60 protein-coding genes and 2 tRNA genes (2 of these 62 running past the window's edge) are annotated in these 55,569 nt (G+C 55.9%); 49 read left to right on the forward strand and 13 right to left on the reverse strand.

All coding sequences use genetic code 11. The features are described 5' to 3' along the window. The 11 genes from lexA to B9Z45_RS07660 form a co-directional block, all read left to right on the forward strand. On the forward strand, positions 1 to 304 hold the 3' portion of the coding sequence (gene lexA / locus B9Z45_RS07610) for a transcriptional repressor LexA (protein WP_108406626.1). 368 nt of this gene lie to the left of the window's left edge; only the last 304 of its 672 coding nucleotides appear in the window; the start codon falls outside the window, past its left edge; its stop codon occupies positions 302 to 304. Between the two features lie 121 nt (positions 305 to 425). After that, positions 426 to 767, forward strand: a complete 342-nt coding sequence (locus B9Z45_RS07615) for a hypothetical protein (RefSeq protein ID WP_108406689.1) — start codon at positions 426 to 428, stop codon at positions 765 to 767. 57 nt (positions 768 to 824) lie between these two features. Next, positions 825 to 1,832, forward strand: a complete 1,008-nt coding sequence (locus tag B9Z45_RS07620; RefSeq protein WP_108406627.1) for a D-2-hydroxyacid dehydrogenase family protein — start codon at positions 825 to 827, stop codon at positions 1,830 to 1,832. Positions 1,833 to 2,056: 224 nt separating this feature from the next. Next, complete coding sequence (locus tag B9Z45_RS07625; RefSeq protein WP_108406628.1) at positions 2,057 to 3,577, forward strand: 3-hydroxyacyl-CoA dehydrogenase; 1,521 nt, start codon at positions 2,057 to 2,059, stop codon at positions 3,575 to 3,577. Between the two features lie 128 nt (positions 3,578 to 3,705). Continuing rightward, positions 3,706 to 4,485 (forward strand): oxepin-CoA hydrolase, alternative type, encoded by a 780-nt coding sequence (locus B9Z45_RS07630; protein WP_108406629.1) that lies wholly within the window; start codon positions 3,706 to 3,708, stop codon positions 4,483 to 4,485. Between the two features lie 57 nt (positions 4,486 to 4,542). Next, complete coding sequence (locus tag B9Z45_RS07635) at positions 4,543 to 5,262, forward strand: Crp/Fnr family transcriptional regulator (RefSeq protein WP_108406630.1); 720 nt, start codon at positions 4,543 to 4,545, stop codon at positions 5,260 to 5,262. A 64-nt stretch (positions 5,263 to 5,326) separates the two neighbouring features. Further along, the gene (locus B9Z45_RS07640) at positions 5,327 to 6,412 is read left to right on the forward strand and encodes a phosphotransferase (protein ID WP_108406631.1); all 1,086 of its coding nucleotides are present in this window, start codon (positions 5,327 to 5,329) and stop codon (positions 6,410 to 6,412) included. A 48-nt stretch (positions 6,413 to 6,460) separates the two neighbouring features. Beyond that, on the forward strand, positions 6,461 to 7,720 hold the full coding sequence (locus B9Z45_RS07645) for an acyl-CoA dehydrogenase family protein (RefSeq protein WP_108406632.1): 1,260 nt from the start codon (positions 6,461 to 6,463) through the stop codon (positions 7,718 to 7,720). A gap of 82 nt (positions 7,721 to 7,802) precedes the next feature. Beyond that, a complete protein-coding gene (locus B9Z45_RS07650) occupies positions 7,803 to 8,495 on the forward strand; it encodes a glutathione binding-like protein (protein ID WP_108406633.1) in 693 nt (230 codons plus the stop codon). A 68-nt stretch (positions 8,496 to 8,563) separates the two neighbouring features. Then, positions 8,564 to 8,640 (forward strand) — tRNA-Pro (locus tag B9Z45_RS07655). 96 nt (positions 8,641 to 8,736) lie between these two features. Continuing rightward, positions 8,737 to 8,813 (forward strand) — tRNA-Arg (locus B9Z45_RS07660). Between the two features lie 18 nt (positions 8,814 to 8,831). Here B9Z45_RS07660 and fliS read toward each other — a convergent pair. The 7 genes from fliS to flhA form a co-directional block, all read right to left on the reverse strand. After that, on the reverse strand, positions 8,832 to 9,254 hold the full coding sequence (fliS, locus tag B9Z45_RS07665) for a flagellar export chaperone FliS (RefSeq protein ID WP_108406634.1): 423 nt from the start codon (positions 9,252 to 9,254) through the stop codon (positions 8,832 to 8,834). A gap of 91 nt (positions 9,255 to 9,345) precedes the next feature. Further along, positions 9,346 to 10,008, reverse strand: a complete 663-nt coding sequence (locus B9Z45_RS07670; protein WP_108406635.1) for a hypothetical protein — start codon at positions 10,006 to 10,008, stop codon at positions 9,346 to 9,348. 4 nt (positions 10,009 to 10,012) lie between these two features. Beyond that, positions 10,013 to 10,564, reverse strand: coding sequence for a hypothetical protein (locus B9Z45_RS07675; RefSeq protein WP_108406636.1), 552 nt, complete (start codon positions 10,562 to 10,564; stop codon positions 10,013 to 10,015). 17 nt (positions 10,565 to 10,581) lie between these two features. Continuing rightward, complete coding sequence (gene fliA, locus B9Z45_RS07680; RefSeq protein WP_108406637.1) at positions 10,582 to 11,292, reverse strand: RNA polymerase sigma factor FliA; 711 nt, start codon at positions 11,290 to 11,292, stop codon at positions 10,582 to 10,584. Between the two features lie 5 nt (positions 11,293 to 11,297). Continuing rightward, the gene (locus B9Z45_RS07685) at positions 11,298 to 12,122 is read right to left on the reverse strand and encodes a MinD/ParA family protein (protein ID WP_108406638.1); all 825 of its coding nucleotides are present in this window, start codon (positions 12,120 to 12,122) and stop codon (positions 11,298 to 11,300) included. Next, the gene (locus tag B9Z45_RS07690; protein ID WP_108406639.1) at positions 12,115 to 13,605 is read right to left on the reverse strand and encodes a hypothetical protein; all 1,491 of its coding nucleotides are present in this window, start codon (positions 13,603 to 13,605) and stop codon (positions 12,115 to 12,117) included. The genes B9Z45_RS07685 and B9Z45_RS07690 overlap by 8 nt, the downstream gene beginning before the upstream one ends. Before the next feature lie 6 nt (positions 13,606 to 13,611). Continuing rightward, entirely contained in the window at positions 13,612 to 15,732 is a 2,121-nt protein-coding gene (gene flhA, locus B9Z45_RS07695) for a flagellar biosynthesis protein FlhA (protein ID WP_108406640.1), read from the reverse strand. A gap of 236 nt (positions 15,733 to 15,968) precedes the next feature. On the opposite strand from flhA, the gene B9Z45_RS07700 reads away from it, so the two are divergent. The 12 genes from B9Z45_RS07700 to B9Z45_RS07755 are packed head-to-tail and all read left to right on the forward strand — an operon-like array spanning position 15,969 to position 25,596. Next, positions 15,969 to 17,561: a flagellar hook-length control protein FliK gene (locus B9Z45_RS07700; RefSeq protein ID WP_108406641.1), complete on the forward strand. Its 1,593-nt coding sequence runs from the start codon at positions 15,969 to 15,971 to the stop codon at positions 17,559 to 17,561. Between the two features lie 24 nt (positions 17,562 to 17,585). Next, on the forward strand, positions 17,586 to 18,164 hold the full coding sequence (fliL, locus tag B9Z45_RS07705) for a flagellar basal body-associated protein FliL (protein ID WP_108406642.1): 579 nt from the start codon (positions 17,586 to 17,588) through the stop codon (positions 18,162 to 18,164). A 31-nt stretch (positions 18,165 to 18,195) separates the two neighbouring features. Beyond that, positions 18,196 to 19,194: a flagellar motor switch protein FliM gene (fliM, locus tag B9Z45_RS07710; protein WP_233252122.1), complete on the forward strand. Its 999-nt coding sequence runs from the start codon at positions 18,196 to 18,198 to the stop codon at positions 19,192 to 19,194. Between the two features lie 23 nt (positions 19,195 to 19,217). Then, entirely contained in the window at positions 19,218 to 19,529 is a 312-nt protein-coding gene (gene fliN, locus B9Z45_RS07715; RefSeq protein WP_108406644.1) for a flagellar motor switch protein FliN, read from the forward strand. 17 nt (positions 19,530 to 19,546) lie between these two features. Then, complete coding sequence (fliO, locus tag B9Z45_RS07720; protein WP_108406645.1) at positions 19,547 to 19,858, forward strand: flagellar biosynthetic protein FliO; 312 nt, start codon at positions 19,547 to 19,549, stop codon at positions 19,856 to 19,858. After that, the gene (gene fliP / locus B9Z45_RS07725) at positions 19,855 to 20,607 is read left to right on the forward strand and encodes a flagellar type III secretion system pore protein FliP (protein ID WP_108406646.1); all 753 of its coding nucleotides are present in this window, start codon (positions 19,855 to 19,857) and stop codon (positions 20,605 to 20,607) included. The genes fliO and fliP overlap by 4 nt, the downstream gene beginning before the upstream one ends. An 11-nt stretch (positions 20,608 to 20,618) precedes the next feature. Continuing rightward, on the forward strand, positions 20,619 to 20,888 hold the full coding sequence (fliQ, locus tag B9Z45_RS07730; RefSeq protein ID WP_108406647.1) for a flagellar biosynthesis protein FliQ: 270 nt from the start codon (positions 20,619 to 20,621) through the stop codon (positions 20,886 to 20,888). Positions 20,889 to 20,906: 18 nt separating this feature from the next. Then, on the forward strand, positions 20,907 to 21,683 hold the full coding sequence (gene fliR, locus B9Z45_RS07735) for a flagellar biosynthetic protein FliR (protein WP_108406648.1): 777 nt from the start codon (positions 20,907 to 20,909) through the stop codon (positions 21,681 to 21,683). After that, positions 21,676 to 22,839 (forward strand): flagellar biosynthesis protein FlhB, encoded by a 1,164-nt coding sequence (gene flhB, locus B9Z45_RS07740; protein WP_108406649.1) that lies wholly within the window; start codon positions 21,676 to 21,678, stop codon positions 22,837 to 22,839. The genes fliR and flhB overlap by 8 nt, the downstream gene beginning before the upstream one ends. Beyond that, the gene (locus B9Z45_RS07745; RefSeq protein WP_108406650.1) at positions 22,836 to 24,176 is read left to right on the forward strand and encodes a hypothetical protein; all 1,341 of its coding nucleotides are present in this window, start codon (positions 22,836 to 22,838) and stop codon (positions 24,174 to 24,176) included. Before flhB ends, B9Z45_RS07745 begins: the two co-directional genes overlap by 4 nt. Positions 24,177 to 24,193: 17 nt before the next feature. Then, entirely contained in the window at positions 24,194 to 24,610 is a 417-nt protein-coding gene (locus B9Z45_RS07750) for a hypothetical protein (protein ID WP_108406651.1), read from the forward strand. Then, a complete protein-coding gene (locus B9Z45_RS07755; RefSeq protein ID WP_108406652.1) occupies positions 24,607 to 25,596 on the forward strand; it encodes a hypothetical protein in 990 nt (329 codons plus the stop codon). The genes B9Z45_RS07750 and B9Z45_RS07755 overlap by 4 nt, the downstream gene beginning before the upstream one ends. A gap of 125 nt (positions 25,597 to 25,721) precedes the next feature. Here the strand turns inward: B9Z45_RS07755 and B9Z45_RS07760 are convergent, their stop codons facing one another. Both B9Z45_RS07760 and B9Z45_RS07765 read right to left on the reverse strand, forming a co-directional pair. Then, the gene (locus B9Z45_RS07760) at positions 25,722 to 26,111 is read right to left on the reverse strand and encodes a surface-adhesin E family protein (RefSeq protein ID WP_108406653.1); all 390 of its coding nucleotides are present in this window, start codon (positions 26,109 to 26,111) and stop codon (positions 25,722 to 25,724) included. A gap of 29 nt (positions 26,112 to 26,140) precedes the next feature. Continuing rightward, positions 26,141 to 27,067 carry a GNAT family N-acetyltransferase gene (locus B9Z45_RS07765; RefSeq protein ID WP_108406654.1) on the reverse strand — a complete coding sequence of 309 codons (927 nt, stop codon included), beginning with the start codon at positions 27,065 to 27,067 and terminating at the stop codon, positions 26,141 to 26,143. Between the two features lie 86 nt (positions 27,068 to 27,153). On the opposite strand from B9Z45_RS07765, the gene B9Z45_RS07770 reads away from it, so the two are divergent. The 4 genes from B9Z45_RS07770 (at position 27,154) to B9Z45_RS07785 (ending at position 29,796) form a co-directional block, all read left to right on the forward strand. After that, on the forward strand, positions 27,154 to 27,336 hold the full coding sequence (locus B9Z45_RS07770) for a hypothetical protein (RefSeq protein ID WP_108406655.1): 183 nt from the start codon (positions 27,154 to 27,156) through the stop codon (positions 27,334 to 27,336). A gap of 15 nt (positions 27,337 to 27,351) precedes the next feature. After that, positions 27,352 to 28,215, forward strand: coding sequence for a flagellar motor stator protein MotA (gene motA / locus B9Z45_RS07775; protein ID WP_108406656.1), 864 nt, complete (start codon positions 27,352 to 27,354; stop codon positions 28,213 to 28,215). Beyond that, positions 28,215 to 29,207, forward strand: coding sequence for a flagellar motor protein MotB (locus B9Z45_RS07780; protein ID WP_108406657.1), 993 nt, complete (start codon positions 28,215 to 28,217; stop codon positions 29,205 to 29,207). Before motA ends, B9Z45_RS07780 begins: the two co-directional genes overlap by 1 nt. An 85-nt stretch (positions 29,208 to 29,292) precedes the next feature. Next, on the forward strand, positions 29,293 to 29,796 hold the full coding sequence (locus tag B9Z45_RS07785; protein ID WP_108406658.1) for a hypothetical protein: 504 nt from the start codon (positions 29,293 to 29,295) through the stop codon (positions 29,794 to 29,796). Between the two features lie 70 nt (positions 29,797 to 29,866). On the opposite strand, the gene B9Z45_RS07790 is transcribed toward B9Z45_RS07785, so the two are convergent. Beyond that, entirely contained in the window at positions 29,867 to 31,144 is a 1,278-nt protein-coding gene (locus tag B9Z45_RS07790) for a sigma-54-dependent Fis family transcriptional regulator (protein WP_108406659.1), read from the reverse strand. Between the two features lie 337 nt (positions 31,145 to 31,481). Between B9Z45_RS07790 and B9Z45_RS07795 the strand changes: the two genes are divergently transcribed. Genes B9Z45_RS07795 through B9Z45_RS07815 form a run of 5 tightly spaced genes read left to right on the forward strand, consistent with a single transcriptional unit; the run spans position 31,482 to position 35,240 of the window. Further along, positions 31,482 to 31,976, forward strand: a complete 495-nt coding sequence (locus B9Z45_RS07795; RefSeq protein ID WP_108406660.1) for an LPP20 family lipoprotein — start codon at positions 31,482 to 31,484, stop codon at positions 31,974 to 31,976. A 4-nt stretch (positions 31,977 to 31,980) separates the two neighbouring features. Beyond that, on the forward strand, positions 31,981 to 33,240 hold the full coding sequence (locus B9Z45_RS07800; protein WP_108406661.1) for a hypothetical protein: 1,260 nt from the start codon (positions 31,981 to 31,983) through the stop codon (positions 33,238 to 33,240). Between the two features lie 21 nt (positions 33,241 to 33,261). Further along, the gene (locus B9Z45_RS07805) at positions 33,262 to 33,831 is read left to right on the forward strand and encodes a FimV family protein (RefSeq protein ID WP_108406662.1); all 570 of its coding nucleotides are present in this window, start codon (positions 33,262 to 33,264) and stop codon (positions 33,829 to 33,831) included. A gap of 21 nt (positions 33,832 to 33,852) precedes the next feature. Further along, positions 33,853 to 34,962: a hypothetical protein gene (locus B9Z45_RS07810; protein ID WP_108406663.1), complete on the forward strand. Its 1,110-nt coding sequence runs from the start codon at positions 33,853 to 33,855 to the stop codon at positions 34,960 to 34,962. Beyond that, entirely contained in the window at positions 34,959 to 35,240 is a 282-nt protein-coding gene (locus tag B9Z45_RS07815) for an EscU/YscU/HrcU family type III secretion system export apparatus switch protein (protein ID WP_108406664.1), read from the forward strand. The genes B9Z45_RS07810 and B9Z45_RS07815 overlap by 4 nt, the downstream gene beginning before the upstream one ends. A gap of 57 nt (positions 35,241 to 35,297) precedes the next feature. On the opposite strand, the gene flgN is transcribed toward B9Z45_RS07815, so the two are convergent. The 3 genes from flgN to flgA form a co-directional block, all read right to left on the reverse strand. Beyond that, positions 35,298 to 35,726, reverse strand: a complete 429-nt coding sequence (gene flgN / locus B9Z45_RS07820; RefSeq protein WP_108406665.1) for a flagellar export chaperone FlgN — start codon at positions 35,724 to 35,726, stop codon at positions 35,298 to 35,300. A 7-nt stretch (positions 35,727 to 35,733) separates the two neighbouring features. Continuing rightward, a complete protein-coding gene (flgM, locus tag B9Z45_RS07825) occupies positions 35,734 to 36,036 on the reverse strand; it encodes a flagellar biosynthesis anti-sigma factor FlgM (protein ID WP_108406666.1) in 303 nt (100 codons plus the stop codon). A 148-nt stretch (positions 36,037 to 36,184) separates the two neighbouring features. Then, entirely contained in the window at positions 36,185 to 36,982 is a 798-nt protein-coding gene (gene flgA / locus B9Z45_RS07830) for a flagellar basal body P-ring formation chaperone FlgA (RefSeq protein ID WP_108406667.1), read from the reverse strand. Between the two features lie 377 nt (positions 36,983 to 37,359). Here flgA and flgB point away from each other — a divergent pair, with 377 nt between their 5' ends. The 17 genes from flgB to B9Z45_RS07915 form a co-directional block, all read left to right on the forward strand. Next, the gene (gene flgB / locus B9Z45_RS07835) at positions 37,360 to 37,749 is read left to right on the forward strand and encodes a flagellar basal body rod protein FlgB (RefSeq protein WP_108406668.1); all 390 of its coding nucleotides are present in this window, start codon (positions 37,360 to 37,362) and stop codon (positions 37,747 to 37,749) included. A 2-nt stretch (positions 37,750 to 37,751) separates the two neighbouring features. Next, on the forward strand, positions 37,752 to 38,177 hold the full coding sequence (gene flgC / locus B9Z45_RS07840; protein ID WP_108406669.1) for a flagellar basal body rod protein FlgC: 426 nt from the start codon (positions 37,752 to 37,754) through the stop codon (positions 38,175 to 38,177). A 14-nt stretch (positions 38,178 to 38,191) separates the two neighbouring features. Further along, positions 38,192 to 38,884 carry a flagellar hook assembly protein FlgD gene (locus tag B9Z45_RS07845; protein ID WP_108406670.1) on the forward strand — a complete coding sequence of 231 codons (693 nt, stop codon included), beginning with the start codon at positions 38,192 to 38,194 and terminating at the stop codon, positions 38,882 to 38,884. Between the two features lie 66 nt (positions 38,885 to 38,950). Then, a complete protein-coding gene (locus B9Z45_RS07850) occupies positions 38,951 to 41,290 on the forward strand; it encodes a flagellar hook-basal body complex protein (protein ID WP_108406671.1) in 2,340 nt (779 codons plus the stop codon). Positions 41,291 to 41,325: 35 nt separating this feature from the next. Then, positions 41,326 to 42,087 (forward strand): flagellar basal body rod protein FlgF, encoded by a 762-nt coding sequence (locus tag B9Z45_RS07855; RefSeq protein WP_108406672.1) that lies wholly within the window; start codon positions 41,326 to 41,328, stop codon positions 42,085 to 42,087. A gap of 20 nt (positions 42,088 to 42,107) precedes the next feature. Beyond that, positions 42,108 to 42,893 carry a flagellar basal-body rod protein FlgG gene (flgG, locus tag B9Z45_RS07860; protein WP_199221862.1) on the forward strand — a complete coding sequence of 262 codons (786 nt, stop codon included), beginning with the start codon at positions 42,108 to 42,110 and terminating at the stop codon, positions 42,891 to 42,893. Between the two features lie 7 nt (positions 42,894 to 42,900). Continuing rightward, positions 42,901 to 43,617, forward strand: coding sequence for a flagellar basal body L-ring protein FlgH (locus tag B9Z45_RS07865; protein ID WP_108406673.1), 717 nt, complete (start codon positions 42,901 to 42,903; stop codon positions 43,615 to 43,617). 24 nt (positions 43,618 to 43,641) lie between these two features. Continuing rightward, complete coding sequence (locus tag B9Z45_RS07870; RefSeq protein ID WP_108406691.1) at positions 43,642 to 44,766, forward strand: flagellar basal body P-ring protein FlgI; 1,125 nt, start codon at positions 43,642 to 43,644, stop codon at positions 44,764 to 44,766. Positions 44,767 to 44,780: 14 nt separating this feature from the next. Then, entirely contained in the window at positions 44,781 to 45,257 is a 477-nt protein-coding gene (locus B9Z45_RS07875) for a rod-binding protein (RefSeq protein ID WP_108406674.1), read from the forward strand. Continuing rightward, positions 45,254 to 47,743, forward strand: a complete 2,490-nt coding sequence (gene flgK, locus B9Z45_RS07880; RefSeq protein ID WP_108406675.1) for a flagellar hook-associated protein FlgK — start codon at positions 45,254 to 45,256, stop codon at positions 47,741 to 47,743. Before B9Z45_RS07875 ends, flgK begins: the two co-directional genes overlap by 4 nt. Before the next feature lie 12 nt (positions 47,744 to 47,755). Further along, entirely contained in the window at positions 47,756 to 48,682 is a 927-nt protein-coding gene (flgL, locus tag B9Z45_RS07885) for a flagellar hook-associated protein FlgL (RefSeq protein WP_108406676.1), read from the forward strand. Between the two features lie 76 nt (positions 48,683 to 48,758). Continuing rightward, entirely contained in the window at positions 48,759 to 50,195 is a 1,437-nt protein-coding gene (gene fliD, locus B9Z45_RS07890; protein WP_108406677.1) for a flagellar filament capping protein FliD, read from the forward strand. Between the two features lie 201 nt (positions 50,196 to 50,396). Further along, entirely contained in the window at positions 50,397 to 50,786 is a 390-nt protein-coding gene (locus B9Z45_RS07895; RefSeq protein WP_108406678.1) for a flagellar protein FlaG, read from the forward strand. Positions 50,787 to 50,941: 155 nt separating this feature from the next. After that, a complete protein-coding gene (locus B9Z45_RS07900) occupies positions 50,942 to 51,772 on the forward strand; it encodes a flagellin (protein ID WP_108406679.1) in 831 nt (276 codons plus the stop codon). Positions 51,773 to 51,912: 140 nt separating this feature from the next. Continuing rightward, positions 51,913 to 52,734 (forward strand): flagellin, encoded by an 822-nt coding sequence (locus B9Z45_RS07905; protein ID WP_108406680.1) that lies wholly within the window; start codon positions 51,913 to 51,915, stop codon positions 52,732 to 52,734. Positions 52,735 to 52,851: 117 nt separating this feature from the next. Then, positions 52,852 to 53,313, forward strand: coding sequence for a hypothetical protein (locus B9Z45_RS07910; protein WP_108406681.1), 462 nt, complete (start codon positions 52,852 to 52,854; stop codon positions 53,311 to 53,313). Positions 53,314 to 53,358: 45 nt separating this feature from the next. Further along, positions 53,359 to 55,569, forward strand: partial view of a tetratricopeptide repeat protein gene (locus B9Z45_RS07915; protein ID WP_108406682.1) — the 5' portion only. The gene runs 36 nt beyond the window's last position; 2,211 of the gene's 2,247 nt are visible here — the first part of the coding sequence; the start codon lies at positions 53,359 to 53,361; its stop codon lies off the right edge, out of view.

A 55,569-nucleotide genomic window follows, 5' to 3' on the forward strand; every position in this document is an offset into this window, starting at 1 on the left:
AAGCACCTTGTTCACCGAGCAACCCGACTATCTGCTGCGCGTTCGTGGCATGTCCATGCGCGATGCGGGCATCATGGATGGTGACCTGCTGGCCGTGAAATCCACCAAAGAAGTTCGCAACGGTCAAATCGTTGTGGCCCGACTCGGTGATGAAGTCACCGTCAAACGCCTTCGCAAAACAGCCACCGGCATCGAATTGCTGCCCGAAAACCCCGACTACCAGACCATTGTGGTCAACCCCGATGAGCCTTTTGACATCGAAGGCCTGGCCGTGGGACTGATCCGCAACACGCTCTTGATGTAACGCACCTGCTTGTTGCAACAGGTGGCGGGCGCTGACGGAATCATTTTTGGCAGCCCTGATGCAACAAGCCTTTTCAGCAATCCTGTCTGTGTCCAACCTCCATGCTTTTGAAAGGTTTCACATGGGAATCGCTCTGCTTGCTCTTTCAGGTCTTTTTCAAGGCTTCACCCGTGCCACTCGCACATTGACCCCGGTCCCGAAACCGCAACGCTCCAACGCCTATTTGCGCCCAGTCTGGGCTACGCGCAGGCCAGCTTGCGCAGCCTTGGGTCAAAAAACCATCACCCCGCCGCATCGTTTCCAGTCTGCTTCTGCCAAGCCCGCCCTGCGGGTCTTGCGTGTCAGCGAAAACGGTCAACGCACCCAAGGGGCCGGGCGCATGGTCATTTCAGGCCGCATGGCCGATGTCTGCGCTGAACTGGACCGTCTGGCGGCACTTGAAGCCGCCCAAGTCCGAATTTGATCTGAAATGCAGCCCCGGCGACCCGGCTTGGTCGCCGCGCCAAGGCACAATGGAGGGATGAACATTGTGATCCTTGACGACTACCAAGACGCCGTGCGTAAACTTGATTGCGCTGCCAAACTCGAGAATTTTCCGGCTAAGGTTTATACCAATACAGTAAAAGGTATTGGCCAGTTGTCCGTGCGTCTGAAGGACGCCGACATCATCGTTTTGATCCGGGAGCGCACCCATCTGACGCGCGCGGTGATCGAAAAACTCCCTCGCTTGAAACTGATTGCCCAAACGGGCCGAATTGGCAGTCACATCGACTTGGCGGCCTGCACAGAACGTGGTGTCGCTGTTGCAGAGGGCATTGGATCGCCCATAGCGCCTGCTGAACTGACCTGGGCCTTGATCATGGCTTCTGTGAGGCGGCTGCCGCAGTACATTGGCAACCTCAAGCATGGTGCTTGGCAGCAGTCAGGACTGAAGGCGGGCTCCATGCCCACCAACTTTGGCTTGGGCACGGTCCTCCATGGCAAAACTCTGGGCATCTGGGGGTTCGGAAAAATTGGGCAGCTGGTGGCAGGATACGGCAAAGCCTTTGGCATGGATGTCGTGGTTTGGGGCAGCGATGAATCCCGCACCAAAGCCAGCCAAAGTGGCTACCGATCGGCGACCAGCCGCGCCTCATTTTTTGAGCAATCCGACGTTTTGTCGCTTCATTTGCGCTTCAGCGACACCACCCGGGGCATCGTCACCGGCGAAGACTTGGGCCGCATGAAGCCTTCCGCGCTTTTCGTGAACACGTCCCGCGCTGAATTGATCGAGCCCAATGCCTTGATTGGCGCCCTGAACCGTGGCCGGCCCGGTTTAGCAGCCATTGACGTGTTCGAATCTGAACCCATTTTGCAAGGCTCTGCGCTGCTGCGTCTGGAAAACTGCATCTGCACACCCCACATCGGGTACGTCGAAAAGAACAGTTACGAACTTTACTTTGGTGCTGCTTTTGACAACGTGGTGAACTTCATCAAAGGAACCCCCACCAACATCGTCAATCCGGGCGCCCTGCAGGTTCGGCGCTGAGAGTGCACACAGCCCTCAGCGTTATGCACCGCCATAACCACATCACTCCCACAAACAAGCACTGAGACTGCGGGACTCGCCTCTAGTCGGCACGCCCTTGGACGCACGAACTGAGGCGATAATCTCGGTTTATCTTTCAGGGGCGAGGTGCTGTTAGACCAGCCAAAGCCAATCCTGCACTGGTTGGTTGACTTGCCATTCATTCCCCATTCGTTTGAAGCACTATGACTCTCGCATTTTCCAAAGTGGCCATCATTGGCGCTGGCGCCATGGGCCGGGGCATCGCCCAAATTGCAGCCCAGGCGGGTAGCCAGGTCTGGTTGTTCGACACACAGGCTGAAGCCATCCAGAAAGCGCGTGATGCCGTGTTCCAGCAATGGGACAAGTTGCAGGAAAAAGGCCGATTGACTGCCGAGGCTGTGGCCGGATACAAAAGCCGTTTATTGGCTGCTACCAGCCTGCAAGACTTGGCTGACTGTGAATTGGTGGTCGAAGCCATTGTGGAAAAGCTCGACATCAAGAAAAGTCTGTTCACAGACCTGGAAAAAATCCTGGCCCCCACAGCGGTGCTGGTCACCAACACATCCTCCCTGTCGGTGACCGCTATTGCTGCGGCATTGAAGCGCCCAGGACAATTTGCGGGATACCACTTCTTCAACCCTGTGCCCTTGATGAAAGTGGTCGAGGTCATTGCCGGTCTCAAAACCGATGCCGCTGTTTGCCAGCGTTTGTCGGAATTTGCCCGCCAGATGGGCCACACGCCTGTACAGGCGCAAGACACGCCGGGTTTTATCGTCAACCATGCCGGTCGCGGCTATGGCACGGAAGCCCTGCGCATCGTGAGCGAAGGCATTGCCGATTTCGCCACCATCGACCGCATTCTGCGCGATCAGGTCGGCTTCAGACTTGGCCCTTTCGAGCTGTTTGACCTGACGGCACTGGATGTTTCGCACCATGTGATCGAAGCCATTTACCACCAGTATTACGAAGAGCCGCGCTACCGTCCCAACGTGATCACCGCGCAACGCCTGGCAGGCGGTGTCGTGGGCAAAAAAGTCGGCGAGGGCTTCTACAAATACACCGATGGCGTGGCCCAACTGCCTGCCGAGCCACCAGTACCCGTGGTGGACGACATGCCGCCTGTATGGGTCTCACCGCGCGCTGCACGCCGCATGGAACTGCTGCAACTGCTCAAGGACTTGGGTGCCAACATCGAAAGCGGTGCATCGCCCTCCCCCCATGCGCTCACCATCGTCGCCCCGTTGGGCTTTGACATCACCACCGTGGCCGTGGTCGAACGCTTGGACCCGGCACGCACCGTGGGCATCGACATGCTGATTGACGATGCGGCCACCAAGCGTCGCGTGCTGGCCACCAATCCAGCCACCCGAACCGACATGCGCGATGCCGCACATGCCCTGTTTGCCCGCGACGGCAAAGCCGTCTCAGTGATCCGGGACAGCGGTGGCTTTGTCACACAACGCGTGGTGGCCACCATCGTCAACATCGCATCCGATATGTGCCAGCAACGGATTTGCTCACCAGAGGACCTGGAAACTGCAGTCACCCTTGGCCTGGCCTACCCGCTCGGCCCATTGGCCATGGGCAACCACTATGGCCCAACCAACGTGCTCGAAGTCCTGTTCAACCTGCAAACCGTCTACGGTGACATGCGCTATCGCCCAAGCCCTTGGTTGCGTCGCCGTGGCGCCATCTGCTTGTCCTTGATGCACACCGAAGAATGATGATTTTGCGGGTCAGATCTTTTGCGCTGTCCCGAATTGATGACTTTGTGGGACAGATCTTCAGCTCTGTCCCGAATTGATGACTTTGTGGGACAGATCTTCAGCTCTGTCCCCAACTGATTAAATAAATGACTGCACAACTGCTCAGCACCAGCGAAGGCCAGACCCTGATCCTGACCCTCAGCAACCCCGAATTTCGCAACGCCCTGGGGCCCGAGATGTACGCCGCTGGGGTCGAAGCCCTGAGCGTGGCCGAGTCCAGCCTGGATGTACGCAGCGTGGTCATCACCGGGGCGAACAGCATTTTCAGCGCAGGTGGCAATTTGCAGCGTTTGCAAAACAACCGTCAACTGCCCCCTGATCACCAGGCGCAAAGCATTGAAGGCCTGCACAACTGGATCGAAGCGATCCGCACCTTTCCCAAGCCGGTGGTCGCCGCCGTGGAAGGGCCTGCGGCAGGGGCCGGTTTTTCGCTCGCGTTGGCGTGCGACATGATCGTGGCCGCGCGCAACAGCGTGTTCGTCATGGCCTACAGCGGCATCGCCCTGTCACCCGATGGTGGCGGCAGCTGGAGCTTGTCGCGGGCATTACCTCGCCAGCTGGCGACCGAACTGCTGATGTGTGGTGAGCGCATCGGCGGAGAGCGTTTGCAGCAGCTGGGCGTGGTCAACCGCTTGGCCGATGCAGGACAGGCTCTGCAGCAAGCATTGCAGTTATGTAAGCAATTGAACGCCCGAGCCCCCAACGCACTGGCCAGCATCAAGGAATTGTTGTCGGACGCCGATGGCAGCACCCTGAATGCCCAGCTGGCCCGTGAGCGCGATCAATTTGTCAAAAACCTGCACCACAACAACGCTGGCATTGGCATTGCCGCGTTTTTGAACAAGCAAAAACCCGAATACGAATAAGTCGACTGGTCCCCCAGGCGACAAAAATCCAATCACCAGTCACTCAAAGGACAGAGCATGGACGAACCGATTCTGACAATGGAGGAAAGAGAGGCGATCAATGGTGGTCGCTGGTTCTCAACCCTTTCACCTTCACTTCGTCACGACATACTTCGATGCGCTTACGTCAAACGTCACAAGGACGGCGATATGCTCGCTGCACGGGGAGATCCACCCGAGCAGTGGATCGCCTGTGCCAAGGGCGCAGTGCGCGTGAGCTCGACCTCGGTATCGGGCAAACAGATCACGCTGACCTACGTGGAACCAGGCATCTGGTTCGGCGATGTCTCGATCTTCGACGGAGACCGGCGAACGCACGATTGTTATGCACACGGCGACACCACCACCTTGAATGTGGCCAAGGCCGACTTCAAGAAAATCCTGTCCCAGCATGTCGAGTTTTACGAAGCCATGCTGCGCCTGCAGTCCCGGCGAATTCGTCAGCTTTACGGCTTGGTGGAAGACCTCAACACGCTGCCCTTGCGTGCGCGACTGGCCAAACAGCTGAACCATTTGTTGCGAAGTTATGGCGTGCCGAGTTTGTCGGATGCCAAAGCAATACGCATCAGCCTGCAGCTGGCGCAAGAAGAGTTGGCTCAACTGCTGGGGGCTTCGCGGCAGCGGGTCAATCAGGAACTCAAGCAAATGGAGCGCGAACAAATCATCCGCATCGAACCCGGTGGTCTGGTGGTTCTGGACCGCGATTCGCTGCTTCTTATCGTGAACGCAGACCACTGACGCGCTTCTCCTCATATCCATCACCGCTGACCACAGCGGCCTCAGAAATCCTTCGGGTGACCCCATGAGTGCTTTTGACCATTTCGTGGGAACCCGGCCTGTCACCGGCACCCACGCCTTCGACATTTCTGCGCTTGAAAACTGGCTCAGCGGCAGACTTCCCGGGTTCCTCGGCCCCTTGAGCGTGGAAATGTTCAAGGGCGGACAATCCAACCCGACCTACAAGCTGATCACCCCATCGCGCCAATACGTGATGCGGGCCAAGCCCGGTCCGGTGGCCAAACTTCTGCCTTCGGCACATGCCATCGAGCGCGAGTTTGCCGTCATGAAGGGCCTGCATGGCACCGACGTGCCTGTGGCCGAGATGCATGTGTTGTGCGAAGACGAGTCCATCATTGGCCGAGCCTTTTACTTGATGGAATTTGTGCAAGGTCGCGTCCTTTGGGACCAATCCTTGCCCGGTATGAGCCAAGCAGAGCGCGGCGCCATCTACGACGAGATGAACCGTGTTCTGTCCGCATTGCACAAGGTCAATTTTGCAGAATGCGGCCTGGCCAGTTTCGGCAAACCCGGCAATTACATCGAACGCCAAATCGGCCGCTGGAGCAAGCAATATGTCGCCTCCATGACTCAACCGATCCCGGAGATGGACCAGCTGATCTCGTGGCTGCCGCAAAACATTCCCGACAGTGCCAAAGACGATTCTTTGGTGAGCATCGTCCATGGCGACTACCGCTTGGACAACCTCATGTTCCACCCGACCGAAGCACGCGTGCTGGCCGTTCTCGACTGGGAGTTGTCCACCCTGGGGCACCCGCTGGCGGACTTCAGCTACCACTGCATGGCCTGGCACATCAGCCCCGGCACGTTCCGGGGCATCGGGGGGCTGGACCTGGCCGCTTTGGGTATTCCATCCGAAGCGCAATACATCGCCCGCTATTGCGAACGCACAGGCTTCACCACACCCGAGGCATTGGCCAAAGATTGGAACTTTTACCTCGCCTACAACATGTTCCGCATTGCGGCCATTTTGCAAGGCATCGCCAAACGTGTCGAAGACGGCACGGCGTCCAGTGAGCAGGCGAAAACATCAGGCTCTGGTGCCAGGCCCATGGCCGAACTGGCCTGGCGCTTTGCCTGCAAAGCCTGAGCCCTTTTTCCCTCAACGAATTTCACCCTCAACTCAAGGAGACAGACCATGGATTTTGAATACACCCCCAAGGTCAAAGACATGCAGGCCCGCTTGCTGGCTTTCATGGAAGAACACATTTATCCCAACGAAGCCAGGTTTTTCGAGGAAATTGCCGAAAACCGCGCCAAAGGCAACGCCTGGGTCCCGACCAAAATTGTCGAAGAGCTCAAACCCAAGGCCAGAGCCGCCGGGCTTTGGAACCTGTTTTTGCCCAAGTCCACGCGTGCGCCCCAGGGATTGTCCAACCTCGAATACGCACCCCTTTGCGAAATCATGGGCCGCGTCCCGTTTGCAGCAGAAATTTTCAACTGCTCTGCGCCCGACACCGGCAACATGGAAACCCTCGAGCGTTATGCCAGCGAATCCTTGAAAGACGAGTGGCTGGAGCCGCTTCTTCGTGGCGAAATCCGTTCGGCCTTCCTGATGACCGAACCCGATGTGGCCTCGTCAGACGCTACCAATATCGAGTGCGAGATCCGTCGCGACGGCAATGACTACGTGATCAACGGCCGCAAGTGGTGGTCGTCCGGCGCTGGTGACCCACGCTGCGCCGTGTACATCGTGATGGGCAAAACCAACCCCGATGCCGGTCGCCACGAGCAGCAATCCATGATCGTTGTGCCCGCCAATGCGCCTGGCATTACCGTGGTTCGTGCTCTGTCCGTGTTTGGCTACGACGATGCCCCGCACGGCCATATGGAAGTTCTGCTCAAGAATGTGCGGGTTCCAGCCGAAAACATATTGCTCGGCGAAGGCCGTGGCTTTGAAATTGCACAAGGTCGCCTTGGCCCTGGCCGCATTCACCATTGCATGCGCACCATCGGCATCGCTGAGCGCGCGCTGGAGCTGATGTGCCATCGCCTCAACACCCGTGTGGCTTTTGGCCGTGAAGTGGCTCGCCAAACAGTCTGGCAAGAGCGCATCGCCGAGTCGCGCTGCATGATCGAACAAGCCCGTTTGCTGACCCTCAAAGCAGCCTACATGATGGACACCGCGGGCAACAAAGTGGCCAAGGCCGAGATTGCCATGATCAAGATCGTGGCCCCCAACATGGCCTGCCAGATCATCGACTGGGCCATCCAGGCGCATGGCGGTGGCGGCGTTTCGCAAGACTTCCCGTTGGCCTATGCTTACGCCCACCAGCGCACCTTGCGTCTGGCAGATGGCCCGGACGAAGTGCACCGCAACTCGCTGGCCAAACTGGAGCTGGCCAAGCAACTGGCCTTGCCGGGCGAGCTCAATATGCCCATCACACGCGGCAGCTGAAGCCCGATGCCCCGAAAAACGGCCTGCACAATGCAGGCCGTTTTGTTAGAATATCTGCCACCCAGCCCTAGAGACACACGCCATGATCGATCTGTACACCTGGCCCACCCCCAACGGTCACAAAATCCACATCCTCCTTGAGGAATGCGGCCTGCCGTACAAGGTGCATGCCGTCAACATCGGACAAGGCGATCAGTTCAAGCCGAAGTTTCTCAAAATAAGTCCCAACAACAAGATTCCGGCACTGGTCGATTCAGAAGGCCCGGACGGCCAACCGATTTCACTCTTCGAGTCGGGGGCGATCATGCTTTACCTGGCTGCGAAAACCGGTCGTTTTCTGCCTGACTCCGACCGCGCCAAATATGAGGTACTGCAATGGCTCATGTTCCAGATGGGCGGACTCGGCCCCATGCTGGGCCAAGCCCATCATTTCCGCATTTACGCCCCCGAAAAAATCGACTACGCCGTCAACCGTTACACCAACGAAGCCAAGCGGCTTTACGGCGTGCTGGACCAACAGATCAAGGGGAAAAAATGGATCGCGGGGGGAGACTACTCGATAGCCGATATGGCCATCTTCCCTTGGCTGCGCAGTTGGCAAAACCAGGGTATCGACTGGTCAGACTACCCGAACCTGAAAGCCTGGTTCGACCGCATGGGTGAACGCCCTGCCATTCAAAAAGCCTTGCTGGTGCTGGCCGATGCACGGAAGCCTTTGACTGACGACAAAGCCCGACAAGCCCTGTTTGGTGCTGGTCAATACAAAAAACGCTGAAAAGTGGCGCCAGACTTTTTTCCACTCAGCCATAAAACCATCGGTTTGACGGTTAGAATATTCTTTGTCGGAGCGTAGCGCAGCCTGGTAGCGCATCTGCTTTGGGAGCAGAGGGTCGCGAGTTCGAATCCCGCCGCTCCGACCATTACCCTCAAGGTTTGCTTCAGGGTTTCCAAGCAAAAAAGTTCTCTGGAACTCACCCATGAAAAAGGCCCCTCAGGGCCTTTTTTGTTTCTTGCATCTGCCCGTAGCTCAGTTGGATAGAGCAACAGCCTTCTAAGCTGTGGGTCACAGGTTCGATCCCTGTCGGGCAGACCAAACAACCCCGCCCCACGTTCAGTTGGCGTAATGGGCTCTGCGGCTGGTATCGGACAGCAAACTGGGCAGGGTTTGCCAAGCCTGCGAAATGTCCTTGATCAAGGTTTTGACTTCTTCAAGCGCGGTCAAATCATTGTGCGCATTGATGTGAAAAAGCCTGCGGGTGATGTACGCATAGAGCTCGTTCAGGTTTTGCGCCAACTCGCCACCCCGCTCAAAATCCAGTGCACCCTGCAAACCGACCACGATTCGGCCCGCACGCACCAAAGCGTTCGACTTGTCTTCAATGGCTTTGTTTTGAATGTGGCCTGAAGCAGATGCGAGGCTCTCCAGCAAGCCATCAAACAACATCTGGATCAGTTGGATATTGTCTGCCGTAGCAACGCCAGTGACGACCTGGACAGAACCATAGCTCTCAGCAAACTTTGAATATGCACGCATGAATAAAACCCCTTTACGACTTCAGTATCAGAGGAATCGGCGGCCGCCCGGAAAACTTGAGCCCGGTGCAGCTATTCAGGACAAATTCAATTCAAGCGCTGGCAGGGCCCTGCCCAGCTGCAGCAGGAATGCCAGATGGGATGTGAGCGGACTCAGGGACACCCCCAGCAGTTTCCGCTGAACCTGTCACAAGCTTGGGGGGTAAAGGCATCAACCAATCCGACAAAGGACTGCTGGCGTCCTGTTGGGTTTTGGTCAGAAGAAACTGCCCCGCTTCGTCCAGGGAGGCGCGAATGGGGCCCCAGTCAGCTTCAGGCGTTTGCGAGGCGTTAAGGCCACATTGGTACAGGGCGTTGGCTTGCGCCGAAGGCATCCAGGACTCCACGGCGCCTTTCGAGGTGGAAACCTGCTTCGTATTCTTGGGCTCGCCAGACATGCCGCGCTGCCCATCCTTGAAGCCCTCTTGGTAAAGCGCTTCCATGTGTTTGGACAAAACCAATGCGTATTGGGCGCGCAACTCGGTGATGGCCCCTGCATCAAGACCCTCTGCGGCTCTGCCCGTCATGGTGTCCCAGAGTTTTTTAGACGAAAGGCCCATGAAGGGGGCCACAGAGCGCTCTGATTTTTCGGTGATGGAAGTCATCACCTTGCGAGTTTCTTTTTCAATCGAATTAACCCTGTCAATCAAATAAATGAGAAGGATCAGAATCAGCAACATGCCGATCGCGATCAGGGCGTTGACCAAAGCATCCATGGATTCAACCAATAGCCTTTCCGTCAGAATCGCTGGCATTTTGCGGCGCATCGTTGGCAGACTCTTGCGAGGCAGCTTCAGCGGCCAACTCTTCACGCAAGAAACTCAAAACCTGGAACGGCTCTTCCAGTCGCAAATCGTAGTAACAAATTTGGTTTGCCAAGGCCTGCATGGCCTCAATCGCCTTCAAGGCGGGCAGTTCCATTTTTTGGTAACGCGCCCCAAGTGCAAAGGCCTCGGTCACATACTCTTCAGGCAGGTAGGCGTAAATATCGGATTCGCCTGCCCGTAATTTTTGAAATTTGGAGGGCACAGGGGCATCGGGTGCAGGCTTGCCAGAGCCAATGTGCATGCTCGCCAACTCTTGCCAAGCGGCCGTTTGCTCTGCCCCAGCAATGAAGGTCTTGTCCAGGTGGGCCCGGCAAAGCATGCCCATGCGCATTCGCAGACTGCGGGCGTCCCGAGAATCGGACGTCAGGGACAACACTTTTTCAAATGCTGCCACGGCACGCTTCATCTCATCTGCGGGGCTGTTGCGGTTAAAAATACTGAGCATCAGAGATTTTGGTGAATTTAAGATATTTGCAGATTTTGCCGCAATTTCTTCACCACTGCCGAAAGAATTTGACTCACCCTGGATTCACTGACCCCAAGGACCTCGCCAATTTCCTTCAGATTCAATTCTTCAACGTAATAAAGAGACATCACCATTTTTTCGCGTTCGGGCAATTGATCGATGGCCTCCACCACGGCCTCCATGAATTCAGCTTCCTCCACCATGACCTCGGGTTGCATGGAACTGTCTCCCGGCATGCTCATGACTTCATCGTTCACCACCTCCATTGAGAAGGTTTCGAAGCGTTTGGCTTGCCCACGTTCTTTGTGAAATTCCTCAATGTCCTTGCCCATGAATTGGGCCAACTCAACCTGGTTAGGCGCACGGCCCAGCTCTGCGGCCAGAACATGGACCGCCTCGTTTTCACTTTTGTTGAAGGCCACGGCTGAGCGGGGCAAGAAAGATTGCCGCCGGACTTCGTCCAGAATGGCGCCTCGAACACGGCTGAGCGCAAAGTGCTCAAACTCAAAGCCCTTGGTCGGATCAAACGAACGGGCAGCCTCAATCAAGCCCACCATACCCACCTGAACCAACTCGTCGAGTTCCATGAAAGGCGGAAGGCGTGCTTTCAGGTGAACGGCGACACGCTTGACCATGGGCATGTGGGCCAGGATCAGGGACTCATGCCGGTTCCCGACCTCTTCGTACATGGATACATTGGTGTTCATGCGCCTCACCTGCTCGAAGATACATGGAGCATGCGCTCCATGAAAAATTGCATGCGGCCCGAAGCAGACTGTATTGGGGGCAATTGATCCACCGCTTCAGCCAAGCCCCTGAAATCACGCGAGGCGGCGCTGCCAGGGGCGTAATCCAGCACAGACTGGTATTTGCGCAAAGCCTGCAATACCAGCTCATCGCCCTCAATGGCGTGTAAGTAACGGATGGAAATCCCCAGAAAACGGGTGCACACATCGTTCAGTCGGCGGTAAAGCTGCCGGCCTTCCTGGGCGCTGCCGACCATATTGGGAATCAGGTAAATTTCATCGAGTGACTGCTCGGTTGACATGACTTTGATCAGGCCATAAGCATCGGCGATCGAGGACGGTTGATCGCAAACCACCACAAATCGGCGCTGGCAGGCTGCCATAAACTCCAGCACGGCAGGTGCGATGCCTGCAGCCACATCGACCACCAGGTAATCGACCGGCTCGTCCAGGCTGTCAAAGGCATGAATCATGGTGGCGATTTGCCCTGAATCCAGCGCGGCAATGTCACGTAAACCGGATGCACCCGGCACCAACCTAACGCCCTGGGACGTGGTGATCAAGACCTCTTGCAGCGTTTTGCTGCCATTGAGAACATGGCTGATGTTGAACGGCGCATGGGCACCCAGCGCAATTTGGGCATTCGCCATGCCCAAATCAGCGTCAAGCAGCATCACCTTGTGGCCTCGCATGCCCAAGGCGACGGCCAAATTGATGGACACCGTCGTCTTGCCGGCGCCCCCTTTGCCGCTGGCGACCCCGATGACCTGAGGAAAACTTTTTTTATCCATGAGCAGCCTTGGCAGACGACTTGGCCGTCACAGCCCGGGGCTTCACAGCGCGGGCCTTGGTTGAAACTTCAGGGACCAACGCCAACTGTTTTTTGGCGCGGGGGCTGCGAACCGCCTTGGCAGGCTGGGTCGCGCCGGACAGATGACTGATTTCGGGCAACAGGGCCTGCAAAGGCTGAATGGCCAAAGCCACCAAGCGCCCGGCGTCAAAAGAGGAGGCAGACGCATTGATTTTGCTGTCTTCGGCCATGCAGGAAACAGGCAAAGACTGGTCGCACAAACCTTTGATCAAGGGCCAAGGATAGGCGGCTTCGTCCACTTTGGTAAGCATCAGGGACGACCAGCGAATGTCTGGATTTTGGAGGATTTTTTGCACACTGGTCACTGTAGCATCAACAGGCAGCACAGCATGGAGATTCACCCCGAAATGTGCTTGAAGAATTTGCTGTGCGTGGGCTGCGAAATCGGTGCCAGGCGTATCAATCCAAACCGTTTTACCCTGCAAATCATCAAGCAATGTTTGCAGCATGGCCACATCAGCAGCCCTGTAGCAGGAAGCGCCAGCTTGTGAAGCAAGCAACTGAATTTGTGACCAAGCGCCAGGACGCTGGTCGCCAAAACTGATCATGATTTGCTGATCGGCACCGTGAGCCAGCGCTGCAGCGTAAGCCAAACGCCCCAGCATCGAGGTTTTGCCGGCACCGGAGGGCCCGCACAGGGCGTGCATGCCCGAATCGGGCACCTTCGCCGTGGGTCGGCTGATGGCATCCACCAGCAAACGCTCAATCACAGGCCAGGCCTCCTCCAGCGTCTCCATCTGTTGAATGCTGTCTGTCAGCAAGGAGCGCAAAGCCACAGGCATTCCCACTTCCTGCATCGCCATCGACAACTTCTGAATATCTTCCGAAAGACCCAGGGTTTGCTGCCAGGGCTGCATCTGACGAGACAAGGCAAACTCTTTTCGCAAAGCCGCCATTTCCTGACGCAACATGTCGACAATTTCGTGATTTCGTTGCTGCTCATAATGCCCAGGCAATGCATCGTGTCCCCCGGCCGAACTGGCAGTGCGCGGCGACACCATGGCAGAAGCCGTTGAACCGCCCTCTTGTGGCGAAACCATCACGCGCGACATCAAACCGGCTTGAGCGGTTTGGAAATCCCCCTCTTTCAATGCTTCGCGTTCGCGAAGCGGAAGAGTTTGGGCGTTGGCATTTTGAAAAACCTCTGCGAAGGGCACAGACGGGTCGCTGTCCGTCTTGAAATGATTCACCGCAGCATGGCTCAAGGCCTGCGCTGCTGTCTTTTGCCCTGAGTCTGCTGCGCCAGTGTCGACAGACGTGCTGGCTACATCCACTGCCACGATCAATTCGGTCTGTTGATCGACCCTTTGGCTCGAAATGATCAGGATGTCCGAGCCATACAACTGAATGGCTTTTTCATTGGCTGAGCGGCTGTCGCGGGCAATGATGCGTTTGAGTTCCATGATTTATCAGGCCTTGGAGGTAACAGAGGGGTTGTTGCGTGGATCGGCTTGCACGGTGTTGATCACCTTGACGGCCTGGTCATCCGGAATTTCGCTGTAAGACAGCACCGTGAGGTCGTTCACGCGGTAGCGAACGGCACGGGACATCCAGGGCCGAATCGCGGGTGAAACCACCAAGACAGCAGGAAGACCCTGCTCTTCTGTGGCCCGTGCGCTTTCACGCAGGGCCGCAAACAGACTTTCTGCCAAACCAGGCTCCAGCACCATTCCGGCGGAGTTGGTGTTTTGCTGCAGCACGTTGTGCAACAACTGCTCCAGCTGGGGGTCAAGTGTCAAAACCGACAAGGTGTCACGGTTTTCAGTCAGGCTTTGCACAATCATGCGGCCGAGTTTCGGACGGACCAGCTGGGTCAATTGGTCTGGGTCTTGTGTGCGGCCACAAACTTCGGTCAAAGCTTCAACGACCGTGCGCATGTCACGGATCGGCACCGACTCCAGCAACAGGTTCTGCAAGGTGCGGGTCACCACACCCAATGACAGCTTGCCGGGCACCAGTTCCTCAACCAATTTAGGAGATTTGGCGGCCAGTTTGTCCAGCAGTTTCTGGGCCTCGTCGTGGCTCATCAACTCGGAGGCGTTGTCGCGCAACACCTTGTTCATGTGGGTGGCAATGGCTGTGCTCGGGTCCACCACCGTGTAACCCAAAGCCCTGGCCTGGTCACGCAAGGCTGGCTCAATCCAGACAGCTTCCAAGCCAAAAGCAGGCTCTTTTGTGGCCAAGCCGTCGATCTTGCCGTAGACCTTGCCAGGATTGATCGCCAGCTCGCGACCCACTTTGACTTCGCCCCGACCGCGCACCACGCCATTCAGAACGATGTGATAAGTGTCAGGCTCCAGGTTGAGGGCATCGCGGATGCGCACTGGCTGAACCAGAAAACCCAGCTCAGCCGACAATTTTTTGCGCACACCTTTGACGCGGGTCATCAGCTGACCGCCCGACTCGACGTTGACCAGGGGAATCAGGCCGTAGCCGATTTCAAGACCGATCAGGTCCACCTGCTCAACATCGTCCCAATCCAGCTCTTTGGGCGCTTCGTTCACGGGCAAAACAGGCGCTGCCGCACTTTGCTCCAGCACCATCTGTTTGCGCATGACCATGAAAGCCACGCCCGCTGTGGCAGCGGCCAAGGTCAGAAAGACCAGGTGCGGCATGCCTGGCACCAAGCCCAAAATGGTCAAAATACCTGCGGCAATGAACAAAGCCGGGACATTCGACAACTGCGAAGTAGCTTGCTCGGTCATCGACTCGGATGTGGTCACCCGGGTCACGATGATGGCGGTGGCCAGCGACAGGAACAAGGATGGAATCTGGGCAACCAGGCCGTCACCAATGGTCAACAGCACATAAATGCGCGATGCATCGCCCACGGCCAAATTGTGCTGCCCGATGCCAATCGCCAGACCACCCACGATGTTGATGATCAAAATCAGCAAGCCCGCCATGGCGTCCCCGCTGACAAATTTGGAAGCACCGTCCATGGAGCCAAAGAAATCAGACTCCTGGGCCAGTTCTTCCCGGCGCTTTTTGGCGGTTTCCTGATCGATCACACCCGCGTTCAAATCGGCATCGATCGACATTTGCTTGCCAGGCATGGCGTCCAGGGTGAACCGTGCATTGACCTCAGAGACACGACCCGCACCCTTGGTCACCACAAAAAAGTTCACAATCATCAAAATCACAAAGATGATGAAACCAACAACGTAATTGCCGCCGATCACGAACTCACCAAACGCAGCAATCACCTTTCCCGCAGCCTCGGGGCCTTCGTGGCCATTGACCAGGACGACCCGGGTGGAGGCCACGTTCAAAGCCAGCCGCAACATCGTGGCAAACAACAAAACCGATGGAAACGAAGAAAACTCCAGAGGCTTTCGGGTTCCGATGGCGATCATGATGACCACCAAGCCGATCATGATGTTGAAGGTGAACAGGATGTCCAGCAACAAAGGGGGCAGCGGAACCACCAGCATGGCCATGATCAACAAGACCAAGGCGGGCAAACCCAAACCCGCCAAATCGAAGCGCGAGAAATTCTGTCGGATCGCGGACAGGGTCAAAATGTTCATGGTGAAAGGGCTGCTGGCAGAGTGAACAGAGGGTTGGGGGTGTAAAAGTTTCAACACCAATCAAGCAAGGTGCATGCCAAACGGTTTGACACCCCCCATGACGGGCCAACCCGTCAACGCCCTGAAAGCTGGTGCGCAAATTGCTTAATCAGGTCATTCCACGATGGAGCGGCAATAAATAACCGCTTTTTCTGGACCGTTTGACCTGTCAGAACCACACAGAAGATGCCAAGCCCATGACCATTGCATTGATTGACAAACCCAGTCGCGCAGGCAACAGCCTTAAAACCGATACTTTGGAATCCAAAAATGACAAAGACTCGCGTTCGCCAAGCTCAGAGTTTGGCCAAGTGATGTCTGTTGTGATGACCCCCGACGGCGCGCAAGCCCCATCGGGCATCTCCAATGAAGCCACTCTTGCCGCCGGGCAGCAAGCCATTGATGGGCAAGCGCTTGCCGAAGCCACACCAGGCATGCCCGGGCTTTTTGGCCCATTGGGTGGCGATTTTTTGAAAGCCTTTCACCTCGGCCCTCACTTGAATGTCATCACGCCAGAGTCGGCCGTGCCGGACGAACAAAGCCTTGAAGCCTTTGCAAGGTCACAAGGTCTGGACGAAACAGCTGTTCAATGGCTGATGGGCTCAGCCCCCAGTGCGACAAGCAAGCCCCTGGGACTTTTGTCCGAAGCTTCGGCACTTTTGACGAAAACGCCCGCCTTGGGCATCGCGGCCAATGGGGCAAGCAGTGGAGCCCCAGGGACGGTTGGCGCTGTTGGCACCATCAGCGTCTCAGGCGCTACGGTAGCCATTGACACCTCCGGTGCCCTGCGAAGCATTGGCGCAGAGGGCATTGTGGGCACCTCACCCATCACCACAGACACCAGCAGTTCGCCAGCATCCTCCGCAGCCACACCGGGCGATCTCGTCAAAGGTGCTGCCGCGGTCAAGCCCGACCTGCCAATCACCAACAGCGTGTTGAACAGCGCCGCACTGTGGGCCATGGCCCAACAGACAGAAAAAGCCCGCACGGCCAGTTCTGCCCCGGACGCCCTGACAGAGGCAGCACAAGTGCAGGTCAACCTGATGCCCCCGCCATCACCCGCTGCCATCTGGATGCAACGCAATGCCTTGGTCATCGCATCCGCCAAAGAACCGGTGGCCACCAAGGCTGGCGTGTCTTTGAGCGAGCTGGACTTGACGCAAGCCGCCTCCCCGGAACTTCTGGAAAGCTTGGCCCAGGAACTGACTGAAGGCGGCGCCGCGGCATCATCGGGCACCCACCCCACCCCTTTGTCAGGCCATGCGGGCCATAAACCGGACATGCTGGCAGCAGCACGCCTGGATGTCCAGAATTCAGACGCCAACCCTTCAACGCCCGATGCTGCGACCGCGCAACGCAGTGAAAACATCCAGAATCTGGCCGAAAAGATGGGCCAGGCCGTCGGGCAGCGCATACTGTCCGAAATCGAAAAGGGCCAGTGGCACCTTAAAATCTCGCTGCGTCCCGCCACCCTGGGCCACATCGAAGTAGAAATGAGAATGCGCAGCGGCGAAATGGATGCGGTCTTCACGGCGCAGAACGCCGTGACCCGGGAACTGTTGCAAGACGGCATGTCCAAGCTCAAAGACACCCTGAGTCAAGTGGGCATGGATGTTGCTTCAGTCTTGGTAGGCGATGGTCAAACCCAAAAACGTGGCGGAGAGTCGACACCGGGTCAAACAGGAAAATCGACAAATGCCAATACTGACGATTCAAAATCCACTGCGTCACAATCCGTCAGCGCTCCACGCATGAAAATGGGAGAAGACGGCTGGGATGTATTGGTTTGACACGCAAACTACCAAGGAACGAACATGGCAGACGAAGAAATTGAAGTTGAAGGCAAGAAAAAATCACCCCTGATCAAAATTGTGGTGATCGCTTTGGTGGCCATCTTGCTGCTGGTCGGAACTGCCGTGGGCACAATGTTTGTCACGGGCTTCTTCGACAAAAAAGACACCCAGGCAGCAGAGCAGGCCCTGAAAAACCTGGAAGAAGGCACAACCGACAGCAAAGCGGCTGCCAGCGAAGCCGCGCCTCAAAAGAAGGCAAAAGAGTCACCCGAGCTGCAGCGCTTTGAAAACAGCTACATGGAGCTGGAAAAGCCTCTGGTCTCCAACCTGACCAACACACGAAAAGTCATCCAGCTCAATCTGGCCATCATGACGCACTACGACGAGCGCGTTTTCAAGAACGCCAAGAAGCACGAGTTCGCATTGCGCTCAGTGGCCCTTGATGTGATGCGCCAAATGACCGAAGCTGATTTGGTAAAACCTGAATTCCGAAAAGAACTGGCCTCCAAAATCCGGGAAGAAATGAACAGCGTCCTGCAAAAATACGAAGACTTCGGTGGCATCGAAGAGGTGTACTTCGCCAGTTTTGTGGTGCAGTGAGCCCGCACACCCTTGAAGAAAACCTTTGACCATGGCTGAAAACCAACCCTTGTTGTCCCAAGATGAACTGGCCGCCCTGTCGGCCAGCATCAGCGATGGCAGCCTTGACGTTGACACGGGCTACAACCTCGATGCCCAGATTCGCAAGCACGACCTGGCGGCAGAAGACAGCAGCTTGGGTGTCAACGTTTCTTCGCTGGATATGATCAACGAACGCTTCATTCGCATGTTCAGACTGGGCATGCTTGAAGTTCTGCGCACCAGCCCGAGGATCAACCCCAGCCGGGCACAGATTGTCCGCTTCAGTGACTACCTCAAAGACCTGAAGGCCCCCCTGTCGGTCAACATCATCCGCATGGCCCCTTTGCGTGGGTACGCCATGGTGGTGATTGAACCCACCGTGGTGTTCAGTTCGCTCGACAGTTTTTTTGGTGGCTTTGGCCGCGGTGTGGGCCAACTGCCTGCGGGTCGGATGTTCACTCCCACCGAAGCCCGCATCATCAAAATCATCTTGCAGGTCTTCTTCAGGTCATTCAAGGAAGCCTGGTCGCCAATTACACCCATTGATTTCGAACATGTGAGTTCCGAGATCAACCCCCAGTTTGCCCAAATTGCAGATGAAAACGATCTGGTTGTACTCAGCCGTTTCGAGTCAGATGCCACCACGCAAGGTTCGGGCTTCATCGACATGGTCATCCCTTACGTAGCGCTCAAACCCGTGCGCGACTTGCTGCGCAGCCGCGTTCAAACCGGTGACGGCAACGAAGAGTCCGACAAGGTTTGGCATTCCCAGCTGACCGATGCCGTGCGCGATGCAGAACTCGAAATCCAGATCCTTTTGGGCAAGCTCAGTTTGTCACTCCAGCAGCTGCAAACCATGCAGCCCGGTGACGTATTGCCCTTTAAAAAATCCGAATCGGCCAGAGCCCTCATTGAAGACATGCCCGTATACGATGTCGAAGTGGGCGCCTTGGGCAGCCAGGTGGCGGTCAAAATCGTCCAGGCCATCAGCCCATCCGTGCAAGCTTGACACCCCCACACAGAGGAACGCTTATGAGCGATACGACCACCACCGCCGAATCCACCCAGGAAACCGGGGAAAAAGGCCAAATCCATTCGGATGTTTTACAAAACATCCCAGTCACCTTGTCGATTGAGGTTGGCCGCGCCGTGATCAAGATCCGTGACCTGATGCGCCTGACCCAAGGCAGCGTGGTCGAGTTGGACCGCATTGCCGGAGAGCCTCTGAATTTGCTGGTCAACAACACCGTGGTCGCACAAGGCGAAGTGGTATTGGTCAACGACCGTTACGGCATTCGGCTGACCCGCGTGGTGCCAGCCTCGGAACGGCTTGACAACCTTTAATCCAGAATGGCCAGGCTATGAACTCGGTATGGACTTTGGGAGACTGGCTGCAATACCTGTTCAGTTTCATTTTTGTGATCGGTTTGTTGCTGGCTCTTTTGTGGACCCTGCGCAAATTGCAGGGCGGCTCTTCGCTGCTGGGCAAAAATACCCAGCGCATGCAAACACTTGAAACACTGTCGGTCGGTACCCGCCAAAAGATCATGCTGATCCGGGTCGATGACCGGGAAGTCCTGATCGGGGTCACCGCCCAAAATATGAGCGTGCTGACCCCCTGGCCTGACGCTTGCACCCCTGACGCCGCATCACCTGAAAATACAACACCATGAAGCGTTCCGTCACCATTGGCCTGATCCTCACCGTGCTGATCGGGCTGCTGCCCGTTTTGGCGCAAGCCGCCCCGGACATGCCGGCCATCACAAGCAGCAACACCGGCAAAGGCACGCAGTACAGCATCACGCTGCAATTGCTGGCCCTGATGACGACCCTGTCGGTGCTGCCATCCCTGCTGCTCATGATGACTGCTTTTGTGCGCATCGTGATCGTCATGTCGATCTTGCGGCAAGCTTTGGGCACGGGTCAGACCCCCCCCAACATGGTCATCGTCGGGCTGTCGCTGTTCCTCACACTTTTTGTGATGTCTCCCGTCCTCAACGACGTTTACCAAAACGCTTTGCTGCCCTATATGAACCAGGGCATGGCGTTTGACAAAGCACTGGCGGCCGCAGAAAAGCCGATCCGGGCTTTCATGCTGCTGCAAACCCGTGAAGACGACATCGCCATGTTCATGGAAATAGCCCGCAACAAAGCTGTGACCAGTTCGCAAGATGTGCCGTTTATGACCCTGGTGCCCGCGTTTTTGACTTCTGAATTGAAAAGCGCTTTCACGATCGGCTTTTTGATTTACATCCCCTTTGTCGTGATTGACCTGATCGTGGCCAGCGTCTTGATGTCCATGGGCATGATGATGTTGTCACCCATGATGATTTCGATGCCTTTCAAGCTGATGCTTTTTGTGCTGGTTGACGGCTGGAGCCTGATCATGGGTTCTTTGGCCGGCAGCTTTGCCATGCCTTAAAGGAGTACATCATGGACACCGCCATGGTCATTGATTTGAGCCGTCAGGCTTTGTGGACCGCCATGCTGGTCTGTGCGCCTTTGCTGCTGGTGGCCTTGGCCGTGGGCTTGTTCATCGGCATCATTCAGGCCGCCACCTCGGTCAACGAATCGACGCTCAGCTTCATTCCAAAGTTGATCGTGATGGGGCTGGCCTTGTTGGCTTTTGGCAGCTGGCAACTGGTCACCCTGATCGACTTCACGCGCAGCATTTTTCAGCGCATCCCGACCTTGTTCACCTGAACACGGACCCTGCCCGCCATGAATTTCCTCGCAGCCGACATCATCGAAAGGTTTTATACCTTTTTGTGGCCCATGCTGCGCATTTCTGCATTGATGGTCACAGCCCCCATTTTTTCGCTCAGCGCATTCAACCTGCGCCTGCGGATTTTGATGGCCCTTGTCCTGGCCTGGCTGGTTTACCCATTGCACCAGTGGCCTGTGCTCGACCCTTCCACCGCACCCGGTCTGGTCGAGGTCTTCAACCAGATCATGATCGGGGCCGTCATGGGCCTGATCCTGCAAGTTGTGGTCGCAGCCATTGTCGTCGGGGGGCAAAGCATTGCCGCAGCCATGGGTTTGTCCATGGCCAACATGCTGGATCCCAACATGGGCAGCGTGCCGGTCATCTCACAATTGCTGATCATCATGTCGACCTTGATTTTTGTCGGTTTTGGAGGGCATGCCATCTTGCTCGGCTTGATCTCTGAATCCTTCAACTCACTGCCAATCGGCACCTCCATCCTCAACCAAAACGTCTATGGGCGCGTTCTGCAGTGGAGTTCCATGGTGTTTTTGGGGGCGGTTTTGATGGCCTTGCCTGTCATGGTCTCGCTGCTTTTCATCAACGTCGGCCTGGGCATCGTCACACGGGCTGCGCCCAGCCTGAACATTTTTGCAGTCGGATTTCCTGCCATGATCATCGCGGGCTTCCTGATCTTGATCATCTCGATGGGCAGCATCGGGACCCGTATTGAGTGGCTCTGGGTGCAGGGCTTCACTGTTTTGCGCGACGTGATGGGGGTGCCCAATGTCTGAAGCCACAGGTCAGGACAAAACCGAAGAGCCAACGGCCCGAAAACTGAGCAAGGCGCGCGAAGACGGGCAAGTGGCACGGTCGTCAGAATTACCCGCCGCTGTCATTGTCATTGGCGCGCTCTTGATGCTGTTGATGACGGGCGGATGGCTGGTCACACGCATGGCCAACGTTTTTGCCAATGGCTTTGTGTTTGACCGCACCGCCATCAACAAGCCCCTGCTGCTGCCCGCGATTTTTGGCGACCAATTGATGGCGTCTTTCATCACCGTGATGCCCATCATGGTCTTTACCGTGGTTGCGGCCATCGTGGCATCTGGCATGACTGGCGGTTATCTTTTCTCAATGCAGGCCGTTGCCCCCAAAGGCTCAAAACTCAGCCTGATCAATGGCCTCGGCCGCATATTTGGAAGCCATGCGCTCGTTGAACTGGGCAAAGCCCTGCTCAAATTCAGCCTGGTTGCAATCGTCTTGTGGTGGTCACTGATGTCCAACATGGACGGACTGATCCGCATCGGTCAGATGGGGCTGGAGCCCGCCCTTGCCGCTGCAGGCGTCATGATCATGCAATCGGCCTTGTGGGTGGCACTGAGTCTGGCAGTCATTGCAATGATCGATGTGCCTTACCAAAAATACTCGTTCAACAAGCGCATGCGCATGACCAAGCAAGAGGTCAAAGACGAGTACAAACAAATGGAAGGCAGTCCAGAGGTCAAAGCCCAGATCCGCAGGCGCCAGCGCGAAATGGCCAACTCACGCATGATGCAACGGGTCAAGGATGCCGACGTGGTGATCACCAACCCCGAGCACTTTGCCGTGGCGCTTGAATACGACCCCACCGGAGACGGTGCCCCCATCATGGTCGCCAAAGGCTCGGACCACATGGCGGCAATGATTCGCGAAGAAGCCAAGGCCCATGGCGTTCATTTGTTTGAAGCCGCACCCCTGGCCCGCGCCATTTACTTCACCACTGAAGTTGAGCAACAAGTGCCGGAAGACCTCTACCATGCCGTCGCCCAGGTCATTGCCTATGTCTTTAGCCTAGAGGCGGCATCACCCATGAATCCGCCCCAAGCCAAACCCAAAGTCAAAGTTCCTTCAAGGATGCTTTTCAACCCCGATGGCAGTCGGCTTGAGAAAGCTGGAGCCAGCGCATGAACACCCAGATCCACCCTGAGACCACCGCCTTGAATAATTTTGTCTTTCGAGCCGCTGATCGCATGCGGATTGACGGCTGCGCCAACGCCGTGGCACGCGAGGGCCTAAGTCTGGCGCTTTACTGCCCCTTCGAGGCCCTGCTGGACCACTACGTCAATTTGCTTTTGGCCAGCTTGCGCCAGCAAGCGCCTGAACACCGGATCGAGGTGTACTTTCCAGCCAGCACCGAATCCTTGCTGGACCGTTTCAACGAAGTGCTGGCCACCCAGTCGCTGAACCAGGCCGTCAAAACAACATCGAGTGTGAACCAGGCCCAAATCTGGGTGGTGCACGATGCCCAAATGCTGCCCGAGACCGAAATCCAGTTGCTGGCACGCTTGATCCAAAATTTTCCAGGTGCCAATATCAGGGCTATTTTGCTGATGTCTGGCAACTACAACCCCAACAAGGCGCCCTTGTCGGCTTTTGGCCGGAAAATTTTGCGCTGGGACATAGAAGCACCTACCGAAGAACAAGCGCAAGCTGCGCTCGATCTGGCCCGTCACGAAGGCCGTTTCAATTCGGTACAACAATTGATCCAGCGCATCCAGCGCAAACAGTTTCCCGAGCTGGACATGCCCTTCAGTCCCACCATTCAAGCTGCTGCCATGACCAGCCTCGAACCGGCTCCAGCCCCAAGGTCCACACTCAAAAGCAAGCTGCACGCATTTCAGCAACACGGTGCTTCAGCCTTGCAGGCATTTCGGCAAACTGGCCAGAGTGTCAACAAAACCGCCTTCTGGATTCGGCAGAACACCAAGTTGGCTTTGGGCATTGCCTTGGCCTTGTTCGTGTCCACGCTGACGATGCTCTGGATTCAGCCTGAGGCGTTTGGCATCAAGCCTGCCAAACCCATTGCGGCCGCACCCCTCAAGAGTCCGCAACTGGCGTCTCAAACGCCGGCAACGGCACCTGTTGTGATCGCAGACGAGCCCCCTCGCCCTGTGGTGGCTCCTATGGCCAAGACGCCGACAGAGTCAGCCATCGAGGCGCCTGAAGCCACGCTGGATGCCCAAGCCTGGATCAAAAAACTGGATGCTGGCAGCTTCTTACTGCAGCACGGCACATCAAACAGCTACGAAAAAGTACTGGACATTCAGCGCAAATTTCCTGGACTGAAACAGGCCCAAATCGTTGCGGCCTACCGCCCCGGCGAAAAATTGGCGCATTTCGTGATCGTGTCAGGCCCATTCAGTGAAGTCGGACAAGGTTATGAGGCTTCCAAACGTCCCGGTATTCCGAAAAGCTGGGTTCGCCCAACCCGCAGCTTGCAAGATCAACTCAAGAGCCCGACCTGAGCGATGGAAGCCATTCGATGAAAAAAAACACCGTCATCCGCAACGACTCACCTCACGCCGTTAAGTTGCGTGAAGGCTCCAATGTGGCCGAACGAAAGGTCAAAAAAGTCGCTGTGGCCAAAGAGGACGCGGCCAAACCCGATGTCAAGCTGATGGCCAAACTCGCGACTGAAGTCAGGCCAGTTGCAGCCAAAATGCCCAAACCTTCAGCGGCCAAAGCCCGACCGAGTGTGCGCCTGAAGTCACCACCCACACCGGCTGCACCCGCCCCTGCAGCGATCACAGCTCCGACCATCCTGGACGAAGACGCACTGTGGGAGCAAGACAATCCTGTGAAAAGCCGTTTGGCACAGCTCAGGACACGCAACGCACTTTTGGATGAACAACTCCAAAGACTGAAGTCCCCCATTCATGCCCGAGGAAACAAATCATGAACGAGAACACATTCACGCCCGCCGCTGAGCCCCAGGACAACGGGCACGCCGAGGCCAGCCCGGAGCAGCCGTCCTCAGTGTCTGCACCGGATAACCTGGTGACCCACCGAGAGGTGCCCCATGCGCCGGCTCCGGCCCCTGCACAACATGTGCACATGGGCGTTTCAGTTGACCAACGTGCCTACCAGCAATACCAGTCGCTGGCCCAAGTGGTCCTGGACTCGGCTGACCTGGCGACCAAATCGGCAGAAGCCGCCGCCAACGCCAGCAGCCAACTGAGACAAACCACGGCAGACTTCAAGGACCTGACAGAGGCGGGTCACAAAAAGGCCCAGCTTTTGTTGGCCATCACGGGTGGTGTATTGGTCATCAGCCTGATCTTTTTCCTCATCATGGGCGTTCGCTTGGTCAGCCGCATCAACCAGCTCGATGCCATGCTGATGGCCGTCGGTAAACGCGTGGTGGAGCTCAACTCGGGCATGGAATCCCTTGAAGGCGTCAACCAAAGCGTGAAAGAGCTGGCCTCCCAGCAAATGGCCTTGACCAAATCGCAGGGCCAGATTGAGGGCCGGATTGATGCATCCCTCAAACAGTCTGAAAGCCTGGTTCAAAAAGTGCCGAGCGAGACCGCCAAACAAGTGGCCGCCAGCAGCGACTCGGTGATCCGGCAAGTTCAGGGCATCAACGCCAAATTGCAAACGCAAGCCAATGCTGTTCAAGCCATGGGCAACGAGGTGAAATCCCTGAAAACAGCTGTCGGCAATGTCGACGTTCTCAAGCGCGATGTCGAAGCCTTGGTCACGCTGCAAAAAGAACGCTATCTGGAAACAGTGCAAAAGAACACCGCCACCGCATCACGCGAGCGGGCAGTGCAGTTTCCCCGCTATGCAGCCCCTAAACCCGGCGAGACCAGTAGCGCTGCACCCGCCCCCGCAACATCGGCTACAAATCCAGGCAGCGCGGCTTTGCCGCCCACCAAACCCTGAGCGCTTCACGCACAAGTTCAACGCGCATTTGACTCGCTTCTGACGCGCAGGGGGATTTTCAAGGGGCTGGAACAGTCTTGCTTTGATGAACTTCAGATACTGGCCGATTCAGGTCGGCCTGGGGTTCACTCAATGCAAACGGCGATGTAGGTCAGCACAAAAACACCATTCGGTGGGATCTTTCTCCAATACCCCATCTCGTTGACGGTGAAGATTTTTTGACCCGTCATTTTGGAGCCTGAATAACTGGTCACCTGCCCCAAGCGGTGCATCTTGTAATTGCAGTCGTACTCGTTCAGGTAACGCCTGGACAAGACCCCATCGGCGTCAGCGACCTTCAGGTCTTGCATTTCCCACACCCTGCGCACAGTTTCTTCTTTTTCAATCGAGTTCCGATTGACATAAAGCGTCACTTCAGCCGTTTCACCGATTCGGGTCCAGGCCCATGCAGAGACTGGCGAAAGGCCTCCAAGCAGCAGCAAAAAGCCCAGGCTTCCCAGCAAAAATGGTCTCATTGAAAACACCCGAAAAGTCATTTTTTCTCTCAAAAATATGTGCCGGCCAGAGTCACCGCCCGACCTCCCGTGCCCAATTTGAAGCGGGAAATACCTGGCAAATCGTGGGTATTGATACCGCCCAAATCGAGAACCTCCACACCGAGCTCTTGCAGATACACCATCGCTTTCCACATCAATGCATTGTGTGCATTGAGCTGGCGGCCCTCGTCATCAGCCCAACTCATATGGTAACTGGCGACATGCCCATGAATCAAGAACAGCATCGCAGCCACCGTGTTCTTGCCCAGCTCGGCATATGCCACGGCAAAAGTCTGGCGAGGATCCGCGTTGGCTGAGATATAGGCCTGCACAAAATCGGTGGGCAAACCATGGAATTTTTTGGCTTCGCGCTGGTCCATTTCCTTGCCCAGCAACCACTGACAACGCTTCAAGCTGGGTTGCACCTGAACCCTCAGTTTTTCGTTCAACAAGACCTTGTTCAATCGGTTGCGCCATTTGCCCTCCAACCCCTCCTTCAGGCTCGTCAAGGGGCTGGTCAAATCCAGCTGCACGGTGGAATAACCAGTCATCACCCGAGACATGCCCTTGATTTCGACAGCGTCCACCTCGGGCCGCGCCCGGTCCGGCGAAAACAGCAACACCTTGAGGCGAGGCAAAGGGATGGACTGACGCAACAGCCGATAAACCAGGGCGCGTTGCGCGGGCGTTGCATCGGGGTGCCAAACAGGCCCGCGCGTGCAAGAGGCCAGCGAAACATAGCCCACAATGCGCTTGCACATGAACTGTGCGAGGGCCACAAGTTGGCCGTCATCCCAGACCATGGCACGGTGCATGACCACATCCAAGGAGGTCAAAGCGTCGCCATACGCCCAGGCCTGCTGCAATGCGCCGTGCTGTAAGGCATGGAATTCCTCCCACTGTGCCTGCGGTAAATGGTCCCAACTGACTTTCATATTGTCATAATAGGTAAATTTTTTGATTTCAACTCAAGATCCACCATTTGAAACCGATGAATACAGGCGTAATTGGAAAAAAGACCATGTCTTCGCCCAAACACCCGCCCATCCTCGGCCATGACATTCCGAAAGCCCGTTTGACGCTTTCTGGCTGGGCATGGGCCGGGCTTTATTTGGGATTGCCCGTCATCTTGCTGGGCAATTTGATCGACTTCATTTTCCAATGGACACTGGGTTGGTGCATCGGCATCTGGTGCATTGTCTAGCTTTAAAGGGCCACCATGTTTTTCTTTATCGGTTTAGCGGTTGTTTTTGGCGCTGTGTTCGGCGGCTACGTTTTGGCTGGCGGAAAGATGGCGCCCATCATCAAGGCCGCGCCTTTCGAGTTCATCATTATTGGGGGGTCGGCCATTGGCGCGTCTTTGGTGGCCAACAGCTTTCCGGTGTTCAAGGCGGCCATGGCCGGTATCGGCCAATGCATCAAAGGCCCCAAATGGCACCAGGCCGACTACCTGGCCCTGATGCTTTTGGTGGGCAAACTGCAAACCGTGATGAAAAAAGAAGGCGTTGTCGCTCTCGAATCTCACGTGGAAAATCCTGATTCAAGCCCCATTTTTGGCGAGTTCCCCAAACTGGCCAAAGACCATTCCATCGTTCAGATGATTTGCGATCCCTTGCGCCTCATGGTCATCTCTCAAGGCAACCTGGATGCGGATGCTCTGGATGATCTGATGAAAAAAGCCATCAAGGTTCACCACCACGAAGCCCTGCTGGCCCCTGCCGCTTTGGCGGGCATTGCCGGCGGTTTGCCAGCGCTGGGCATTGTGGCCTGCGTGCTGGGTGTTGTGAAAACCATGGGGGCCATTGACCAACCCCCACCTGTGCTGGGTGCGCTGATTGGTGCTGCTCTGGTGGGCACGCTGATGGGTGTGTTTTTGGCCTATGGCATGTTTGAGCCCTTTGCCGGGCGTCTCACCCAAATCATCAACGAAGATGCCCAGGCCTTCGATGTGATCCGCGAAATGATCGTCTGCAACCTCAAGGGTCACGCCCAGCCACTGATCATTGAGTCGGCCCGGGCCTGCATCTCGCACCACAGCCAACCCAGTTTCTCTGAAGTCTTTGATGGCATGCGAGGCTCCTGATGGCCGAGGCAGAAAAACCAGCCGAAGCCGCGCCGGACGATGCGGCAGCTTTGGCGGCTGCAGCAGCGGCGGCGGCCGCAGCGGAGGCCATGCGGCCCATCATTCGCAAGATCATTGTCGAAGATGGGCATGCAGGTGCCCACGGTGGCGCCTGGAAAATCGCACTGGCCGACATGATGACGGCCATGATGGCTTTCTTTTTGCTGATGTGGCTGTTGGGTGCCAGCACCGAAGACAAGAAAAAAAGTGTCGCTGACTATTTCCGGCCGACGTCACACAGCCAGATCGCATTTGGCGAGTTGGCTGGCTCCAACGGTTTGTTTGGTGGCAAATCCGTCATCGATACCGACGGGTTTCCTTTCACTGCAAAACAAAGTGCCATGTTGGAGCGCTTGACGCCGCAGGCTCAGGGTGGGCCGGCTGAAAGCTTTGGGTCGTCCAAAGAAGAAAACAACAAAGATGGACCCTCTGAGCAAGACCCCGGCAAAGAAAGCGGCTCAGGCACGCCCGCCCAGAAACAGGACAAGGAAAACTTCGACAAGCTCGAAAAAGAGATCAAGCAAAAACTGTCGGAGAGCAAACAGTTCGAAAAAATCAAGGACCAGGTCAGCATCACCCGCGACAAAGAGGGTTTGCGGATCGAGGTCATCGACAAGGCCGATTTCGCCATGTACGGCTCGGGTGGTGCAGAAATGGGATCCAAGGCCGCTGCCTTGATGTCCGAGGTGACCAAAACCCTCAAGCCCTTGCCCAACAAATTGGCCATTCGCGGGCACACCGACAGCACGGGTTTTCCACCTGAAAGCATGCGCAACAACTGGTCCTTGTCGACCGAGCGCGCGGATGCCACGCGCCAGTTCATGCAAAGCCAGGGCATCAATGCCAACCGGTTTTCACGCATCGAGGGTGTGGCGGACACCAACCCCAATGTGCCAAACAACCCGGCAGACCCACGCAACCGCCGAGTCAGCATCACCGTGCTCAACCAGTGATCCGGGCTGATGGCGACCACAGATGCGTTAACCTATGGTTCATGGCCACATACTGCCACCCAGTCCCCAAGCGAAAGGTTTATCCATGTTGAAAAATATTGCCATCGGTGTAGCGATAGGGGTTTTGGTGATGGGCGGCATCTGGGGTCTGGTACACGTCATGGGCGGTCCAGACAACGCCTCCGCCGAACTCAGCATCGATGACACCATGCCCGGTGGCAACAAAGGCGTGCTCAACCTGATCTGTGAACTTGACCTCGACTTGGACGGTCAATTGGCTTTGGGCATCAAGGAAAACGAGCCCACCCGAATCACCATGGCTCAGATCGATTTTGAAAAAAATTCGGGCTGGTACCAAGGCAAAATCGCCATTTCCGAAAGCCGTGCAGGCACCCTCACCCTCATGGGCACCCGACTCAAAGTCAACCGTCCGGCCATGTTTCAGCGTTTTGGCGTGATGATCGCTGGTGAAGAATTCGTGGTGGACCGCAAAACAGGCAGCTTTGTGCAAACACTCAGCCTGCAAGATGGCCGCAACGTGAAATTGATCAAAGGCACTTGCGCCAAGGTCATCAAACCGCCGTTTTAAACGGCTTCTCCTGCAGCCCGATGGTCTGGCCTAGGCTTGGTCAAGGCCAACGTCAACGTCAACGTCAACGTCAACCCACCCCACGCAAATCGTATTTGTTGATCTTTTCGATCAAGGTGGTTCTTTGCAACTGGAGCAACTTGGCCGTCTGAGAAACATTGCCCTGCGTTCGGGCCAGCGCCTGTTCGATCAAGCTGCGTTCAACTTCCACCAAGTGCTGCTTGAGCGACATCCCCTCTGGCGGCAAAGTCTGAATGCCCTGGGCCAGCAAGATGGCTTGCTCCACCTCGTTGATCTCATCGTTGGAGGCAGCCAAGGGTGCAGGATTGAAGGACTTTACGGGGAAGCTGAAAGAGCCCCCTGCCCCACCCAGCAGGTGCGCCATCGGGTCGTCATCGCTCTCAAAAGGGGCCCCGCCCTCCTGGCCTAAGCCACTCAAGGGGCCTGTCAAAGCAGTATCGAGGCCGGGCACGGCCACTTGAGACACCGCCACAGTAGAAGCGCTCAAGGCAGGCGGAAAAGTCACCGTGGTGGACATGCCGCGCTGCCCCATCCATTCGGCCTGCAAGGCGGCCAAACCGAGCGGCATCATGCAAGCAGGTATGGTCTGAACCTGCAGCAATTGCGAGGGGTACAGGGTAGAAAATCGGTCTACCAGATTGGACAACTCGCGCACATTGCCAGGCCAGGCGTAATCCTGCATGAGCTGCATCATATCGTCCGAAAAAACGATAGCCTTGGTCTTGGGCAAGGCGTGTTTGCCCGCGTAAAAATTCAGCAAAGGGGCGATGTCTGCTGTGCGCTCGCGCAAAGGTGTGGTGACCACCGGCAATACATTGATGCGGTAGTACAAATCTTCCCTAAAGCGGCCAGCTTCGACCTCAGCCTCGAGCTTTTTGTGGGTGGCAGCCACCACACGCACATCGATGGGCACCTCTCTGGAAGCGCCCACCGGCAAAATGCAGCGCTCTTGCAACACACGCAACAACTTGACCTGCATGTCCATCGGCAAGTCGCCAATTTCATCCAGAAACAATGTTCCGCTGTGGGCCAACTCAAAGCGGCCCAAGCGATCGGCCACCGCGCCGGTAAAACTGCCCTTTCGGTGCCCAAAAAGCTCGCTTTCAATCAAATCGCGTGGGATGGCCCCACAGTTGATCGGCACAAAAGGCCCCGATGCACGCGGCCCTTGCATGTGCAGGGCTTGCGCAACCAACTCCTTGCCAGTTCCGCTTTCTCCGGCGATGAGCGCGGTCGAAGACGATGCCGACAAGGTTTTGATCAACTCGCGAAGAAACAAAGTCGCTTGACTCTCGCCAATAATGTGGGGGTGGGAGTTGGATTTCATCCGCAAAAGACCATGGGTTTGTCGATCACCGGCACGCTCAAAATCAACATTTGCTGACAAGACGCTCAGTTCGAAGTTGCTATTAATATGACTTATGATGGTTATAAATGATTTTCCACCTTCTAGGCAAGCAAAAATGATAACTTTAGGGGCAAATCGACAAAATTCCCAATACTGTTCATTTTTGGGGTCTGTCCACAGCCCACACCCCCGATTCTCATGCCTTACTCGGCGAGTTCGCTCAAGACTTTCAAGCTACTGCCGATACACCATGCATGACAAATCAAATTGGTCAGCCCATTTCAGGGCTGGGCAGGCTTACCTCTGGAGTTTAAAGATGACCTTCAACCGATCATTGGCCGCAAGCATGCTCGCCCTGACAGCCTTGGCTGGGTGCGAAAGCATTCCCTTGAATGGGCTGTCCTCTGGCAGCCAAACTGGCCCTGCAGCGCCCGTGTCCATGATCACGCCCATGGTCGAAAAGCGCGAAACACTGGTGGCCACAGGCTACGCCGTTATCAGTGTCCAAAACCACAAAAATTCAGCACAGCAACGCCTTCTCGCCATCCGGGCCTCCAAACTCGATGCCTACCGCTCACTCACCGAACAAGTTTACGGCCAGCAACTGGACGCCACCACCACCGTGGCCGACATGACCGTCATGAGTGACACCTTCAGGGCCAAGGTCGAGGGTGTGATTTATGGCGCCGTGCTGGTCAACATTGCCCCCGTGGGTGAAGACACCTACGAAACAACCCTGTCGCTGGACCACCATGTGGTCAGAGATCTGCGCAGCTTGTACCTGAGCCAATTGACCGCGCGTCGGCGCTGAAACCATGTTCAAGCAAACGGCACCACAGGTCTGCGGACCAAAAAGCCCGGGCGCTGAATTCAAGCGCTTGGGCCAAGCTGCGGTCTTGGTGCTTTTAGCGATGGCTTGTGCAGGCGTGCAGTCGCAAAACGCCCGCCCTGCCAATCGGGGTGATGCCGTTGTGGACACGGCCAGCCCTTCGCCCAATGCCCAAGTTGCGCGCACGCAAACGCAAACGCAAAAACAGCACGAAGCTCAGCTGAGTGCGATCCGACAAGCCATTTTGCAAGCCACCATTGACCGCCCGACCCGGGTGCTCAGCAGCGCTTGGATTGACGACAAAGGCGCGCTGCACGAAAGCGCCCATTTCCAGTCCGAAGCGCAGGTTCGCGGTGTCCGCGTTCTGTCCTACCTGGAAGACGAAAAAGATGCCGCACCCCAGGTCAGCGCCGAGGTCTTGCCTTGGGGCTGGCGTGCGGCACAGTCCAAGGCCGCGTGCACGCCACCGCCTCGCCCCTGGCGCTTGCCCCTGGTGCTGCAGACCCGCATAGAAAATGGTTTCACAGGCACACAAAATTTTGCCAGCCAATCCTTGCTGAACATCGCGAGTCAGGCGTGGTCTGAAAAAATGCAAGCCTCGCAACGCTGGCGCGCCCAGTTGAAAGAGTCACCCCCTGAAAATGCCTACATGCGGGCCTTGACCGGTCCCAGTGAAAGCCCGACCGGCTGGACTGCCGAACTGGTGCTCAAGCCACACGCCCCGGCTGCGGCCATGGGCTTTCAAAAAGCTTGGCACGCCGTGAGCAAAGACGAAGCCGACTGGCGCTGGACATTGAGCTTCACACTGGGCGAACGCCACTCGCCCACAGGTCCGATCGAGCCCCATTGGCAAATTGAGCACGTCATATCGATTGATCCCCAGGCTTTGGGCCAACACCCCAGCGCCTGGATCCACCCCTTGAAAGAACAACTGCAAAGTCAAATTCAGGCATGGGTCAAACAACTGGACAAGCGCTCCGAATGCGCACCCATCCAGTTTCATGTGCGTCGCAACGGCCAGGACGGCCTGCAACTGCAAGCGGGCTTTGAAAGCGGCTTGCGCGCAGGTGACCGTGTCTTGTTGATGAACCCCAGCCACGTGCCCAGCCAAATGCTGGAGCCCGGTGCCACCCAGCATCTGGCCTTGGCGCAAGTGGTTAAAGTGGGACCGAACCGCACCGAACTCCAACAACTGGCCGGCCCTGCATTGGCCGTCCAGGGGCACTGGATGGCTTTGCCACTTTGAACCAGCGTGATGAGCACACTTATGCAAAAACGACACATGACCGCCCTGCTTGATGCTGCACACAGCGGCGCTTTTTCGATTCGCCATCGCATGATGCTCGGGTCAGGGCTCGTTTTTCTAGCGATTGCAATCTTGAATGTTTCACCTGCCAAGGCGGCCGAAACCTCTGCAGCCGCAGCATCAGCGCTCAAAGTATTGGCGATGCCAGCGAACGAAGCCAACAACACGAACCCTGCAGCAGCCACAGCCCATGCTCACAGTGGGTCGACTGCCAACGCGCACAGCATCACAGTTCAAAAAGGCGAAAGCATCGATGCCGTGATCCGGCGGGGTTTGCCTGGCTTGGCTTTGAGGGATGACTTCATGCGCCAGGCTTTGGCCAGGGCCAATCCCAAAATTTTCCCCAAAGGCCAGACTTATCCCGTCAAGCCCGGCACAGTCCTGACGCTGCCTTCACACGAAGAGTTGCGACAACACCTCTTGTCGCAATACCCCGCCACAGTCGCCTTGTTTCAAGCATCGCCCGCAGAAAATTTGGCCAACGACCAGGCCTCAGGCCCGGACAAACGCCGCTGGGTGCGTTTCCCCTAAGCCCGAAGCAGGCAGGTCCATATGATCACGGGGGCTGAAACAGCCCACCTGACCCCAAAAACGCCCACCATTTACCTGGACGGCAAATTGCCGCTGGTCATCGCCAAGACCGCAGCAGAGTTGGGCTTGCGTGATGGGCAAGTGATCCAATCCACCGTCGAGTCCAAACTGGACGCCTTGCGTCTGAACCTGCAAGGCCCCCAGCAAGGGCAGTTCATTGACCTGCCCAAGGACCTGCCCGCAGGTCTGCGACTCGCCTCAGGCGACACCGCACTGTTCAGGGTTCAAGTGATGGCCAATGGCAGCATCGTGCTGCGCCCATTGCAAGCCGCACCAGCACCAGCCAGTCCAACGCCAGCAACGGCCGCAGCACTGCCGGGGAGAACAGCGCAATTGGGCTTTCGGCCCCCGGACATGCAGGCCTTGGCACAATTGCTCAGACCAGGCGTGCTCGACAGCATGCTGCAAGGCCTGCCTGCATCTGCACCCGAATTGGGGGCCCTTCAGCAATGGCTTCGGCTGCGGCCCGGCATGGCCCAACTCACCCCCGAAAAGCTGCAGCAAGCCATTCACAGCAGCGGCTTCATGACCGAAAGCCTGCTGTCCCAGGGCCTGGGAGCCGGCCTGGTGGACCTGAAAAGCGTCCTGCGCCAATTGCTGCGCAGCGGTTCCGCCACCGACAAGGACAGCCTGATTGGCGACAGCCTGGACGACATCGAGTCGCACCAAATGACGGCCCAAGAAACCATCAATGGCCGCGAATGGGTGTTTTCAATGATGCTGCCTTTTGCCGATGCCAAGCCGGTGAACCTGCGCTTTTCTCGCAGCAGGCGCCAGCCTGGGCAAGACAAACCGCCTTTTGTCATCCACCTGCACACCCGCAACCGTGACCTGGGCGAAGTCTGGCTTCAAACCCGCATCAGCGACCAGACCGATGTCGACATGGTGATGTGGGCGCTGCGCGAAGACGTTGTGTTGCGGGCCAAGGCCCTTGCCAACAACCTCGAACAAGAGCTCGACAGCGCAGGGCTGAACATGACCCGGCTACAGATCATCCATGGTGCAGGTCCGCAGCAACCCATGCCCTATGGTGCCCCTGACACGGGCAGTTTGCTGGACGTGCACACATGAAAGCCCCCCTCAAAGAAGCCATCGCGCTGGAATACGGCGCCCGCAAAACACCCGTCATCAGTGCCAAGGGGCAAGACGATTTGGCGCAAAAAATCATTGATGAAGCCCAGCGCCATGGCGTTTATGTGGCGCAAGACCCGCAATTGCTGGCCTTGCTCAGCCGGGTGGACCTGGAGGCTGAAATACCGCCCGAGATGTACACGGCGGTGGCGGTCATTTTGTCGTGGGTTTACTGGCTCAAGGGCATGCGCCCTGGCGATGAGAAAAATACCGGATAAAACGGGTGACTGCTTTGGTCAATACCGCCCTTGAGGTCGCCCCTCAAGAAAGTAGCTTCAGGCCAGTTGGTAGCCCCAAGCACCTTGCCGCCTGGCAAGCTGGCCCATGCGGTTGTACAAGTCGACAGTGGGGGCCGACTCGCCCTGCAAAGCCTGCAAAGCGCCTTTGACAGCCTGTAATTGACGCTGCAACAACTGAATATTGCGCAAATGGTCTTGCTTGCACTGCTGCAAGCTGTCCTGGATCTGTTGCCAAACAACCGGCAAGGGGTTTTGGGATGCAGCCCATTGCGCTGTCACCGCCAAACCTTCCAACAACAAGGTTTTTTCTACCTGAAACGCCTCAAAAGCCACCAAATCGCGCGTTTTGAGGGCTTCAAACTCCAAGCTCAAGATCTCCGCCAAGCGCAAAGCAGACTCAGGCGCAGCCAACAAAGCAGCCTCCTGGTCCAGAACTTCGGAGTGGGAAGGGGTGAGCTCGTTCATGCCTTGGTCAGCCTTTGATCATTTTTTCGATGGCCACAAAGCTCTCGGCGATGCGTCGGGGATCCATAGAGTATTGACCCTGCTGGATGGCCGTCTTGATGGCATCCACCTTGGCACGGTCAAACTCAGGCTCTTGCATGGCCTGACGGGCCACACTGCTCAAGCGCAGTTCGTCTGTCGGAGGCGAAGCAACTTGCGCTGCCGCCTCGGCGGTTGGGGCAGAAACGCGCGGTTCACCCTTGGCCACCGTCTGCCGGTTGCCGGATTCTATTTGGGCCTTGCGGCCAAAATGAGAGATGGGATCTGTCATGTTCGTTCTCTTTTCTGGTCTTTGGACAAAGAGCTAAGACCTCGCTCGAATATCGAATCGGCACGAAATGTTGCAACTTGAGCCCAATGAGCGATTATTTTAATTTTTTACCATGCAAAATCATCAGACTTAATTCGGCTTGCCGCTGTCACAGACCGACCACCTGGTTGGGTCCTTGCACTCGGCCACTCAGCTCACGGCCGGAATCGCGGTTTTTGAGCTTGATCTGCTCGCCAAAGCGCCCATCCTGCATGGCCTCCACCCGGGCGGAGATCTGGAAACCCTGGGTCTGCCCCACTGACAAAAGAACCACCTGGCCCCTTTTCACCAGCACGGCGGGTCGGATGTCGAAACTGCGCAAAGGCACGCCGGGCCGCACATCGCGAACCACTTCGGCGTAGACCACTTCGGAAGCCAGTTCAAGCACATTCACCGGTATACCCAAAGTATCGACCTGAACACGCTCAACATGAGTCTCATTGAGTGTCATGCCCCGCTGCAAAGGCACGCTGGCCACCAACACCCACCGTTTTGGCGGCTCTTGGGGCTTGTCCAATTTCGGCGGAGCAAGGCTTACAAGGGCTTTGCTTGGCAGACTCACACGAACATATTGCTGCCAAACAGGCTGGTTGCAACGCACCCTGACAGTCTCGGGGTTGGGAAATGGCAGGTCAATGAGCAAGGCCTTTTCGCAACTGCGCACCTTCATGCGCGCGTCCATGGGGGCCAGCGTGACCTGATCGGCAGGCACTTTGGCAGACTGGGCGACCCAGTTTTTCACTGCCGCTTGAAGCACATCGCCTGGCAACGCCGCTGCGCTTGCGGGATTGGCATTGCCTGCGGCAAAAGATGCAGCACTGCATAGCCACAGCGCCAACCCCAGCACGAGCCCACGGGCGATCAACTGATCCAAAAATCGGCAGAGCATTTGCGGAGAATGTTTCATAGGTGTAGAAGTTTTGACAGTCGGGGTGACTTTCAAGGTGTTAAGCAATAACAGGACCAACCCCGACAAGCCCCCTCTGGCAAGGCATTGGGCTTGAACATCTGCAAACAGACCCGCTGGGTCAACCAACTGCATCCCAAGCCCATCGGCCTGAAAAAAAAGTCCCACCGGCTAACTCTTGCCGCCAACGACGAGAAATTGCCGCTTGGCCGATGGCAGGCCTGTGATTGCCGCTTCACAGACCCCACAAAAGGTGACAGAAAAAGTTGGCACAGCTTTTGCTGCATTCGACACGAGGCCTCTCAACTTGAGCGGCCAACGTCAAAAGACCGACGAACCTTGAACATCGAACCCACAACAGTTGCCCAGGAGTCCAGATGAATTTGTTAAACCAAGCACTTGGCGTGCACGAACAAGCTTTGCAAGTCAAAAGCCGACGCCTGGAAGTGTTGGCGCAAAACATCGCCAACGCCGATACCCCCAACTACAAAGCACGTGACATCGATTTCAAGGCCGTCTTGGGCGCCGCTCAACAACAAGAAACCGCCATGACCAGCACCAGCGCCGGTCACTTTGCCGCCGGCCAGGAACTCAGCCCGGACGGCATGCGCTACCGCACCCCTTTCAACACCTCGTTCGACGGCAACACGGTAGAGATGAGCGTTGAGCAAGCCAACTACGGTAAAGCTGCGGCCGATTACCAGGCCACCTTGAACTTTTTAGAAAACCGGGTCAGCAGCGTGCGCAAAGCCCTGCGAGGAGATTGAACATGAGCATGGACAATATTTTTGGCATTGCCGGCAGCGCGCTGAACGCGCAACTGACCCGCATGAACGCCACCGCCTCCAACCTGGCCAACGCCGGCACGGTATCCACCACAGAAAAAGAAGCCTTCCGCGCCAAACGCCCCATTTTCAAAGCATTGGTCGATGAGCAAATGACCAACGCCGGCGCGCCTTATGTGGGCGGCGTGAAGATTGACCGCATGTCGGACGACGGTGCCACACCCGTTCGCGTGTCAGACCCCAAAAACCCGCTGGCCGATGCGCAAGGCTACGTCTTCAAGGCCAACATCAGTGAAGTCACCGAGATGGTGGAAATGATGGCAGCGGCTCGCTCTTACCAAAACAACGTAGAAGTGATCAACACGGCGCGGCAACTGATGATGCGCACGCTGGACATCACCAAGGCCTGATCCGAAAGCACCCTATGGCAACCGACTCCGTCAATTCTTCCAGCCTGCTCAAAAACGTCACACGTTACGAAGACGTGAAAGACCAGGCCAAGTCAAAAACCAGCGAAGAAATGGGCAAGCAGGACTTTCTGACCCTGTTTACGGCACAGCTGCAAAACCAGAACCCGCTGGAACCCGTCAAGAACGAAGCCTTTGTGGCCCAGCTGGCGCAGTTCTCGCAACTCGAAGCGCTGACCAACATGCAAACATCGCTGGACACTTTTGTGACCTCCATGTCGGGCGAACGCATGCTCAACAGCGCCTCACTGATCGGTAAAAAAGTGGCCGTCAGCGACTCACTGACACAGTTGACCAAGGGCGGCACCATCGACGCCAACATCGACCTGCCAGAAGGCGCTGCAGGCATCAAGATCAATGTCACCGATGCCCGGGGCAACCTGGTTCGGGAAATGATCGCCGGCCCTCAAATGCCTGGCACCACCCCCATCCAATGGGACGGCAAAGACGCCATGGGCAACCCTGCCCCTACAGGTTTGTACCGCCTGACCGCTGATGCCGTGATCAACGGCAACACCGCCAAAGTCGCGGTCAGTGCCCTCTCCACGGTTCGGTCCATCGTGACCAATCCGTCTGACGGCAGCGTCAGCGTAGAAATCGATGGCGGCAAAGTCATCTTGCTCACCGATGTCAAACGCGTGGGCATGTAAGCCAACGCAAAACGCCCACCCCCTGAATAGACCCCACACCCTTACGCATCACAGGAGCCTTCCAGCATGTCGTTCTATACCTCGCTCACCGGACTGAACTCTGCCACCGCACAGTTGGCCGTTACATCCAACAACATCGCCAACGTGGGCACATCGGGCTTCAAACGCTCGCGTGCCGACTTTGGCGACATCTTCTCGACATCACCGCTGCAAAAATCTTCCAGCAACATCGGTCAGGGTGTGTCGCTCAAACAAGTGAGCCAGGAATTCAGCCAGGGCAACATCTCCACATCGGGCAACTCACTCGACCTGGCGATCACCGGCGACGGATTTTTTCCACTGAAGTCAGCGGATGGCCTGCAAGAGGTTTACACCCGCAACGGCTCCTTCACGCTGAACGACCAGAACAACGTGGTCAACTCCACTGGACAACGGCTGCAAGCCGCCTCGGTCGACTCGTCCGGCAAGGCCGACTTGACCAACCTGTCTGCGTTGACGATTCCACCCAAGACCTCCGGTGAGGCGGTCGAGACCACGCAAATTCAGCTGGGTTTGAACTTGCCCGCCGACTCTTTGGTGATCACCGCCGACTTTGACCGGACCAACGCCAGCACCTACAACAAAAGCACCGCACTGACGGTATACGACAGTGGTGGTAACGGCTACCTGGCCACGGTGTATTACGCCAAAACACAAAACGCCAGCCAGGACAGCCCGTTCTCCAAATGGCAAACCTACTTTTTTGTGGGCGATACCCAAGTCAAGCCTGCACTGCAACAAGCCACCGACAACGTGAGCAGCGCTTTGTTTGTGAACAAATACGGCGATGTTCTTCCTAAAAGTGACACACGCGTTGTGCCCAGCTCGGGCACGACCGAGATGTACACGCTGGACCAACTGCAAGACATCCGCGCATCCTCCCCCGCCACAGCCATTGGCAGCGGACTGACAACAGTCAACTACAACAATGGCGCTTTGGTCGGTGCCACCACGGGAACCCTGAGTTTCAAAATCCAGGTTGACAACTCGGGCGTATATCGTGACGTCAACTACGCCCTCACCGCAAGTGACTTCGACCCCGAAGTGCTGTCGCGCAACGTTGAAATCGCCATCAACAACGTGCTGGGCACTGTGGCAGACACGCCTGACGATGTCTCCACCACCGCCGTCAATGAATTCAAAAGAAATGCCAGCTTTGGCATCACGGTTCAGTTTGACCCCGATGCGGCCAAATTCTCCATCGCCTCTGGTACCACAGGAGACGCTTCCAGCATTTACATCACATCCGCCAATGACAAAGCCATCGCCTTGATGGGGCTTGCAGATAATGCTGAACTGGTTGTGGAGGCCTCGCCCTCTGAAGCCTTGCGCGGCAAGGCCAGTGAACCGGCAACGCTGAGGGGTGAAACCATGACCATCAACACCACCAAAAGTGTGTTGGTGACATCCGCCAACAAAGACTTCTTTGTTTCAGTAGACGGGATCGCTTCCAAAATCGAACTGCCCTATCCCACCACCTATACCAACATCGATTCGTTTGCCAAAGCGCTGCAAGACAAAATCAACACGGTGGTGGACGTGGAATCTGGTCGCAAGGTGACAGGTGTGACCGTCAGCTTCGACCCCAAAACCAAACAACTTGAGTTCATTACAGGCACCACGGGGGACAACGCATCGATTCAGGTGACCGGTCCCGCTGACTGGGGCTTGTCCGACACAGAAATGCAGTTTGGCGCCACCACCGAGTGGAAAAAACTGGCGCAATACACTGAAAACGGTGCCCTGCAATATGTCAAAAATGGCAGCCAGACCGAAGACGCCACCGGGATTTCTACCAAAACCGAATGGTGGCCCGTCTATCTGGACCGCGGCGAGCTGAGTTTCGATTTGACCGGTAAACCCGTTTCGCCCCTGACAGGCATGCCTTTCGAAACAGCCTTCCTGCAAGGCGGCAAGGGTGCGTTGAACATGTCCATTGACTTCACCAAGTCGACCCAGTATTCGAGTGCCTTTGCGGTGCTGTCGCAGTCACAAGACGGCGCACCTGAAGGTGATCTGATGGGCCTGAACATCGGTGTCGATGGTCTAGTCAATGCCACCTATTCCAACGGGTCCCAGAACTCGCTGGGCAAGATCACCTTGGCCAACTTCTCCAGCCCCTCCGGTTTGCGCCAGGTGGGTGACGCCAGTTATCTGGCATCGGCCACTTCGGGCATCGCCAAGATTGGTGAAGCTGGCTCAGCCGGCTTTGGCTCAATCCGCGCTGGCGCTACAGAGCGTGCCAACGTCGACTTGACACAAGAACTCGTGGACCTGATCACCGCACAACGGAACTTCCAGGCCAACGCCAAAGCCATTGAGACCAGCAGCACGATGACCTCCGCGATCATCAATATCCGTGCTTGATGGCTTGAACTGCTTAACCCACTGAAAGCCACGCCATGGACCGCCTTATCTTCACCTCCAACGCCACCATCAAGGAAATGGCCACAGCCCGCCAGGTGTTGGTCAATGATCTGGCCAACTTATCGACGGTGGGTTTCAAAAGCAGCTACGACGTGGCCCTGAAATCAATCAAAGTGGAAGGTCCAGGCTTTGATTCACGCTTCCAGGCACAGGCCGTCGCCCGTAATTCGATACGCATGACACCAGGCTCCGTCATGGCCACGGGTAACCCCATGGACATTGCCTTGGCAGAAAAAGCGGTGCTGGCGGTGCAAGCCTCCAACGGCGAAATGGCGTTCACACGCCGAGGCGACCTGAAAATCAACCCGCAGGGACAACTCGAAAACGGCTCGGGCCATCTGGTGCTGGGCGATGGCGGCCCCATCACCATTCCCTTGGGCGTGTTGATCAACATCAACCCCGATGGCACGATTTACGGCAAAGACCCGGCCCAAACTGGCGCCGAACCTTCCGTACTGATCGACAGATTGCGTCTGCGTGACAGCACAGATGTCACCCTTGGACGCCGCCTGGATGGCTTGTACCAAATCGACGGCAAGGATCCCGGTACCGACATCGCTATCGGCACCACCCCCCTGAAAGTAATACCCCAGGCGCTAGAAGGCAGCAACGTCAACGCCATCGAGGCCATGACCCGACTGATTGACCAGTCGCGCAGCTTCGAAACCCAAATTCGCATCATCAAGGAAACCAAAGGGCTGGACGAATCCGGCGCCTCCTTGATGAAGCTCGCATGAAGAAATAACTGGAGAACACCATGGATGCATCGATGTGGATTGCCAAAACCGGCCTGGACGCGCAGCAAACGCGCATGTCGGTTATTGCCAACAACTTGGCCAACGTCAACACCACCGCCTTCAAACGTGACCGTGCTTCATTTGAAGACATGCTTTACCAAAATCTGCGCCAGCCTGGTGCCCAAGTGGGTGCCAATGCACAAGCCCCTACCGGCTTGATGCTGGGTACTGGTGTGCGCATTGTGTCCACTGAAAAAACACACACCCAAGGCAGTTTGGTCAGTACCAAAAACGCTTTGGACCTGGCCATTCAAGGCGAAGGCTTCTTCCAGATCACCCAGGCAGACGGCACCACAGCCTACAGCCGCGATGGCGGCTTCAAATTGTCTGCAACAGGCCAATTGGTCACGGCCAACGGCGCAGCGCTGCAACCCGCAATCACCATTCCCCCCAACGTCGCCAGCATCACCGTGGGCCAGGATGGCACGGTGTCGGTAGAGACCGCAGCGGGCGGTGGCAGCCAGGTGCTTGGGCAGATCCAGACTGCCCGTTTTTTGAACCCCGCCGGCCTGCAATCGATTGGACAAAACCTGTTGAAAGAAACCACCGCCAGTGGTGCACCGCAAGTCGGTCAAGCCGGTGTGGCAGGTGCAGGCCAACTCATGCAAGGCGCACTGGAAGCCTCCAACGTGAACGTGGTGGAAGAAATGGTCAACATGATCGAAACCCAGCGTGCTTACGAAATCAACTCCAAAGCCATCTCGGCCGTGGACGGCATGCTGCGCTTCCTGAACAACAACATGTAAGCGTCTGATGAAAAAAACAACACCTTCTTTTTACACTTTGGGGCTTGTCATGACTTTGGGTCTGGCCGGTTGCGCTGCGCCCAATGCACCCATGGCGCACTCCCCTCAATTTGCCCCGATCTTGCCGGTCGCCCTGGAAAAACCCCGCATGGCGACAGGTGCCATCTACAACGGGCGCCAAAGCGACAACTGGTTCGGTCGGGTCCGCACTTACACCCCGGGCGATGTCATAACCGTCCTGCTCAATGAATCGACCCAGGCAGGTCGTCAACAAAGCAACAATCTGAAACGCGCATCCACCAACGATGTGGTGCCAGAAGGTCTCACCAGCAAGGCATTGCGCCTACCTGGCAAAATTTTTGGCAGCAAGGGTGAAGGCGCTTTGGACGGTGTCAACCTGAACAGCGCCACCATCGAAAGCACTGGCACAGGCCAGGCCGACCAACGTGCCAACCTCAGTGGTGCCGTGTCTGTCACCGTGGTCGAAGTTCTGAGCAACGGCAACCTCATGGTGCGCGGCGAAAAACAACTGGCACTGACCGAAGGGGCCGAGATCATCCAGGTCAGCGGCATCATCCGTCCCGAAGACATCTCGCCCAACAACACCGTGCAATCAAGGCGTTTGGCGAATGCACAAATCGCATACCGCGGCACCGGCGATATGGCCAACGCGACCAAAGCCGGTTGGGGCACCAGTGCCTTGATGAAGCTCTGGCCCTTCTGACGCAACCCCATGCTGGTGAACCCCATGAAATCTGCCCTCTTCTCACTTGTTTTGCTGCTTGGCTTGTCGGGCGCTGCCTGGGCCGATCGCGTCAAGGATTTGGCGTCTGTGGCCGCAGGCCGAAGCAACCAACTCATTGGCTATGGCATGGTGGTCGGTTTGCAAGGCACAGGGGATGGCGCTGATGTATCTTTCACGGCCCAAAGCATGAAAGCCATGCTGGCCCGCCTGGGTGTGGGCATTGATGGCCCGCTGTCAGACTTTGAGCAAAATGCCACCAGCGGCAAGATCGACATCAAGAACGTGGCCGCGGTGATGATCACCGCCGAATTGCCTGGTTTTGCCAAACCTGGCCAAAAAATTGACATCAATGTCTCGGCCATCGGCAAGGCCACCAGCCTGCGTGGCGGCAGCCTGCTGTTGACCAGCCTGCGCGGTGTCGACGGCGAAATTTACAGCTTGGCCCAAGGCGCACTCACTGCCACAGGCATTGATACCAGTGCTGCAGGCTCTAAAGTCAGCATTGGTGTGCCAACTTCAGCCCGCATTCCAGGTGGCGCCACCGTTGAGCGCATGGTCGAAACCCCGTTTGAAAAGTCTGACCACGTGGTCATGAACGTGCGTGAATCAGATTTCACCACCACCACAGCCATCGTCAATTCGATCAACAAGAATTTTGGCCAAGGCACCGCGCAAGCCCTCGACGGCATGTCGTTTTCGATCAAAGCGCCCACCGACATGTCACAGCGTGTGGCCTTCATGAGCATGGTCGAAAACCTCGATGTGGTGCCTGGCGAGCCACCGGCACGCGTGGTGATCAACTCACGCACCGGCACCGTGGTCATCAGCCGCAATGTGCGTGTCACGGCAGCGGCTGTGGCGCACGGCACCATCTCGGTAGCGATCGCCGCGACCAACGAAGTGTCTCAGCCCAATGCTTTGTCACGGGGTCAAACCGCTGGGGTTCAAAACGCCGACATTGCGGTGTCCGAGCCCAAAAACCCAATGTTCCTGTTCCAGCCAGGTGTTGACCTGCGCCAAGTGGTGGATGCCGTCAACCAGGTCGGCGCCACACCTTCGGCACTGATTGCGATTCTGGAAGCACTCAAAAGTTCAGGCAGCTTGCGTGCCGAGCTGATCGTGATCTAAAGCAAAGCAAAGCCATGAGCGACGTGTCCAACACCACCCCCAGCAGCTACCTGGACTTCAACGCCCTGGCGCGCCTGAAGGGTGAGGCCGCGCGCGACCCTTCCAAAGCCGTTCGCCAGACCTCTGAACAATTTGAGGCTTACTTCATTCAGCAGATGATGAAGACCATGCGCGAGTCGATCGAAAAAAGCGATTTGGTCGAAGGCGGCAGCATAGACATGTACCAAGACATGATGGACAAAGAAATCTCTTTGCAAATGGTCAAGCGCGGCGGCATGGGCCTGGCCGACATGATGGAACGCCAGATGGTCCGGGCGCAAGAAATGAGCACACAGGATGCGCTACAACTGCGTCAACCCGAGGCAAAGGCCATGCCACTTCACGCCCCGCGTGAGGCGATGTCCCTCAAGCCAGAGGCCATCAAAGCCTATGAACTGGACCGCACCACCAGCTTCAAGCTGAACGGCGCCACACCGGGGGCTAAACCATGAGTGACTTGCTCAGCATTGGCAGCTCGGGTGTGGGCGCCTACCAGCGCGCATTGGCCACGGTGTCCAACAACATTGCCAACGTCAGCACCGATGGCTACACACGGCAAGATGTCTCGCTGAGCTCTAACCAGCCTCAACAAGTCGGCAACAGCTATTTAGGCACAGGGGCCCGCTTTAATTCGGTGCAAAGGCAATACGATGCTTTTGTTGAATCGAACCTGCGCAACAGCAACAGCGATTTGGCAAGCCAAAAACCCCTGCTGTCTTACGTCAACCGCCTAATCGATGTGATGGGCGATGAAAGCATTGGGCTGACCACGGCAGTCAACCAGTTTTTTGAATCGTCCAGAGACCTGGCCAGCGACCCTGCGTCGATGGTGTCACGCGGCACTTTTATGCGCGACGCCGACGGTTTGGCGGCACGCTTTCAACAATTGGCCAGTCAGTTTGAATTGCTCGACAACGAAACCCGCCAATCGGTTGAAACCGATGTGGGTCAAATCAACTCTTTGACACAGCAGCTGGGTTTGCTCAACAAGCAAATGCTCAAAATCAGCTCTGCAGCCAGCCAGCCCTCGGAGCTGCTGGACCAGCGTGACCGTTTGTTGCGCGAATTGTCAGGTTTGATCTCGGTCAAAACCAAATTTGAGCCCAATGGTGCGGTCCTGATCAGCGTGGGCGACACCTTGGACCAAGGCATTTTGGTTCAACAATCGACCACGCGGGCCATCAGCGTGTCCCAGTCTGCGATTGACAGCAACAAGCTCGAGTTTGTCATTGATGCCTACGGCAAGCCTGAAACCATGCCCGGCATCAGCAGCGGAAAAATCGGCGGTGTCATGAATTTTCGTGAGCAGGTCTTGAGCCCGGCCACCAACTCTCTGAACGACTTGGCCCAAGTTATGGCCCATGAAATCAATGCCGTTCACCGCGATGGCGTCGATGCCGAAGGCCTGTTGGGAGGCGATCTGTTTGGTTTCAGCGCAGACAAGCCATTTCAAGCCGGCGGCATGATCGTGCTGGTGCAAGATGCCAACCGGGTGGCTGCTGCCGGGCAATTTAGGGTGATTGACGACCCGCTCAACAGCGGCACGGCGCAGGCACGCGTGAGCTATACGGCACCCGATTTTGCAGGCCCCACCGCTTTGTACGGTGATTTGGGACTGGCGCAAACACCACAAGTGGGCGCACTCACGGTCACCACCAGCGTCAGCGAGCCCTTTGCCAGCCTGGGCCTGGTGCCTGTTGGCACCCAAAACCTGTCGCTGACCCTGCAAAACCCGGGGCCCAACCAATCTTTTCAAGTGCTGACCCGAGATGGCCGCCACCTTCTTGGCCAGACCCTGAATGCCAATGAACAAGCCCTGCTGATCAAACCGGGCAACGGCATGGAAGCGGGGGCCACCTACAGCTCGGCCAGCCTCAACGCCAGCGGTGCATCGAGCTACCTAGCGATGGACCTTTTTATGGGCGCCAAAGCCGAGGTGGGTCTGCTGCAACAGTTCAACACCACCACCGGTGATTTGCTGCCCCCCCTCAAGACAGCCGCCGTGCTGACAGGCAACACCTTTGCACCTTCTTCTACGGGCATTGCTGCCGGTGCCCTGACCCTCAACGGTCGTCCGCTCACTGAGCTGGCAGGGCCCTTGACTTTGACTTCGGTCGTCAGTTGGCTCAATACCGAAACTGCCAACACCGGCATCACGGCCAGCCAATCCAGCGGCAAACTGGTGCTGTCACGCGCCAGCGGCAACACCACCGACGACATCCGTCTGGGCATGGGCAGCAACGGCACGCCTGCAGACCTCGGTCGTCTGGGCTTTGACACCCGCATCTCCATCCAGGGCGCGACCAAAGATGACTTGCTGATTTTTGTGACCGATCGCAGTGGCGTAGCGAGCAATGCCACCGTCACGGCGCAATATGATGGGATCGCAGGCAACATGAAGCAGACCTTGCGGGCTTCACCCTTGCAAGTCACCTTCACCTCGGACACCACTTACAAAATTGTAGACACCGGCACCAACCCCGGTACCGTGCTGGCTGAACGCACATTGCAAGCCAACCCGAACTCGAATGTCCCCAGCTTGAGTTACAGGGGCTTAAAGCTCGAATTTTCGACCGCTCCAAAATCGGGCGACATCTTCTCCATCGACGGCAATGCCGATGGCATCGGCAACAACGAAGCCATGCTGCGCATGGTCGCGCTAGAAGACAAAGCCGTCATGCCCGGTGGAATGACCATGACCGAGGCCTACATTGAGCGCGTCAACCAGGTGGGCAATGTCGCACGGCAAGCCGCCATTGCCGAACAAGCCCTGACCGTGGTCTACAAGCAAGCCCAAGAAGCGCGTGACAGTATTTCTGGCGTCAGCCTGGACGAAGAGGCCTCAGCACTGGTCCGCTTTCAGCAAGCCTATCAAGCCAATGCCAAAGTCATGCAAGTGGCCATGGCCTTGTTTGATTCCATCCTGCAAGTCCGTTAAACAGGGGCCCCCATGAAAATATCTACCTCCTTCTTGTTTGAGCGCGCCACCGAGCGCATGAGCACCATTCAGAACCAACTCGCCGCCACGCAGGCGCAGATGGCAGTGAGCAAAAAGATCCTGGCCCCCAGTGACTCGCCAGACCAAGCCGCGGCCATTCAACGCTTGAAGGGTGAGATTGAGCGGCAAGGCAGCCAGCAGCTGTCAATGAATGTCGCGCTGAGAAGGTATACCGCAGAAGAATCGGCGCTCAAATCATCTGTCGATTTGTTAACCCGCATCAAGGAGCTGGGCATCAAGGCCGCCAACGACACACTGGGACCCAGTGACCGCAAAGCCATTGCGGTAGAAATGCGATCCATCAGGGATCAACTTTTGAGCACAGGCAATTCACAAGACGACAGCGGCAACTATATTTTTTCGGCCACCCGCGTGAACACCCCCGCTTTTGCAGAGGACAGCAACGGCAATGTGATTTACCAGGGTGACCAGACACAGACCAATATCCCCGCCGGTGTGGAGCGAACGGTGAAGTTCACCCGCTCAGGCACAGACATTTTCAGTCGGGTCATACGTACCGACTCAGCAGGCAATGACCAAAGCGTTGGTTTCTTCAAAGCCATTGATGAAATGGTCGATGCCGTTGAGGCCAGCAACACATCCGGCATACAGCAAGGCATCGGTGATGTCGCCCAAATGTTCAACAGCGTGACTTTTGCCCTGGCGCAGACAGGCTCTGACCAAGTGGTCGTTCAGTCCCAAATCGATGTGCTGGACGAAACTTCCTTGCGCTTGAAATCCACCCTTTCAGATGTTCAAGACCTGGACTATGCAGAAGCAGCCACACGAATGAACAAAGAAATGATGGCCCTTGAGGCCGCCATGAGCAGCTTTGCAAAAATTTCAGGTTTGAGCCTGTTTGACTACATCCGGGGCTGAGTTCGAGATGGAAACTCAAGTTATAGCCCTGACACCCGATTCTTCAATCAACCAACTGTAACCGGAAATCACTACCATGGCTGTCAACTTCGTCAACGCCCTTGGGGCTGGATCTGGCATTGACACCAAATCGCTGGCCGAAAACTTGGTGGAAGCCGAACGCGCGCCTCGCAAAGAACGGGTTGACGCCAAAATTACCAAATCCGAATCACAGATATCGGGTTATGGTGCCTTGAAATTTGCACTTGCAGATCTGAAAGCTGCCTTCGCAAAAGTCAACGACCGCACTGAATTCAGTTCCATCAAACCTGTCAACAGCCAGCCCACGGCATTTGGAGTCACGGCATCGTCCGCAGCATCAACGGGCACTTACAGCGTGAAAGTGGAACAAATAGCCCAAGCCACCCGGCTTGGCACAACCTCATTCGTGGCCAGCGACACCCCCATCAATCCGGATGCCCAAAAAGCCGGCCAGGAATTTACACTGACATTTAACGTAGGGACCAGCACTGTGCACAAGATCACCGTGCCCAAAAATATGGCAACGCCAGCAGGCATGGTGAGCACGGTCAACAGCCAAACCTCCACGACAGGCATTAGCGCCCAACTCATCAACACCGGCAGCGGCTACACCGTTGTGTACACAGGCGAAACAGGCGCCGCAAAAAAACTATCAGTCAGTAGCACCTCCATAACATTGCTCGACGACCCCTTGCAAGTTGAACAAAACGCCAAACTAACGATCAACAACCTGGACATTGAGCGCACCAGCAATCAAGTCAGTGATGTGATCGAGGGTGTCACCTTTGACCTGTACACCCCGACTTCGGTGGCTGCACGGGTCGACATGGGCCGCGAAACTACGGGTGTCAAAGAAAACATCAAGGCCTTGGTGGATGCTTACAACAGTTTTGAGGACAGCGTTCAAATTCTTTCCGACCGCGACAGCAAGGTTGAAGAGTTTGGTGGTGTGTTGGCAGGCGACAGCCTGATCCAGTCGGTTCGCTCACAAATGCGCACCATGATGACCGCCGACTACAAGGTTTACACAGATCCCGATGTGCCGGTCGATCCCCCCTTGAACCCCAATATTTATGCAGCCAGGCATGTTGGTATTTCTTTTGACCGTCTGGGTAAATTGCAACTGGATGAAGCCGCGCTGGACACGGCGCTTCAAGCCAACTTTGGAGAAGCGGTTCAACTTTTTACAGCCAACTCGAACAACCTGAGTGTTTACAGCAGCTCACCAGGTGGCTTGGGTGGAGCGGTTTTCCGCAGCATCGACAAAATGCTGCGCAGCACGGGGGATATTGAAATCAAGATAAAAGGCACCACCGACAAGATTGCGCAGTACAAAAAAGATCTTGTCACGCTGGAAGACCGCATGGCCAAGTTGCTCGCCCGTTACACAGAGCAGTTCAGCGCAATGGACAGCATCGTCGGTGAAAGCACCAGCACCAAAACCAACCTCAAGAGCAGTTTCGAAGGCATGATGGCCATGTATACAAAATAATTTGTAAAATTATTTAACAGCATAAAAATAGCTCATAAAAATATTTCGCACAATTATTCAGCGATTTATTCTCAAGTTTTCCCCAGCGGTACCGATTCATCAATCGACACCCCCTGGATTGGGCAATCTGTAAAAACAGGTTGCCCTGCAGTGCCATCAGCGAGGAGATCGCTGTCAGGGGCATTTGCAAAGGAAACGATCATGAACAACAGCATCAGCCCGACAGCATCCAGCGTTCAACTTGCTGGTAGCCCCCCATTGCGTGCGCCTTCAGAACCGCCCAAGGTGGAGAACGGTCAAAAAGAAGCATCTCCCGGGTTGCAAACATCACCCGTGGCGGCTGCACCGCCACAGGAAAAAAAAGCGCAAGAAGACAACTTGCGCAAGGCCATCGACCAACTCAACGAACAAATGAGTGACTCTGGGCGCAACCTCAATTTCAGCATTGACAAGTCCGTCGACAGAGTGGTCATCAAGGTCAGAAACTCTGATACTGGTGAAGTGATTCGACAAATCCCAGATGAAGCCTTGCTGCGCGTAGCACACAACCTCAAGGATGTGCGAGGCATGCTGCTGAATGAAAAGACTTGATTTAAAAAAATTGAATCAAGCTTCTCAAGTTCCCGATCCAACAGCCGATTCATCAAGTAACAGGAAATCAATTCTGACTTTCTGTGTATCCAGGCAGGTCCTACTCCCTTTGGTTCCTGCCGACCGTTTGAAAAATCTCTTCAAGGAGTAAGACCATGTCCTCTGTTATCAATACAAACGTCAAGTCCATCGTTGCCCAAAACGCCATGTCGGTGAACAACCGCAGCATGTCCAAAGCCATGGAGCAGCTGTCAACCGGCAAGCGCATCAACACCGCAGCCGATGACGCCGCCGGCTTGGCCATCGCCAACCGCATGACATCCCAGATCAAAGCCCTGAACCAGAGCGTGCGCAATGCCAACGACGGCATCTCCATGATGCAAACGGCTGAAGGCGCGACCAAAGAAATCACCAACATGCTGCAACGCATGCGTGAGTTGTCGGTGCAAGCTGCAAACGACACCTACGGAACGACTGACCGTGAAGCAATAAAGACTGAAATCGATGAACTGGCATCCGAAGTGACGCGGATTGCTGAAAATACACAGTGGAACGGTATGAGCATCCTTGGTGGTGGTGCATCTTACGATACGATGACTTTTCAAGTTGGCACAGAAGGCGATTCGACTTCATCCATTACTGTCGCATTTCAAGCGATGGATTCCACGGCTCTCACTGTATCTTCTTTGGACGTTTCATCGAACTCCGATGCACAAGCATCTGTCATTGACATAGACGCGGCCATCACTGCCGTGGACCAATTCCGATCTACCCTCGGTGCCAAAGTCAACCGCATGACCTCCGCCGCTGACAACCTGGCCAACGTGGCCATGAACACCAGTGCATCGCGCAGTCAGATTGAAGACACCGACTACGCGCAAGCCACCACTGAATTGGCCCGCACGCAAATCATCCAGCAAGCTTCAACCGCCATGTTGGCCCAAGCCAATCAGCAACCTCAGTCGGTCTTGTCACTGCTTAAGTAACGCTGATCAGTAAGTACTTCCCCGGCATCGTCCGGGGCGTTTTTGTTGGCATGCGTTATTGCCCCTCGTGTTGATTGAACTGTTAACAGTTGCATTAATGCACGCCCAGATTACGGACCAAGCCCTGCAGGAGTCTGCCCATGACGACCATCAATACGAATCTGCAAGCCCAACAAGCTCAAAACTCGCTCTCCATCAATGGCCGCAACCTGCAACACGCCATGACCGAACTGGCCACAGGCTTGAGGGTCTCGAGCGCAGCCGACGACGCAGCGGGCATGGCCATTGGCAACCGCATGCAATCCAGAATCCTGAGTCTGAATCAAGCAGTCAGAAATGCCAACGATGGCATCAGCATGATCCAAACTGCCGATGGTGCTGCACAGGCTCTGTCCAACATGTTGACACGCATGAACGAGTTGGCCATTCAGTCTTCCAACGACACCAATGGAACGACCGACCGCACAGCCCTAAACAGCGAGTTCATAGAACTGCAAGCCGGCATGAGCACGATCATTACATCCACCTCTTGGAACGGTAACAAGGTGCTTGACGGAAGCTTGAGCAGTCCTGTCAACTTGCAAATTGGCGCGTCTGGTGAGAGCAGCGATGCCATGCAGGTCACTTTCAGTGATTTCAGCTCACTGGGAGCATTGACAAGCAGCGGAGTTGGCACCACGGCCAATGCCAGTTCGGCACTGACAGACATCAAAGCATCCCAGACCAGCATTTTGTCGGCACGCACGACATGGGGTGCCGCCATGAACCGGCTGAATTTTGCCGCTGACAACTCTGCCAACGTGTCCATGAACATGAGCGCGTCCCGAAGTGGCTTGATTGATACCGACTATGCCAAGGCGACGGCAGATTTGGCCAGAGCCCAGATCATTCAAGAGGCAGGAACGGCCATGCTTTCGCAAGCCAACCAGCAACCGGTCATGGTTTTGCATTTGCTGAGCTGATCGCGCCACGCGACAACATATCCGACCTACAGGCACCTGGCCTGACTATTGCTTATTAATGCTTGCGCCCAAGAGGTCGGCAAGCTTTTGCCGCTTGGCGCTGACAAGGATCACACCATGCTGCAAGTTACCCACTCACAAAACTCCGCCTTTGACGCCACGTTCAAGGCAGACCACTTCGCCCCGGCCAGTTCACCCGCTGACGTGCGCGAGCTCGCAGCTAAATTGGTGGCATCAGACCGCCTGCAGGATGCGGTCGAGTTGATTCAAACCGCATTTCAAGAATACCCGGACAGTGAAGATCTGCTGGTGACGCACATTTTGCTCAGCGAGATTCAAAACCATTGGTCCGAGGCAGCCAAAGCTTTGGAAAAACTGGTCACGCTACAAGGCACTCAAACCACGCTGGAAACTTGGCGACACTGGGTACGCGTGTTGCGCTGTGAAGGCGATCACTACCGTGCCCACCAAGTGACCTTGAGGGCGCTGAAACACCACGCTCGCGACCCCTTGCTATTGTCTGAATTGAGCGCACTGGAGAGCATCCTAGGTCCGCAAGTTCGGAAGATTGCAGCTTGATCAAAGCTTGGCCTGTAGGGACGAATTCGAAAATGGAGTTTGAAGATGGGACAACCCGTTGCTTCTCATGAGCGCAATGCTTATTGGACAGGCCGTGCAGATCAGTTGTACCAAGCCAAAAAATATCGGGAATGTATCGTTGCTTGCCAAGCGGGTTTAAAACGCACACCTCATGAAATCAAGCTGCATGATTTTTGTGCCCTGTCGTATTTGCAGACAAACCAAGACCAAAAAGCCATCGAAAGTTATGCACAAATCTTAAAGTTCAGTCCGCTGCACTGCTTGGCCAATCTGAACATTGCGAAAATTCACTTCAAGCACCAGGCCCATGAGTTGGCTTTGCCTTTTCTCAAAAAGTGTCAAACGGCTGCTGAGCAACCAGAACTCGTGCATTTGTTGACTGGCCGTTGCCACGAAACCATGGGCGCTTATGCGGAAGCGGTCAACAGTTATGCCGAACTCTTAAGCATCGACCCGCATAACGTCACGGCTTACGTCCGCATGGCCACCAGTTTGAACCTGCTCAAACAGACCCAAGGCGCTGTCGACCTTCTAGACATGGCGATAAAGCTTATTCCTGACAGCAATGATCTGCTTTTTTGCAAAGCCCTTCTGTTGATGGAGCGAGGGCTTAACGTATCTGCCCTTGAAGCCTTCGAAGCACTCCATGCCAACGGCAAGGCGACGGCTCACCAACTGTGCGGCCATGCTGAAGTGCTTTGCCGAATGAAAAAGATGGATGCAGCCATCGAAAAATACGAAGAAGCTCTGCAACTGGAGCCCAAACGCGTTACAGCACTGATTAATTATGGAAATCTTTTGTCACGGCTCAAACGCATGGACGAGGCCATCGACAAGTTTGAAATGGTTTTGACCATTGATCCAAAAAATAGCATGGCCTTGGGCAATATCTCCACCGCTATGCTCATTAAAAGAGATCTGAACAAGGCCTGGGAGTATGCGGAGCGGGCCTGCGAGGTGAACCCATCGGCATCAGGCTCATTCCTTTACACCATGTGCTTCCATTGCGATTGGGCCAAATACGACGCCACACTTGATGTCTTGAAAAATGATGAGAAATGCGAGTACTCGGGCCCCTTCGTACCCATCATTTTTTCGAATGACGCTGAAGTGCATCTCAAATACAACCAGAGTTGGGCGAAGAAAGTAACCGCGACGGGTATTTTGGGGCCTTTGAAAAAATACCAACACCATTCAAAAATAAAAATTGGCTACTATTCATGCGATTTTTTCAACCATGCAACGGCCATGTTGATAGAGGGCATGCTCAAAGCGCACAACCGTGACAAATTTGAACTGCACGCATTTTCATTAGATGTCAGTCGACAGGATGAATACACCGAGCGGCTGCGACTTCTGTTTGACCATTACCACGAGGTTTACCATTACAGTGATCGTGCTGTAGTCAACTTGTCACGCGAACTGGAAATTGACATTGCGATTGACCTAAAGGGGTACACGGAAGGCAGCCGCCCAACTATTTTCGCTGAGCGCGCAGCACCGGTTCAAATCAATTTTCTGGGTTACCCAGGCACCATGGGCGCAAGTTTCATCGATTACATCGTGGCCGATCACACCTTGATCACGCCAGACAATCAGGAGTTTTTCACCGAAGAAGTGATTTATATGCCTGACTGCTACCAACCCAATAACAACGGCAGACCAAAGCCCGACCTGACACAAGCTAGGCCAAGTGACCTTCCAGAAAATAAATTCGTATTTTGTAGCTTCAACAACGCCTACAAAATTACACCTTCACAATTCAAGCTTTGGATGCGCATTTTGCGACAAGCTCCCAACAGCGTATTCTGGATGTTGAAATCTACAGAGCGGGCTCAAAGCAATTTGCTTCGCTATGCTGCAGAAGAAGGCATCGATCCAAACAGGATTATTTTCGCCTCATTCTTGCCTGAGGCTCAACATTTGACACGTTTGTCACATGCAGATCTCTTTCTCGACACCTTCCCATGCAACGCACACACTACGGCATCGGATGCGCTTTGGGCAGGCGTTCCATTGGTCACCCGCGCCGGACAAACATTTGCCAGCCGAGTCGCCAGTAGCTTATTGCATGCAACTGGTCTGGCAGAGCTGACGGTACACAATGAAGAAGACTACGAAGCCTTGGCGCTTCGCATTTACAACGATGCTACTCTTTTACGAAGTTTGAAAAATCGAGTCAAGCACGGTATCGATAACGGTCCACTTTATGACACACCATTATTTACGCGTAAT

The organism is Limnohabitans sp. 2KL-17 (genome assembly GCF_003063415.1).
GTDB lineage: Bacteria > Pseudomonadota > Gammaproteobacteria > Burkholderiales > Burkholderiaceae_C > Limnohabitans_A.

Excerpts from the sequence above, each read along its gene's own strand:
- B9Z45_RS07615 (WP_108406689.1), top strand. The coding sequence starts at position 426 with ATGGGAATCGCTCTGCTTGCTCTTTCAGGTCTTTTTCAAGGCTTCACC.
- B9Z45_RS07620 (WP_108406627.1), top strand. The coding sequence starts at position 825 with ATGAACATTGTGATCCTTGACGACTACCAAGACGCCGTGCGTAAACTT.
- B9Z45_RS07625 (WP_108406628.1), top strand. The coding sequence starts at position 2,057 with ATGACTCTCGCATTTTCCAAAGTGGCCATCATTGGCGCTGGCGCCATG.
- B9Z45_RS07630 (WP_108406629.1), top strand. The coding sequence starts at position 3,706 with ATGACTGCACAACTGCTCAGCACCAGCGAAGGCCAGACCCTGATCCTG.
- B9Z45_RS07635 (WP_108406630.1), top strand. The coding sequence starts at position 4,543 with ATGGACGAACCGATTCTGACAATGGAGGAAAGAGAGGCGATCAATGGT.
- B9Z45_RS07640 (WP_108406631.1), top strand. The coding sequence starts at position 5,327 with ATGAGTGCTTTTGACCATTTCGTGGGAACCCGGCCTGTCACCGGCACC.
- B9Z45_RS07645 (WP_108406632.1), top strand. The coding sequence starts at position 6,461 with ATGGATTTTGAATACACCCCCAAGGTCAAAGACATGCAGGCCCGCTTG.
- B9Z45_RS07650 (WP_108406633.1), top strand. The coding sequence starts at position 7,803 with ATGATCGATCTGTACACCTGGCCCACCCCCAACGGTCACAAAATCCAC.
- fliS (WP_108406634.1), bottom strand. The coding sequence starts at position 9,254 with ATGCGTGCATATTCAAAGTTTGCTGAGAGCTATGGTTCTGTCCAGGTC.
- B9Z45_RS07670 (WP_108406635.1), bottom strand. The coding sequence starts at position 10,008 with ATGGATGCTTTGGTCAACGCCCTGATCGCGATCGGCATGTTGCTGATT.
- B9Z45_RS07675 (WP_108406636.1), bottom strand. The coding sequence starts at position 10,564 with ATGCTCAGTATTTTTAACCGCAACAGCCCCGCAGATGAGATGAAGCGT.
- fliA (WP_108406637.1), bottom strand. The coding sequence starts at position 11,292 with ATGAACACCAATGTATCCATGTACGAAGAGGTCGGGAACCGGCATGAG.
- B9Z45_RS07685 (WP_108406638.1), bottom strand. The coding sequence starts at position 12,122 with ATGGATAAAAAAAGTTTTCCTCAGGTCATCGGGGTCGCCAGCGGCAAA.
- B9Z45_RS07690 (WP_108406639.1), bottom strand. The coding sequence starts at position 13,605 with ATGGAACTCAAACGCATCATTGCCCGCGACAGCCGCTCAGCCAATGAA.
- flhA (WP_108406640.1), bottom strand. The coding sequence starts at position 15,732 with ATGAACATTTTGACCCTGTCCGCGATCCGACAGAATTTCTCGCGCTTC.
- B9Z45_RS07700 (WP_108406641.1), top strand. The coding sequence starts at position 15,969 with ATGACCATTGCATTGATTGACAAACCCAGTCGCGCAGGCAACAGCCTT.
- fliL (WP_108406642.1), top strand. The coding sequence starts at position 17,586 with ATGGCAGACGAAGAAATTGAAGTTGAAGGCAAGAAAAAATCACCCCTG.
- fliM (WP_233252122.1), top strand. The coding sequence starts at position 18,196 with ATGGCTGAAAACCAACCCTTGTTGTCCCAAGATGAACTGGCCGCCCTG.
- fliN (WP_108406644.1), top strand. The coding sequence starts at position 19,218 with ATGAGCGATACGACCACCACCGCCGAATCCACCCAGGAAACCGGGGAA.
- fliO (WP_108406645.1), top strand. The coding sequence starts at position 19,547 with ATGAACTCGGTATGGACTTTGGGAGACTGGCTGCAATACCTGTTCAGT.
- fliP (WP_108406646.1), top strand. The coding sequence starts at position 19,855 with ATGAAGCGTTCCGTCACCATTGGCCTGATCCTCACCGTGCTGATCGGG.
- fliQ (WP_108406647.1), top strand. The coding sequence starts at position 20,619 with ATGGACACCGCCATGGTCATTGATTTGAGCCGTCAGGCTTTGTGGACC.
- fliR (WP_108406648.1), top strand. The coding sequence starts at position 20,907 with ATGAATTTCCTCGCAGCCGACATCATCGAAAGGTTTTATACCTTTTTG.
- flhB (WP_108406649.1), top strand. The coding sequence starts at position 21,676 with ATGTCTGAAGCCACAGGTCAGGACAAAACCGAAGAGCCAACGGCCCGA.
- B9Z45_RS07745 (WP_108406650.1), top strand. The coding sequence starts at position 22,836 with ATGAACACCCAGATCCACCCTGAGACCACCGCCTTGAATAATTTTGTC.
- B9Z45_RS07750 (WP_108406651.1), top strand. The coding sequence starts at position 24,194 with ATGAAAAAAAACACCGTCATCCGCAACGACTCACCTCACGCCGTTAAG.
- B9Z45_RS07755 (WP_108406652.1), top strand. The coding sequence starts at position 24,607 with ATGAACGAGAACACATTCACGCCCGCCGCTGAGCCCCAGGACAACGGG.
- B9Z45_RS07760 (WP_108406653.1), bottom strand. The coding sequence starts at position 26,111 with ATGAGACCATTTTTGCTGGGAAGCCTGGGCTTTTTGCTGCTGCTTGGA.
- B9Z45_RS07765 (WP_108406654.1), bottom strand. The coding sequence starts at position 27,067 with ATGAAAGTCAGTTGGGACCATTTACCGCAGGCACAGTGGGAGGAATTC.
- B9Z45_RS07770 (WP_108406655.1), top strand. The coding sequence starts at position 27,154 with ATGTCTTCGCCCAAACACCCGCCCATCCTCGGCCATGACATTCCGAAA.
- motA (WP_108406656.1), top strand. The coding sequence starts at position 27,352 with ATGTTTTTCTTTATCGGTTTAGCGGTTGTTTTTGGCGCTGTGTTCGGC.
- B9Z45_RS07780 (WP_108406657.1), top strand. The coding sequence starts at position 28,215 with ATGGCCGAGGCAGAAAAACCAGCCGAAGCCGCGCCGGACGATGCGGCA.
- B9Z45_RS07785 (WP_108406658.1), top strand. The coding sequence starts at position 29,293 with ATGTTGAAAAATATTGCCATCGGTGTAGCGATAGGGGTTTTGGTGATG.
- B9Z45_RS07790 (WP_108406659.1), bottom strand. The coding sequence starts at position 31,144 with ATGAAATCCAACTCCCACCCCCACATTATTGGCGAGAGTCAAGCGACT.
- B9Z45_RS07795 (WP_108406660.1), top strand. The coding sequence starts at position 31,482 with ATGACCTTCAACCGATCATTGGCCGCAAGCATGCTCGCCCTGACAGCC.
- B9Z45_RS07800 (WP_108406661.1), top strand. The coding sequence starts at position 31,981 with ATGTTCAAGCAAACGGCACCACAGGTCTGCGGACCAAAAAGCCCGGGC.
- B9Z45_RS07805 (WP_108406662.1), top strand. The coding sequence starts at position 33,262 with ATGCAAAAACGACACATGACCGCCCTGCTTGATGCTGCACACAGCGGC.
- B9Z45_RS07810 (WP_108406663.1), top strand. The coding sequence starts at position 33,853 with ATGATCACGGGGGCTGAAACAGCCCACCTGACCCCAAAAACGCCCACC.
- B9Z45_RS07815 (WP_108406664.1), top strand. The coding sequence starts at position 34,959 with ATGAAAGCCCCCCTCAAAGAAGCCATCGCGCTGGAATACGGCGCCCGC.
- flgN (WP_108406665.1), bottom strand. The coding sequence starts at position 35,726 with ATGAACGAGCTCACCCCTTCCCACTCCGAAGTTCTGGACCAGGAGGCT.
- flgM (WP_108406666.1), bottom strand. The coding sequence starts at position 36,036 with ATGACAGATCCCATCTCTCATTTTGGCCGCAAGGCCCAAATAGAATCC.
- flgA (WP_108406667.1), bottom strand. The coding sequence starts at position 36,982 with ATGAAACATTCTCCGCAAATGCTCTGCCGATTTTTGGATCAGTTGATC.
- flgB (WP_108406668.1), top strand. The coding sequence starts at position 37,360 with ATGAATTTGTTAAACCAAGCACTTGGCGTGCACGAACAAGCTTTGCAA.
- flgC (WP_108406669.1), top strand. The coding sequence starts at position 37,752 with ATGAGCATGGACAATATTTTTGGCATTGCCGGCAGCGCGCTGAACGCG.
- B9Z45_RS07845 (WP_108406670.1), top strand. The coding sequence starts at position 38,192 with ATGGCAACCGACTCCGTCAATTCTTCCAGCCTGCTCAAAAACGTCACA.
- B9Z45_RS07850 (WP_108406671.1), top strand. The coding sequence starts at position 38,951 with ATGTCGTTCTATACCTCGCTCACCGGACTGAACTCTGCCACCGCACAG.
- B9Z45_RS07855 (WP_108406672.1), top strand. The coding sequence starts at position 41,326 with ATGGACCGCCTTATCTTCACCTCCAACGCCACCATCAAGGAAATGGCC.
- flgG (WP_199221862.1), top strand. The coding sequence starts at position 42,108 with ATGGATGCATCGATGTGGATTGCCAAAACCGGCCTGGACGCGCAGCAA.
- B9Z45_RS07865 (WP_108406673.1), top strand. The coding sequence starts at position 42,901 with ATGAAAAAAACAACACCTTCTTTTTACACTTTGGGGCTTGTCATGACT.
- B9Z45_RS07870 (WP_108406691.1), top strand. The coding sequence starts at position 43,642 with ATGAAATCTGCCCTCTTCTCACTTGTTTTGCTGCTTGGCTTGTCGGGC.
- B9Z45_RS07875 (WP_108406674.1), top strand. The coding sequence starts at position 44,781 with ATGAGCGACGTGTCCAACACCACCCCCAGCAGCTACCTGGACTTCAAC.
- flgK (WP_108406675.1), top strand. The coding sequence starts at position 45,254 with ATGAGTGACTTGCTCAGCATTGGCAGCTCGGGTGTGGGCGCCTACCAG.
- flgL (WP_108406676.1), top strand. The coding sequence starts at position 47,756 with ATGAAAATATCTACCTCCTTCTTGTTTGAGCGCGCCACCGAGCGCATG.
- fliD (WP_108406677.1), top strand. The coding sequence starts at position 48,759 with ATGGCTGTCAACTTCGTCAACGCCCTTGGGGCTGGATCTGGCATTGAC.
- B9Z45_RS07895 (WP_108406678.1), top strand. The coding sequence starts at position 50,397 with ATGAACAACAGCATCAGCCCGACAGCATCCAGCGTTCAACTTGCTGGT.
- B9Z45_RS07900 (WP_108406679.1), top strand. The coding sequence starts at position 50,942 with ATGTCCTCTGTTATCAATACAAACGTCAAGTCCATCGTTGCCCAAAAC.
- B9Z45_RS07905 (WP_108406680.1), top strand. The coding sequence starts at position 51,913 with ATGACGACCATCAATACGAATCTGCAAGCCCAACAAGCTCAAAACTCG.
- B9Z45_RS07910 (WP_108406681.1), top strand. The coding sequence starts at position 52,852 with ATGCTGCAAGTTACCCACTCACAAAACTCCGCCTTTGACGCCACGTTC.